Genomic DNA, 57671 nt, shown 5'->3' with positions numbered 1-57671 from the left:
CGCGGGGACTCACTTTTTTCCTGATGTTGATCCGCGTGCACTTGGCCATAAATTAGTGGCTGTCAATGTGAGCGATCTGGCCGCGATGGGGGCAGAGCCAACATGGTTATCGTTGGCGATGACGTTACCCTCGGCAGATGAAAGCTGGTTAGCCCAATTTGCTGCCGGTTTGCATGAAACCGCCGAATACTATAATTGTCAATTGATAGGGGGGGACACCACACGTGGCCCACTCAGTTTCAGTATGATGGCTAAAGGCCAAGTACCGCGTGGTAAAGCAATTACTCGCTCGGGTGCAAAAGTGGGTGATTATATTTATGTCACGGGTACACTGGGCGATGCGGCCTTGGGCCTGAAGTGGGTGCAAGGACAATGCGAGATTAGTAAAAAGCATCAAGGCCATGTGTTACAGCGTTTTCATTATCCCTCTCCTCGGGTTGCTTTAGGTCAGGCGCTGCGTAATACCGCAAGTAGCGCGATGGATATCTCTGATGGTTTAGCCGGTGATTTACCGCATATCTTACGTCGCTCAGGCGTAGGCGCTTTTGTTGATATTCAGCGTTTACCTATGTCACAAGCGCTAAAAGACAGCTGTACCGCGGAAGAGGCAATGCAACTGGCGTTATCGGGTGGAGAAGATTACGAGTTACTCTTTACCGTACCAGAGAATCGCCGCGGCTCACTTGATGTGCTACTGTCGCCTTATGGCGTGCCAATCACCTGTATTGGCCGGATCACAGGGGCGGTGGGTAAACTGGAATTAAAAACCGGTGAACAGCCTTATGCGTACCAACATCAGGGGTTTCAACATTTTCTATGACAACAGCACATAGCAAAGCCCAATTTCAGCTGGGTAAATGGCAGCATTTTTTAGCGTTAGGCTTTGGCAGTGGTTTAGCCCCAAAAGCACCAGGTACCTTTGGTACTTTGGCTGCATTGCCGTTGGTTTGGTTACTAAGTTTGGCCGGTCAAGCTTGGCTATTGCTGTTTATCCTATTCGGTAGTTTGCTGGGTATTTATGTGTGTGGCAAAGCCGCTGCCGATGTAGGGGAACATGACCACGGCGCCATAGTTTGGGATGAAATTATCGGTTTTGCCTTGACCATGCTCTTGGTGCCCATCAGCTGGCAAAGCTTGTTACTGGGCTTTATTTTGTTTCGGTTGTTCGATATTTTAAAACCTTGGCCCATCAGCTGGTTTGATCGCAGGGTACACGGTGGTTTCGGTATTATGCTGGATGATTTACTGGCCGCGTTACCTGCTTTAGCCATCTTGCATCTATTGGTGTACCTGTCATGGTTAAACTAAGGGCTGTGACCACACCGTAATCACTATCACCATGGAGGGCTGCATGTCTCGTTTTCTGTTCATCATCTTTGTTTTGATGTGTCAGAGCGCTTTGGCGGCCCCACCTTCCGTGTATGACTATGATCTGAAGCACTGGACCAGTGCCGAAGGCTTATCAAGCAATTCTGTTCGAGCGATCACGCAAGATAAACTTGGCTATATCTGGCTCGGTACTCTGTATGGTTTAAACCGCTTTGATGGCCAACATTTTGAAGTATTTAGTAATGAAACCCATCCGAAATTAGCCAGTAATGCGATTACGCGTTTACTGACCGACAGTGACGGTAAAATATGGATCGGTACCAAAGCGGGTTTGTCGGTGCTGGATCCTGCCACCCTAGAATTACAACGCTTACCGATTTACAGTGAAGTGACTTCGTTGCTTGAAGTAACACCAGGTGAAATTTGGGTCGCCGCCGATCAATTATTTAGTGTGCAGCAAAATAAGGTACGCCGCGTCGAGCAAGTTAAAGCAGTGGTCAGCCAATTAGCCCAAACCAATGAGCAAATCTGGGTGATGGCCAGCGATTATTTGCATCAGCGCGCGGCCGACGGCAGCTGGCAACAATTCGCCTTGCCACTTGTATTAGCACAAAACCCCGTGTACGACTTAGCATGGACCGATAACGGTTTACATATCGCCAGTGAAAACGGTTTATTTCGGTTACAAAGCGACGGTGAAATTACCGCGCAGTCACTGCCTGACGACACCATGGCACCGGTATACCGCTTGTTACAAGATAATACTGGCGCGCAATGGCTTTCTTCTTATCGTAAACTATTTTTTCAATATCCCGGACAAGCTTGGCAAACGGTTACGGTTGCCGAACTTGGCAGTTCACCTTGGTTTAGCCGGGTATTTCAAGATAAAGAGCATAATATTTGGCTAACCAGTTTTAGCGATGGCATTTTTATGGTCAATCGCAGTCAAATTCGTCGGTTAGTCCCCGGAAGCGATCCTATTATTCGCAGTGTCTCACTTACACCTCAAGGTAAGCTGTTATTAGCCAGTCAAAGCGAAGTAGGCTATTTAGACATGGCTGAACGTTTTCAGCCCTTGATCTCTGCCGAACAATTACAAGGGCAAACGGTAAACGATCTCTATTGGCCTGGCCCTGAGCAGCTATGGCTGGGGCTGGAGCGCGGTTTATACCAATATGATGTGAAAACGGCCCAGCTCAGCGTGTTATTTCCCCAGTTACAAGGCCAAGCCGTTAGGGTGGTAAAACCGGCGGAACAGGGCGGCATATGGATCGGTAGTCTTAATGGTTTATATCATGCACAAGATAATGTTTTAACCTTACTTCCCTTTAACGCCGAATTAGAATCTAAACAGATCACCACTTTAAGTCAGCATAAAGGCCAAGTATTGTTTGGCACCAGTCGTGGTTTGTACCGTTGGCAAAATGCACAATTAACTCGTTTAGGCATCGGCAGTGCCCTTTATAACGCTTATATTTTAGCGGCATTAGTGTTACCCGATGGCACTGTGCTGGTGAGTACTTTAGATGATGGTGTGTATATTCAAAGGCCCAATAACGCGTGGTTACATTTGCACAGTGGTAATGGCTTATTACATGGCCCTGCCTTAAGTTTTTATTTTCACCAGCAGTCGGGTTGGCTCTGGTTGAGTACGCATAAAGGGATCTTTCGGTTACGTGTCGACAGTTTGCCGCAAGCCGCCAATGAGGGGTTTCGTTTAGAAGAAGTGCTATCGCCCTACGATAGGCAGATGGGCTCGTTAACCAGCCGTTGTTGTAACGGTGCAGGCCAGTCTAAAGTAGCGTTCTGGCAGCAACAGCTATGGTATCCAACATTACGCGGTTTGGTTGCGGTACCTGAAGAATTAGATAGTACTATCCCCAAGACATTAAGACCCATTTTAAAGAAAATCAGTGCTCAGCAGAGTTATCCGCTGTCGGGTCAACAACTGCGGCAAGTTCTGGAGCGGCAAGAGCGCAATCTGACCATCAGTTATTCAGCACTTGAATATACTCGGCCTGATAGTGTGATTTTTCGTTATCAGTTAATGGGCTTTGATCAGCAGTGGCATGAAGTGGTCGATCGGCGCGAAGCAGTTTATACCAACCTGCCACCTGGCAACTTTACCTTTAAATTACAGGTAAGGTATAACTATCAACATTGGTTGGATGCCCAAGAAACGCAAATTCAATTAGTGATCCCGCGCCGCTTTGATGAAACCTTGGTGTATCGCTTGCTTTGGCTCTGTTTGTTATTGTGTTTGTTTTATGGCTTGTTTTGGCTTTATCGGCAAAATAACTTACATAAACAGGAACAATTAACCAGTTTGGTGCGTCAACGAACCCAAGAATTAGAAAACACCAATCAAAAGCTGAATGAATTGAACGAGCAACTCAGTCAATTAACGCATCGTGACACTACCACCGGCTTACGTAATAAACGCTTTATGTTTGAGCAGCTGCCAAAAGATATCGAGCACTTTCAGCGCAATCGTCAAGCGTTAACCGAGCAGGGTAAAACGATTGCTTTGTTGTTGCTTGAACCTGATCATTATCAGCAAATTCTTTTAAAGTATGGCGTTAGCACTGCGGATAGTTTGTTACAACAATTAAGCTCGTTATTAAGTCGAGAAACACGCGGCTCAGATTATGTGGTACGTTTTGTCGATGCACGTTTTGTTGTGGTGTTTCGTGATATCGCGCAAGAGTTGGTGGCATCTTATAGTTGCCGGTTGCTAGAACAGATTGCGGCCAGTCATTTTACTTTGCCCGATGGTGAAGTGGTTAATCTAACCGCGTCTGGTGGTTATGCACTGTATCCATTACCTTTACTCGGTGGCCAGTTGTTGAATTGGGAAAGCTCAATGCAATTAGCCGAGCAGGCATTACTGCAGTTAAAAGCTCAAGGTTTAAGCGCGGTGGTGGGCAGTTTGGCTTTTGCCAGTCAATTGGATGCGTTTGAATTTGAAGAGAGTGTTGATTTACCGTTGCAGATTAATCGCTTGTTAGCTGAAGGGTTGATTTGGTTAGAGCAGCATCGGATTTAGCACGGCTTTTGCAAAGACGACACCCACGTTTTGGGTGTCGTTTGTTTAGCGCATACTACTCTTCTTTTAATAAACGCTGCGCTTGTGCCAAAATACCGGCACTGTCTAAGCCTAATTCTTGATAAATCTCTTGTTGCGTACCGTGTTTAATAAACTCATCTGGTAAGCCTAAGTTGAGGATCTGGCCTTGATAATGTAGCTGCACCAAGTACTCATTTACCGCAGAGCCGGCACCGCCCATAATGGCGTTATCTTCAACAGTCATCACGTAGCTGTGATCCACAGCTAATTGCTGTAACAGTGCAGTATCTAATGGCTTAACAAAGCGCATATCAACTAAGGTGGCGCCAAGCGCTGTGGCCGCTTGCTCACAGGCGCCAAGCAGTGGACCAAAGGCCAAGATAGCCAATTTTTTACCGCGCTGTACCACTTTTGCTTTACCCAGTGGTAATAACTCCATCGTTGTTGCCGCCGCTTGATTGTTACCGCTACCTCGTGGATAGCGAACGGCGGCCACCCCGTTATGTTGATAGCCGGTATAAAGCATTTGCCGGCATTCATTTTCATTGGATGGCACCATAATGGTGATATTGGGAATGCAGCGTAAAAAGCTGATATCAAAAGCACCTTGGTGAGTTGGGCCGTCAGCTCCTACAATGCCCGCGCGGTCAATGGCGAACAACACATCTAATTGTTGCAGCGCCACATCGTGGATCAGTTGATCGTAACCGCGCTGTAAAAAGCTCGAGTAAATAGCCACTACTGGTTTTAAGCCCTCAATAGCCATGCCTGCGGCCAGCGTCACCGCATGTTGCTCGGCGATGGCGACATCAAAATAGCGCTTAGGAAAGCGTTTTGAAAACGCCACTAAGTCAGAACCTTCTCGCATGGCAGGGGTAATACCTTGGAGCCGCTCATCTTGCTCTGCCATATCGCAGATCCACCGGCCAAATACATTGGAAAAGGTTGGTGCACTGGCTTTTTTAGCCGGTTGCGTTTTAGCCGCGGGATCAAATTTTGCGACCGCATGATAACCAATCGGATCGGCTTCGGCAGGGGCATAGCCTTTACCTTTTTTCGTGACGATATGCAGTAGCTGAGGGCCTTTAAGCTGGCGCATATTGCGAATGGTATCGACCAAGCCCAATACATCGTGACCATCAATTGGGCCGATATAATTAAAGCCAAGCTCTTCAAAGAAGGTACCGGGTGTTACCATGCCTTTAAAGTGTTCTTCAGCGCGGCTGGCTAACTGATGTAATGGTGGCATGTTGCTGAGGATTTTTTTGCCGCCCTCACGCAAGCTAGTATAAAAACTGCCCGATAAAATGCGGGCAAAGTATTGGTTTAACGCGCCAACGTTCTCTGAAATAGACATTTCATTGTCATTTAAGATCACTAGCATGTCCGGTTTAATTTCACCTGCGTGGTTTAAGGCTTCAAATGCCATACCTGCTGTAATAGCGCCATCGCCGATAACCGCTACAACTTTGCGTTGATTCTTAGCTTGTTGTGCTGCCACAGCCATGCCTAAGGCTGCGCTGATGGAAGTACTGGAGTGACCTACCGATAACACGTCATAGACACTTTCTTCCCGATATGGAAAAGGGTGTAGGCCTTCTTTTTGGCGGATGGTATGCATTTGATGACGACGACCCGTGAGGATCTTGTGTGGGTATGCCTGATGACCTACATCCCAGATCACCCGATCAAAAGGCGTGTTGTAAACATAGTGCAGGGCAACAGTCAGTTCGACGGCACCTAAACCTGAGGCAAAATGACCACTACTTTGGCTAACGGTTTTTAATAAAAACTGCCGCAGTTCATGGCTCAGTTGGGGTAAGGTTTCCTGAGGTAACTGCCGAAGTTCATCGGGCAAATTAGCCTTAGTTAACAGTGGATATTCCGTCATATCAATTTGCATAACAAATGCCTATGTTAAAACTTTCTGGCAATAATATAGTGGGCAAAGCGTGCAAGCTCAGCCGTATCGTAGGGTAGCCGTTCGAGGGCGGCAAGGGCTTCTTGATAAAGTTGTGCCGCTTTATCTTTGGCGCCGGCCAGCCCCAATAAGGCCGGATACGTAGCTTTGTTGGCTTTAAGATCAGAACCCTGTGTTTTTCCTAAAGTGGCCGTGTCGCTTTCAATGTCCAGAATATCGTCCTGCACTTGAAAGGCCAAACCTAGCGCACTAGCAAACTTTAACAAATCCAGCAGGATTTGTTCATCTTCTACCGGGCTGGCGTAATAGGCTAGTTTAACTGTGCTTTCAATTAATGCACCCGTTTTTAAACGATGCATTAACTCCAATTTCTCTAAGGTGATTTTTTGATTGGTTTGTGCCAAGTCTATCGCTTGGCCGGCACACATGCCGGTGGCGCCTGCTGCTTGTGCTAGCGTTTTCACCATTAACACCTGCCGACGTGGGCAAACCTGTTGGTAATCATGACTGCTCAATAGCTCAAAAGCAAAAGCTTGCAGTGCATCTCCGGCTAAAATCGCCGTGGCTTCACTATAAGCTTTATGGCAAGTGGGTTTGCCGCGGCGTAAATCGTCATTATCCATGGCCGGCAAGTCGTCATGAATTAATGAATAACTGTGGATCGCTTCAATTGCCACTGCTGGGGCATCGAGATCAGACAGTTTAGCACCTAACATTTGACCTAGGCTGTATACCAGAAAAGGTCGAACCCGTTTGCCACCCAGCAACAAACTGTAAGCCATGGCATCATGCAACAAGAAGTTCGTCGGAACTGTTGTTGCAAGCGCCTGTTGCAGTTGTTGTTCTACCCGCTGCTGAAATAGCGAAAGACTGGTTGGGGCCAAGGTTAGTCTCCTGTTTGCGGCTCAAACGGCTGCAAAGGTTCAGGTTGTTGTTGTAACAAAATCTGGACTTTTTGTTCCGCCGCGTGCAGTTGCTGCTGACTGTGTTTGACCAAACTGATCCCACGCTCAAATTGACCTAAGGCTTGCTCTAAAGACAGCTCACCCTGTTCCAACTGTTGGACGATGTGTTCGAGTTCTTGGATGGATTGTTCAAACTGACCTGGGTCTGCAGATTTTTTACTCATATTATTCCCCAAAAAAACTGTGCGCAACCTTATCGTAGCAGGCTATTATGGTCAATGAAATTGCGTATAGTAACGACTAAATTGGTATTCTTTGCTTATTTATTGCTTAATGATTCAGAGTTAAGGTCGATAACTAGTTTGCAGCTGATATAAAATAACTAAAATTAAGATTCAAAAGCCAGCCCCGGCACTGTTTTGGAAGGAGTAGGATGTGGATTTAGCGACCCTAATCGGATTGATTGGCGCAATTGGCTTTATTGTAATGGCGATGTTTATCAGTAGTAGCGGTGACGTCGGCATGTTTGGTGATTTGGTCTCGGTGCTTATTGTATTTGGTGGCTCGGTATTTGTTGTACTAGCTAAATTTACCTTGGCTCAATTTTTAGGTGCAGGTAAAGCGGCTGCCAAAGCATTTATGTTTAAAATTGAATCACCAGAAGAATTAATTGAAAAGGCCGTGCAATTAGGTGGTGCCGCACGTCAAGGTGGTTTTTTAGCCCTAGAAGAGGCTGAAATTCCCAATAGCTTTATGCAAAAAGGCATTAATATGTTGGTGGATGGCCATGACGCTGATGTTGTGCGAGCTACCATGCAGAAGGATATTTCGTTAACCGAAAAGCGCCATGAAACGGCTATTGCTATTTTTCGTAGTCTGGGTGACGTAGCACCGGCTATGGGAATGATCGGTACCTTGATTGGTTTGGTGGCGATGTTATCTAACATGGATGATCCTAAAGCCATCGGCCCGGCGATGGCGGTGGCATTGTTAACAACGTTGTATGGTGCCTTTGTTGCCAACGTTATGGCCATTCCGTTGGCCGACAAATTAGCGATCCGCAACCAGCAAGAAAAACTAAACAATATGTTGATCTTAGATGCGGTATTAGGCATTCAAGATGGGCAGAATCCAAAGGTTATTGAAGGGATTTTACGTAACTATTTAGCGCAAAATAAACGCGAAGTAGCAGGAGAGGCGGCATGAGTGACGAAGAAGAATGCAAATGCCCACCGCCTGGGTTACCCGCTTACATGGGAACCTTTGCTGATTTAATGGCGCTTTTGATGTGCTTCTTCGTGTTGTTATTAGCATTTTCTGAAATGGACGTGTTGAAGTTTAAACAAATTGCCGGCTCTATGAAGTTTGCTTTTGGTGTGCAAAATAAAATTGAAGTGGATGATATCCCCAAGGGAACCAGTGTTATTGCCATGGAGTTTCGCCCTGGGCGGCCTGATCCCACGCCAATTGAAACGATCCAGCAGCAAACCATGGAAATGACCCAGCAAGTCATTGAATTTCAAGCGGGTGAAGAAGACTCTGCCGGCGGGCGCCAAGACCAACGCGATGATCAAACCGGTGGGCAATCGGCATTAAATGCTGAGGAGCAAGAAGCTGCCGAGGCTACAGCCGCCGCTGCCGCAGAAGCCGCCCAAGAGCAAGTTAATGAAACGGTGAAGAAGTTAGCTGAAGAGCTGGAACAACAAATCGTTGACGGCGCAGTCGAGTTAGAATCATTGGGGCAGCAAATCATTATTCGTATCCGCGAAAATGGCTCTTTCCCGTCGGGCTCTTCTTTTTTACAGCCGCGCTTTATCCCGATAGTGCGGCAAATTGGGGTGATGCTCAATGATATTCCCGGTGAAATTACCGTCAGTGGGCATACTGATGATTTTCAGGTGGGTGATGAGTTACATGCCAACAATTGGGATTTATCGGCTAAGCGAGCCGTTTCAGTGGCCACCGCTTTAATTGCTGCGCCGGGCTTTGATCGAAACCGCATTGTCGTGGTAGGGCATGCTGATACTCGCCCCTTGATGCCAAATAATAGTGAGCTAAATCGTCGGCGTAACCGGCGTGTCGAAATCTCGATCATGCAGGGCAAGCCTAAGGTGTCTGAACCGATCAGTTTTGAACCGGCAACGAATCCTTAAGTCAGCAAACGCCTAATCGCTTGATTAGGCGTTTTTGTTACGCTTAGTTATAATGCGCAACATTGTTAGCTAAATGCGCCCATCATGCTCGAATTTATTATTAAGTTGCATCCTGAAATCGCCATCAAAAGTAAGTCGGTGCGCAAGCGTCAAACGTTGCTGGTGGAGCAGAATCTCAGAACCTTACTAAAACATCTGCCGCATAAAGTGAAAGTCACCGGTTATTTTGATCATCTAACGGTCACTAGCCAATACGAGACAACCGCCTGGCGCCAAGAATTAATTACACGTTTAAAATGTATCCCCGGTATTGTTACCTTTGCTCAGATGCAAACGCGCCAGTTCACTGATTTAGCCGATCTTTTTCAGCAAGTTGCGGCGGTTTATCAGTCTCAAATTATGAATAAAAGCTTTTGTGTCAGGGTGAGACGCCAAGGTGAACATGCATTTAGTTCACTCGACGCTGAGCGTTATATTGGTGGCGGCTTAAACCAATTAGTAAATAGCGCGCGAGTGCGATTAAAGCAGCCTGACTTAGAGATTAAACTAGAGATTAAACAGCAGCAATTTTTACTGGTCACCGAAAGCTTCACAGGCATGGGCGGCTTACCGATCCCATCGCAATCGGATGCCTTGTCGTTGATCTCAGGCGGTTTTGATTCGGCTGTTGCGAGTTATCTAATGATCCGCAAGGGTTTACGTACCCATTATCTGTTCTTTAATTTAGGCGGTGCAGCTCATGAGAACGGTGTGCGCGAAATCGCCTTTTATCTATGGAAAACCTATGCAGCCTCGCATCGGGTGAAGTTTGTCAGTGTCGACTTTGCCCCCGTTGTGGCAGATATTTTGGAGCATGTGCCCACGGGTTTAATGGGTGTCGTTTTAAAACGCCTGATGATGCAGGTGGCCAGCGCTATGGCTGAAAAGCTTGGGATCTCGGCGGTGGTTACCGGTGAAAGTATTGGCCAGGTCGCGAGTCAAACTCTGGCTAACTTAGCCGTGATCGATCAAGCGAGCCCCAGCTTAGTTTTGCGGCCGCTTATTTATCATGACAAACAAGATATTGTGGATTTAGCAAGACAAATTGGTGTGGCCGAGTTGGCGGGAAGTATGCCGGAATATTGTGGCGTGATTTCACAAAATCCGACAGTGAATGCCATCCTCAGTGAAGTCATCACAGCCGAAGCACGGCTCGATCCGCGCAGGATAAATCAAGCCATTGAGCAAGCTAAAATCCTCGATATTCGGACCGTTGAATATCAAGCAGAACAACAAGCGGGTGTTATCGCTACCGAGGCGATATTACCGGCTAGCGCGATCGTGTTAGATATTCGCAGTCACGACGAAGTCGACGCGCGGCCACTGCAATTACAGCAGCATCAGGTACTGACCATTCCGTTTTACCGTTTAGCTACGGCATTTGCACAATTAGATCAGCAACAGCAATATTACTGTTATTGTGAACGTGGCGTGATGAGTCGTTTACAGGCTTTATTGCTGCAAGAGATGGGATTTAATAATGTTGCAGTGTATCGGCCTTAAGTATCTTGCAGCGCTTGCCATAGTGCTTGATTGGCCGGAACCGCTAGCTGATGTTTTGCCGCCGTGGCGACAATAAAGCCGGTGATCACGCTAAGCTCGGTGGGGCGGCCATGGTAATAATCTTGCTGCATTGATGAATAGTTATTGGCCGTCGCGGTGATCACTTGTTGCACTTGCGCAAAGGTTGCCGTAAACGGCAAATCAACTTGTTCAAGCGACGCCAGCTGACAGACTTCACTGACAATTTGCTGTAATTGAGGTTGATGCTCTGTCGCCGCTAAAGCACCATTTTTACAATTTAACACTGCAGTGAGCGGGTTAATAGCCGCATTAATCGCCAACTTTTGCCATAAAGCCGCTATGCTATTCTCGGTGACGGTTAACGGGCCTAAGGCCTGATTTAAAGCCGTGAAAACGGCTTTGCGATGTGCACTCGCGGCTTCATTCAGTGGGCTGAGCATACTTTTACCTTGGCCGGTATGGCGGATCTGCTCCGTTTGTCGTAAGGCACCATGGCTAGTCGTTAAAAACCAGATCCCTTGCTTAGCCCGTGCAAATTGCCGCAAAACCGCAAGGTCTGGCATACCATTATGCGAAACGACAATTTGGGCGTTGTCAGTGAGATGCGGTTGTAGTTGGGTTAAGGCTTCGGTAACGGCATAGGCTTTTACCGGTAAAAACAAGGCATGGATGGGGGAGACGGCCGCTTGAAAATGGCATTGTTGCTCGGTGTGATCTAGCGCCAAAAAGCGCACGCTTAACGATTTAGGTTGACGCAACCACAAACGCACGGGTGTATTGGCCTGTTGCCACCGGCAGGCAGCAAGCAGGCCAATAGCACCTTGGCCAACGACGGTCCAGTTTAACGCTTGCTGCGTGGTCGCCATAAATGCCACAGTTTACGCACAACAAAAAAGGTTAAAACCCCAGCCATATCGGCCACCCAATCCCAAAAATCGCCCGTGCGTCGCGTATAGTTTTCTTGTATCACTTCAATTAAGGCGCCATAGATTGCCATCAAAAGTAGGATTTTCCAAAACACTGCGCGAAAGCCTTTCCAAATTAAGCCACTGAGTACAAAGAAAATACCAAAATGGGCCACTTTATCGAGATTTTCAATTTTAAAAAAAGACAATTCGCCAGCAAGCTTGTGGCCGTTAATCTCGGCCATAAAGCCAAAAGTGGCTAACAGCAGACATAATAAAAACAAAAAGCGATAAAACGATTGCGGCACGTTCTTATCTCCGATAAATGGGGCTCGGATTGTAGCAGTTTTCTGGTTATAATCACCAGCATAGACCGAGATAGGAGAGCAAAATGCCCGCTTTTGATATAGTTTCTGAAGTTGACCAGCAAGAGGTACTAAATGCGGTTGATAATGCTAACCGTGAATTACAAACGCGTTTTGATTTTCGCGGCGTAAATGCTGAATTTACCCTCAAAGATAAACAAATTAACATGGTGGCTGAGGCAGAGTTTCAGTTACAGCAAATGCTCGAAATCTTTTTTGCCAAAGCGGTGAAACGCAATCTAGATGTGCGCTCTTTTAAAGAAGGCGATGTAGTGCACTCGGGTAAAACTTACAGTTTAGCCTTATCGCTGCGCCAAGGTATCGAAACGGATATGGCGAAAAAGTTGGTTAAATTAATTAAAGACAATAAGTTAAAAGTGCAAGCCGCTATTCAAGGCGATCAAGTGCGCGTTACTGGTAAAAAGCGCGATGATTTACAAGAAGCGATTGCGGCGGTGCGTGCAGCTGAATTAGAGCAAGCTTTTCAATTTACCAACTTTCGCGATTGATTTGCAGTTAAGACTTCTAGAAGTCTATTGACTTGGCGCTGATTCAGCGTAAACTTGCGGCGGCTCTTGATAGAGCCGCCGCTTTTTTAGGTGCTTGGTCGCTGCTTTTTAATGTCATCGACCAAGTTAAACGGGAATCTGGTGTAAAACCAGAGCTGCCCCCGCAACGGTAAGCAACTTAAAGTATTTCATCCGCCACTGTCGCAAGATGGGAAGGCGAAATACTCGCGTCAGCAGGTTGTTAGCCCGGAGACCGGCCTAAAAGTCCTTCAAACCAAAGAAATGTGCGGTGGGCACATTGCTGGAGTATCTATGTTTAAACCTTCTTGGGCGCTGCTGTTGTCAGCCGTCCCTGCTGCTGTATCCGCGACTGACGTGGTCGAACATATCAGTGTTTACGCTAATCGCACCCCTGTAGCCACTTCCGAAGTGTTAGCCAGTGTTTCTGTGCTAGATCGTGCAGATATTGAGGCTCGTCAAGCCAGTGATTTACCTGCTTTATTAGCGCAATTACCCGGTATTACTATTTCTCGTGACGGTGGCCGTGGCCAAAATAGCGGTTTGTATTTGCGTGGCGGGAATAATGGCCATACGCTCGTATTGATTGACGGCGTGCGCAGTGGCTCCGCCACCTTGGGTTATAAAACCTTATCGATGTTGCCCTTAGCGTTAATTGAACGAATAGAAGTGATCCGTGGCCCTCGAGCGGCATGGTATGGTGCTGACGCCTTAGCTGGAGTAATTGCTATTACCACTCGTCAAGCCAGCGGCGTGGAATTAACTGCGGATGTTGGCAGTTATGGGCAGGCTGGTGCTAGCATTAATGCCAGTCAACATCATGGTGATCTGACTTTGAGTGCTACTGCTGGGTATAGCCGGGCCGATGGTTTTAATGTGCGTAACGATTTAGATAACGATCGGGATGGTTACCAACAACGTTTTGCTAAACTGGTGGCAGCTTATCAAACCCGATTGGGTCTTTGGCGTGGTCAGGTGGATGTTAACTCCGGTTTTTATCAGTTTGATACGGCCTGGGGCAGTGAAGATCAAGCTGAAACGTTAAACCGCAGTTATTTGTTGGGCTGGGAACATCAGCAAGGATCATGGCAACATCAAGCACAATTCAGCCGAACGCTGGATGATGACACGACTTATGGACCTGTTTCGCAAAGCCCATATGTGACTGAACGCGATGAATTTAACTATCAAGCAGCCACCGCATTGACAGATAGCCTATCGGGTTTAGCGGGCGTGAACTGGTATCAAGAGAGCGTAGCACGCTCAGGCGTAGCCTATGTGCAGGATAATCGCCTTAATCGTGCCGCCTTCGCTGGTTTACAATTTGCTGCGCAAGGCTTGCGTTTAGACGGGGCAGCGCGCCGCGACCTTACTGACCAATACGGTGGTAACACGACCTGGCAATTAGCTGCAGGTGTTGATCTCAGTGATGCGATGCAGCTCAGACTGAGCCGGGGTTCGGCTTTTAAAGCGCCGACCTTTAACGACTTGTATTATCCTGGTAGTGCCAATCCCGATTTACAACCAGAAAAAACTTTGTCGAATGAAATTGCACTGAGTTATCAGTTAGCCGCTGCGACGTTGCAGTTAGCCTGGTTTAAGCAAGATGTTGATAATCTGATCCAGTTTGATTTTGCGACCTACACACCACAAAACATTGAACGTGCCAAAATTTCTGGCGTGGAACTCAGTGTTGATCTGCGTTGGGATTCTTTAGAGCAAACAATCAGTTATAGCTGGTTGGACACTGAAAATACCTTGACTGGGCAACGGTTAGCCCGCCGACCTGAGCACAATGTGAATTGGCGCTTGACGCAACAATGGCAGCAGTTATCGGGATTTGTGACGGCGGATTACCAAAGCGATACCTATCAAGGTGAGTATGCCAGTAGCCCATATCTAGGTGGCTTTACTGTGTTTGGTGTGGGCGGTAGCTTTGCATTATCCCCAGCTTTATCGTTAAGTGCTAAGGTGGATAACCTGTTTGATAAGCATTATCAAACCAGTTCGGGTTATGAAACTGCCGGCGTAAACTTTGGTTTAAGCCTGCAATATAAATTGCCTTAAACGCCTAGTGATTAAACGCTAAAGAAAAAAACCAGCGCTGCATTTGCTACCTAAGTTGTTATACTAGGCTGCAGTCAGCGCTGGATTTATTTTAGCAGGTGCTGAAATTGGCTGCGAAATTTCGACATTTTCGGTGAAATGACCCAATGACAGTAGCCTTGCTGTGGGTTTTGCAAATAATAACCTTGATGATAACTTTCTGCTGGATAAAACACACTGGCCGGGCTGATCTCAGTAACAATGGGTTGTTCAAATAGCTGTTGTTGTTCAAGCTCGCTTATTATCGCCGCGGCTTCGGCTGCTTGCTCCGCGTTATGGCTAAAAATAACGCTGCGGTACTGAGTGCCGACATCATTGCCTTGGCGGTTAAGTTGGGTAGGGTTATGTAAACTAAAAAACAGTTGGCATAGCTGTTTAAAACTGATCTGGCTATCGTCATAACTCACTTGTACCACTTCTGCGTGGCCGGTTTCACCGGTGCAGATGCTTTGATAATCAGGATTGAGGGTATGACCTCCCATGTAACCACTGATGGCCGCGTGTACACCGGAGACTTCATTTAACGCTGCTTCTAAACACCAAAAACAGCCTGCGCCGAACGTGGCAATCTGTGTACTCATCTCTTCTCCTTGCATCAACGGCTGATCGTGCCTGTCGACTCTTACGTAATGTAAAGCCTAATAGATTATAACACGCCGGAGTAATAATGACGTTGGCAGTAATTGGTGCCGGTATGGCTGGGTTAAGTTGTGCCTTTGCGCTGCAACAAGCGGGACAACAGGTTGCGGTATTCGATAAAGCGCGCGGCGCCGGTGGCCGCATGAGCAGTAAGCGCAGTGCCGAAGGCTATTTAGATCTCGGCGCCCAATATTTTACGGCGCGGCAACCCTTATTTCAGCAGCAAGTTGCACAGTGGTTAAAGCAAGGTGTGGTCAATCGTTGGTTAGCACCCATGTATCAATATCGTGCTGGGCAATTAGCAGCTTCCCCCGATGCTGAGCAACGCTTCATTGGTACGCCGGCGATGCACAGCCCACTACGCGCGATGGCCGACGCCCTAGAATGCCACTTTAACTGCCGTGTTAGCACCATAACAAATACGGCAGAGGGCTGGTTTATTCAAAACGAGCACGCGGAGCAGTTTGGGCCCTTTGCTCAGGTAATACTGGCGATCCCGCCGGCACAAGCTGCCACATTATTACCTCCGCCATTAGCGGTGACGTTACCCACCGATTTATTACAACCTTGCTGGGCCGTGAGTTTACAACTAAGTAAGGCTACGCAGCATGCCGCCGGTGGTATTTTTGTTAAGGATCAGGCATTGGGTGTCAGTTGGATCAGTCGGCAAAACAGTAAGCCCGGGCGCTCTGTGACTGAAAATTGGCTGGTGCATTTTACGCCTGAGTTTAGCCAACAGCATTTAGAGCAAGATACTGTTTTTTGGCAGCAACAAGCTCAGCATGCCTTAGGCGAAATTTTAGGCTTGGCTAATGACAGTATTTCAGTCACTAGTGCGTTATGTCATCGGTGGCTGTATGCCCAGCAACAGCAGATGCCAGATAGTAATTTCCAAGATGCAATAGCGCCGGGTTTATGGTTAGCGGGCGATTGGACACGTGGTGGTCGGGTTGAAAATGCCTGGCTAAGTGGTTATGAATTAGCTCAGAGGATCCAGCATGGTTGAACAATGGCTCATTATTGGTGCAAGCGGCGGTATTGGCCGTGCCTTTGTTGACCAGTTACTGGCACAAGGCAAGCAAGTGTCGGCAATCAGCCGACAACCGCTAACTGAAAAAGTAGCAAATCTGGCGTGGTATACACTGCCGCAGGCCGATGCGCCTGAGACGGCATCGGTATTGACGACTATTTTTAGTCAACCGGTTACGGCTATCGTGTTATGTCAAGGTTGGTTGCACGGCGATAGTATGCAGCCAGAGAAAACTATCCGGCAACTGAGCGCTCTAGCGATGCAGCAAAGTTTTCAGGTTAATATTATGAGTCCGGCACTGTATTTACAGGCTTTGTTTCCTTTTATCCAAAAACTGCCGAATATCAAGTTAGCCGTGCTCAGTGCCAAAGTGGGCAGTATTACGGATAATCAGTTAGGGGGCTGGTACAGCTATCGGATGAGCAAGGCGGCGCTGAATATGTTGGTGAAAACAACCAGTATTGAATTGGCGCGTTATAACAAAACGGCCAGTTTAGTTAGTTTACATCCCGGCACCACGGATACGGCGCTATCTGCGCCATTTCAGCGAAATTTACCTGAAGGGCAGTTACAAAGCGCGCATGCCACCGCGGAGCGTTTATTGCCGGTTATCGCGGGCTTAAACCCAGAGCAATCCGGTCAATTACTTAATTGGGATGGACAAGCGCTACCTTATTAGAGCTTAGGTTTTTTATGCGCCATGTCGCGGGTCTGAACTATGACAGTCTTTAGCTGAACTTATCATGATTTCAAGCAAGAGGATCCTTATGCGTTTTTTCAGCAAGCATCAAGCCTTAACACTGGGCAGTTGCCTTGGACTCTTACTCTTAACGCTAACGGCCTGTTCACAAAAACAGCCGATCAACAATGTGGCTTGGCAGCAACAGTTGAGTTTACCCTCAGTACAACAAGCACTGAGTGTTGCTGAAAATTTGTCGCGTGATGTTGAACAAATCAGCTTTGAATGGCTGGACTCGGCTCGTGAACGCAGTGTACCAGCATTATTGTTCAAACCGGCTGCAGCACAACAGGCGAAAGCCTTAATCGTGTTCTCACATGGTTTAGGCGGCTCCAAAGAGCGTTATGCTTATCTGGGGCAATATTGGGCCAGTCAGGGTTTTGCGAGTTTGCATTTACAGCATGTTGGCAGCGACCGCAAAGTGTGGCGAGGTAGCCGTTTATTATTACCCTTTCGTCTAATGGATGCGGCCGATGATACTGAAGCACTGGCTCGGGTTGAGGATGTGAAATTCGCTTTAGATCACATTTTAGCCTCAGAGTATGCCGGGCAGTTTGATCCGCAGCATATTGTGATGGCTGGACATTCTTATGGTGCTAACACCGCTATGCTATTAAGTGGAGCACAGGTGAAGCAAAATGGCCGTTTGGTCAGCCTAAAGGATGAACGGATCACGGCGGCCATTTTGATTTCAGCCCCGCCTTTTTACAATAACCAGCCGCTGTCTCAGGTACTATCTGATGTTAGGATCCCAACGCTGCACATTACCACTACCGAAGATGAAATCACTGTGCCGGGTTTTTACTCTGCACCACAAGATCGGCTTGAGCTGTATTACGCTATTGGCAGTCAATACAAAGTATTGGCGGTGTTCAGTGCCGGCAGTCATAATATTTTTACCAATTGGCGTCGTAGTGGAGACTCTGTGCCTCAGCAGCAAGTGATTAAAGCGGCTACACAAGCGCTATCAAGCGCGTTTATCGCGCAAATTACTAGCGGCGATGATCGTGAATTACGGCAATGGGCGCAGCAGCATCAACCGGTGTTAGCAAACTTTATACGTTCGGATAGTTTTGCGCTACGCTAAGGCGTTGCTAGCGAAGGCCGCGTGGTTTTACGCGGCTTAATGATATCTCAATGCAATTATCCCTTCATGTTTCAGCTCTTTCTATCGCACAACGGACACAGGAATAACCGGCTGACAATACTGTTTTAACCCTGCTGTTTAATGCATGGCGCGACTAAGTTAACGGATGAACGCGACATGTTAAGTAAGCCATTCAGCCAATAAAAACGGGAGCCTTAAGCTCCCGTTTGTGATCAATCAGCTGCAGTTAGGCCTTATTTTGGCACTACCTCGTCAGCGGCATGCTCATCAGGTGCAGCTAATTCGAGTTCTTCTAGCTTACGACTAATCGAGCGTGGTGAACCTGTATTGCGTGCAATAGCAATATAGACCACCGGTACCACATAGATGGTTAATAAGGTTGCTAAGGCAACGCCGGCTAATATCACCATACCGATAACCATGCGGCTTTCAGAGCCAGGGCCGGTTGCCAATACCAGCGGTAAGCTACTCATTACCGTAGTAAAGGCAGTCATCACGATTGGGCGCAAACGTTGCGCTGCGGCACGTTTTACCGAATCTTCAAATGCTACTCCGGCATCGCGTAGTTGGTTAGCAAATTCCACAATCAAAATACCGTTCTTCGCCACTAAACCGATCAGCATCACTAAACCAATTTGGCTATAGATGTTCAGCGTCATGCCGGCAAAGTAAAGGCCTGACAAGGCTCCGACTAAGCCAAGAGGCACGGTAACCATGATCACCAGAGGGTGTATAAAGCTTTCAAATTGTGCGGCTAATACCAAATAAGTGATAACCAGTGCTAGCACGAAAACCAGCGCCGTAGAGCGGCCACTTTCTTGAAAGAGTAACGACTCGCCTTTATAGTCAACGCCCACAGTGTCATTGATATCCGTTTTGACGATATTTTGCAGATACTCCAGTGCTTCGCCCAAGCTATAACCATCCGCCATACTACCGGTGATGGTAATCGACCGCATCCGGTTGTAACGGTTTAGGCTGGAAGCTGTGGCTTCTTCACGCAGCGTCACTAAGTTATCTAAAGGAATTAACTCGTTGCTACGATCCGAGCGAATATAAACGTTACTGATTTTAGTTGGCGCGCGGAAGTCATCATCTAAACCTTCGATAATCACATCGTATTCACGACCACGGTCTAAGAAGGTGGTGACGCGGCGGCCACCGAGCATCGCTTCCAGTGAGCGGCCAATGGCACCTACCGACACGCCTAAATCACCGGCGCGATCGATGTCGATATCAACTAAGATCTGCGGTACGGTTTCTTTATAATCGTGATCCAGCATGAGTAAGTTCGGGTTTTCAGCGGCTTTAGCCAGAATAATGTCACGCCATTGCGCTAGCTCTTCGTAGGTATTGCCTTGAATAACGAACTGTATTGGACGATTACCGCCGCCACCGCCGCCTAAGCCACTACGCATAAACGTAAAGGCTCGCACGTCAGGCAGTTCGTTTACTTTGCTGCCTATTTCCGTTAGTAAATCTTGTGTCTTGCGTTTGCCGTTATACCAGTTTTCAGTACCAACAATGGCGATACCACCGCTGTTACCCCAACCAGGGACGCGCAATAGCATCCGAGTCAGCTGCCCATCCTCATAGTAAGGCGTTAAAATGTCTTCAATTAAGCGCATATTGCGGCTGTTGCTTTGATAACTTGCCCCTTCGGCGGGGCTCATCATCACGAAGAAAGTACCGCGATCTTCTTGCGGCGCGAGCTCGCTTGGCAGCATTCTGACTAATTGCACACTGGCGACAAAACATAACGTGACCACCACCAAAACCGGCCAACGCTTGGTGCACACTACGGCAAGTTGACGTTCGTAGGCGCTTTCTAGCTTGGCAAATGCCTTGTGTAACCAAGTGCCAAATCTACTTTCACGTTTGCGATGCGACAATATTTTGCTGCAAAGCATCGGTGATAAGGTGAGTGCGACCACACTGGAAAAGGCCACTGCCGCGGCCACCGCCAACGCAAACTCGGTAAAGAGTTTACCTAGCTCACCTTGCATAAAGACAAGTGGTACAAACACCGAGATCAATACTAGCGTGGTTGCCACCACAGCAAAGCCAACTTCGCGCGCACCTCGATAGGCTGCCAGTAACGGCGCTTCACCTTGCTCAATCCGCCGATAAATATTTTCTAAAACGACGATAGAGTCATCAACGACTAAGCCAATAGACAGTACCATGGCTAGCAAGGTCAGCAAGTTAATTGAAAAATCTAATGCATAGAGCACGGTAACGGCCGAAACTAGGGCAACCGGGACGGTAATCGCTGGGATAAAGGTGGCACGGATATTACCCAAGAACAGGAATATCACTAATATAACCATACCCATGGCAATACCTAAGGTGTTGTATACCTCTTTAATAGACTCCGAGATAAACACTGAAGAATCATAGCCTGGCTCAATGGTCATGCCTGCCGGGAGATTGACTTTAATCTTTTCCATTTCCGCGCGGGCATTGCGAACCACTTCCAGGGTATTAGCTTTAGATTGTTTAATAATGCCGATACCGAGAATGTTTTTACCGTCGCTGCGAAATTCACCTTCTTCATCTTCAGCGGCCAAGCTAACATCGGCAATTTCTGATAAACGCACTAAGTAATTATTGGCACCGCGTTTGACTACTAAGCGTTCAAAATCTTGTTGCGAGCGGAAAGAGCGTACCACGCGAACAGTAAAATCACGGTCAAAAGATTTGATATTACCGGCGGGTAATTCGACGTTTTCAGCACGTAAAATAGATTCAACATCTTGAACGGTGACACCACGCGCCGCCATTGCATCGCGGTCTAACCAGATACGCATGGCGTAATCGCGTGAGCCACCGAATTGCAAACGGGCCACGCCATCTACCACTGAAAAACGCTCAGCAATATAACGGTTAGCGTAATCGGTTAATTCCAGTGTGGTCATGTTTTCGCTGTTTAAGACAAACCAGGCAATGGTATCTTCGTCTGAGTTTGCTTTAAATACTTCTGGTGGATCAGCTTGATCTGGAAGGTTGTTCAGTGCCCGAGACACGCGCTCACGCACATCATTAGCGGCGGCATCAATATCACGTTCAACGTTAAATTCAATGGTGATACTTGAGCGGCCATTGCGGCTACTGGAGTTTATATTTTTGATGCCCTCAACACCGCTGATGCGATCTTCAAGCAACTGCGTGATCTTACTTTCAACAATTTCAGCAGAAGCACCCGGGTAATTGGTATTGATGCTGACTACCGGTGAGTCGATATCAGGGTATTCGCGCAGCGGCAGCATGCTGAAGCAAACGATACCGAAAATCACTAACAAGATGTTAATAACGGTGGCAAAAACCGGTCGCTTAACGGAGGTATCTGATAACCACATCCTTAACCTCCAACTTTATTGATGGTAATGCCGTTGCGAACCTTTTGTACGCCTTCAACAATCACTTCATCGCCTTCTCGTAACCCAGACAAGATCTCTACCCAACCTGGAATGCGTTGGCCAATTTCGATTTCTTTTTGCATCACTTTGTTATCCGCATCGACCACATAGACATATTGCCGGTTTTGCTGGGGTACTAAGGCTTTTTCAGAAATACGCAGTACTTCACGGTTTTCAAGTTGCAAACGTACAGACAATAACATCCCTGGGCGCAGTTTTAAGCTTGCGTTGTCAATTTCACCATGCACGGTGACCGAGCGCGTGACCGGATCTAAACGCGTATCAATGGCCGAGACTTTGCCGCTGAAGGTTTCGTCCTGATAAGCTACGTTAGTCACAGTTAAGGGCATTCCAAGAGCCACTTCTGAAAGATAGCGTTCTGCGACACTAAATTGCACGCGTAGCGTTTGCATATCATCAAGGCTAGTAATCACAGTGCCAGCATTGATGTAAGCTCCTTGGCTAACTTGGCGTAAACCTAAAAAACCGCTGAAAGGCGCACGGATGGTCATATCGTTCAGCTGCTTGCTGGCGATGTCCAGTTGCGCTTGCGTGCTGTTTACGCGGCTTTGTTGTTCATCCAGCATCGATTGGGCGGTGGCTTGGGTTTTGGCTAAGTTCTTCAAACGATCCAACTGCCGAGATTGTTCTACTAACACGGCTTTTAACTCCGCAACACGGGCTTTTTGCTGAATGTCACTGAGTTTGGCAATGATTTCGCCTTTATTAACTTTTTTGCCTTCACTGACGTTGAGTTCTATTAAGAATTCGCTACTTGGCGCAATGAGTTGAATGGAGTTGTTGGCAATACCGGTGCCTATGGCGCCGACTTCGCGACTCATTTCATGTCTTTCAACCTGGGCAGTTTTAACCGAAACCGCGCCGCTAGGTCCACGTCCGCTGTCTTGAACTTGTCCGGATTGCCAGAACAAAAAGCCAACAAAACACAGTAATGCTAACAAAATGAACCATATTAATCGTGAATGTAATTGCGCCAAGGGAACTCCGGAACGTTAAGAAAAATCATCTTGGCTATTGTATGGAATTATCGACCGGTCAGATTCCCTATTATCGCAATCTGACTACACTTGGTCGTATCAGAACGATGTTTCGGAAAATCTCAACCGTTATTGTGGCTGAAATATAGTTTTAGCTGGCTTAAACCAAACAAACACTGGCAGACTATAAAGCAAAGAATACGGGAAAGGGGAGAGCATAATGAGCAAATTATCGCTTGCTGGTTCAGCCAGCAGTGGCGGGGCCAAACTGTTGCTGCTAAGTATTGGCACATTGTTTGTGCTTTTTATCTATACCTTATTATTGGCGGAACAATTTAATTGGTTGCTAGCGGTGGCGTATATAGCCAGTTTTATGGGGATTTTTATTGCTTGGGCAAAATTAGCCGAGCCCAAATACAGTATCGATTGTGATGAACTGGGCGTGCATTATCATCATCGTGCCGGCAGCTGGCTGTTGCCATGGCAAGCCTTTAGTTACAGTGCTGTGCCAAGTATTGGCGGCGAAGATTTGGCATTTATTGGTTTTAAAGTAACAGATTACGATGCGGTGTTAGCAAAACTGCCGTTACGTTTAGCCGTGAAAATTATGACTGAGCAACGGCCTATTTTTTTAGAAGCCATCAAGCAAAGTTGTAGTATTGGCCAGTGCGCGACTGAGTTACTGCGTGAAAAAGATCATTTTACTACTAGCAAGCAGCATTATGATGGTGTTAAAGCGATTTTTGCCCAACGCATGCAGCGTATTACGGCGGCTTGTGGCTTTGAATTGTTAGTGCCTGTTAATGCAGAACCTGCTACTGTGCGCAAATGGTGTCAGGATATTAATCGGTTACGACTGCAACAACTGCATCCTGATGATAACTAGACACTTGTGCCGTGGTGTATAATAATACAACCATATAAAGTTAGCTGGCAGGGTTAAAATGAGCAGTTATGACAAAGCATTTTTGGTGAGTGGCCGTAACACCATTATTCATAAAAACAAGAAGTTGGATTTGATTATCATCAATGATGATAACAACCCAACGCTGATCGTCACTCGTCATGGCGTTAAGGTGTTTGAAGATGAAGTGCCAGACAGTCGCTTAGAAGCTAAAGAGCAGTACATGGAGTTGGTTGATGTTTCCAGTGTTGATGTATTTGGTGAAACAAAAACATTGTTGTTTATTCAAGCGTTAAATAACAAAGAATATAAAGTTGATTACACCAAAAAAGACACCGATATGTTTATTCGTTTACACCAGGATAATTATATCTAAAGCGCTCCATTACACCCTGAAACCCTGCTTTATATAGGGTTAATGTTATTGTTAGAGCGTGTCATGGTTCCTTTTGCTTTACCTTTAACCTGAGATAACGGGTTACTTATGCAATTTACTGAGCACAAACTTAAAATAATAATAAAAGTGCCGGTGTCTGCTACTGCTATCAGTGCTGAACTGATCCGCAAAGCATTAATAGACGCAGGTTATGGCCGTTGTTTTGTGCTGCAAGCACAAATCGACGCCTTGCTAGCCGAATACGCTCCCTTGTGTAAACAAGTAGAAAAACAGACTTTGCTTGAAAATAGTGAAGAGCTGGTTTATCCAGTTGCTGAAAAACGCCCAGCAACAGTGACCTTTCAATTTTCTGAAGACAAAATGTTAGCTATAGCGACCGTTACTGCGGCTTATGGCGGCGCACCATTGGCTGCCAATGCATTGGTAAAAGCGGCGCAAGAGGCTGGTATTGTCTTTGGCTTTCAAAAAGAACAGATTATACAATTAATCCAAACCAGCAGTCAGGCTGAGCCTGGTGTTCAGCTACAGGCAGAAATTGCTACCGGCAGACTGGCTAAGAATGGTTTGGATTCCCGTTTTGACCCATTAATTCCTGACATGGTGGTAAGACGTAAGCGACCACAGGTCGATTCAATTCATAAAGTGGACTTGCGTGATTTTGGTAGTGTCCCTTCTGTTGTTGCCGGCGATCCTTTGATGCGCCGCTTACCCCCCACGCTAGGTGAAGCGGGCTATACGGTGACCGGCGAAAAAATGCCAGCTGAACCTGGTAAGGTTATCGAGTGGCAATTTGGCAGTGGCGTAGCGCTAAGTAGCAACGATCCCAACCTATTGCTGGCGAAACAAGATGGCTTACCTCGCTCAATTGAACATGGTGCGACCGTAGATGACGTTTTTAATACTTCACAAGTCGATTTAGGATCGGGTCATATCATTTTTAAAGGATCAGTGGTGATCACCGGTAACGTTTCTGCTGGAATGAAAGTGCTGGCAGGTGGCAATGTTTATATCAAAGGTGTTGTTGAAGGAGAATTGATCGAAGCCGGTGGTGATGTGGTGATTGATGGTTCTATTATTGGTCATCAAATCAGCGAAGGCGATCAGCATTTTACAACGGTTGTTAAAGCTAAGGGCGATATTCATTGCGCGTTAGCACAGTACTCTGAATTAAATTGTCAGGGGTCACTCTTCGCCAGTAAATACTTAATGCACTGCAAGGTCGAAGCTAAAACAGTATTGGCAGGTAGTGAGGATAAAATTAACGGCAAAATTGTCGGGGGGCATTATCTGCTGGCAAATGGTCTTAGCTGCGGTCAGCTCGGCTCGCCGTCGAATAGTCCGGTGATGATCCAATTGAACCGTTTAATTACGCCTTTATTGGAACAACAACGTTTACTTCGAGAGCAGTTAGTGTTGAGTCGACATGAGCTTGAAGAGTGCAAAGCACAAATTGAGCAACTGCGTAAAGCGTCCGCCGGTAAAGGTGATCCGCAATTACAAATGTTTGAATTGGATTTTCAGCAACAACGAGAGTTGGTTAAAGCCTTGATCACTGAAGTAAAAGCTCTTGAAGAGCAGCGCCAAAACATTTTGCAAACATTAGAAATTAAGGTTACGCAGCAGTTATTTTCTGCCGTTGAAGTGCAGTTTGGACCACAGAGTGTGCGTACCCGACGTGAGCATAGCCCTTCTCGAATTAAGATCAGTGAGGGGCGTCCGCTGATTGAACCTTTGTAACATAGCCGCAATGCGACCAGCTGGAGCTACTTTGCGTTATTAGGTCGTGTAAATTGTCAGTTTTTTTTCTATGCTATACCTCAATTCAATAACTGAGCTTTTGCGGTGCCTTTACTTCTCGTTTTGCTGTTATTATTTTGTTTTCCGGCTGCAGCCAATTGTAATATGGCATTTCGTTATGGCGTATTAATTTCGCCTGAGCATATTCGAATGATGCAAAACAATCGTACGCATGTGCAAATCAATCATGATCAGCAATTGTTTGTGCGCGGTGAGTTGCAAACACTCAGTGAAGAAGAACAGCGCTTACTGCAGCAATATGCCGAAGGTTTACGTAAGTTCGTGCCTGAGATTGTCAGCTTAGCCGTCGATGGTGTTGAAGTGGGGTTATCCAGTATCGAAGCCATGTTAGCTGGCGTGGGGAGTCAATCTCAGCAAGACGAGTGGCGCGCGCTGATCCGTGAAACTACCTTTCAATTTTTATCGCGTTTTGTACGCAGTGGGGACCACTTTTATCTGGCGCCGCAAAGCTTGAACGAGTTAGACAACTTTCTTAATCGTGAACTCAAACCGCAGTTAACCAGCTTAGCGCGGCGCACTGTCGGTGCTGTGTGGGGCGCATTGCGCGATGCGTTACGTCAATCAGATAACAACTTTGAGCGGGCCGAAACTCAAGATTGGCAGTCTGTGAATCAATTGATGGAAAAGATCACCTTGGGTATGGACGAAAAAATGGTCGAGCTTGAAGCGAAATCAGCCCTGTTTTGCCAACGCATGCGCGAGCTGGACCATATTGAATCAAAACTGCAAAAGCGTATTGCCAGCCTTGCGCAGTTTGATGTGGTGGTTGAAAAGCCCGAATAGCCGTGTGTGCTTTAGACGGACTATTTACCTCTGGCGCTGTCATGGCGCTTATACCACGCCGTACTCATCTTGCAGCGATACCGGCATCGAGTTATCGACTTCATCACTGATTGCATCCAGCGTCTTTTCCGCTTCTTCCAATGAGCTGACTTCGGCAATATGAAACAATGCCTCACCTTCATTGACTAGCGGTAAGTTATTGCGGCCAATCACCACTCCCGCTAAGGTGGCATGAATAGCTACTTCAAAATCAGAGTAGGGTGAGTAAATATGAGCCAGTAAATCACCTTGCTGTACCGTTTGTCCTAGGCTGACATAGTAGCGGGCGATACCATCGTGCTCAGCTCTCACCCAGCTACTTTTTTTAGTAAACAGTGAGTCTGTTTTTTTGCCGCGTTTTAAGCGACTCAGCATACCGAGATCTTGCATCACGTTAACAATGCCACGCACGCCGATTTTAATCGATTGCTCGTCGAAGCGCAGTGCTTCACCCGCTTCATATAACAAAATGGGAATGCCCATATTATTGGCCGTGCCGCGCATGGTGCCATCACGTGTAGCGGCTTTGACGATAATCGGTGCGTTAAAGCTCTCTGCCATGCGCAGCGCCATTTTATCTTTGGCGCTGGCGCGAACTTGTGGCAGGTTTGCCCGATGGATGGCCCCCGTGTGCAAATCGATGGCATGGCTGCACTTTGACAGCACTTGATTGGTAAATTGGAATGCCATGCGACTACCCAGCGAGCCTTTTTCACTGCCGGGGAAACTGCGATTAAGATCGCGCCGATCGGGCAGGTAACGTGATTGCTGCACAAAGCCATAGGTGTTGACGATTGGCACGACGATTAAGGTGCCTTTGAGTCGACTTAACCTTGGCAGTTTAAGCAAACGTCGACAGATCTCGACCCCGTTTATTTCATCACCATGCAGGGCCGCCGTGATTAACAACACTGGCCCATCTTGGCGGCCATGCACCACATGCGCGCCGATATTCAGTTCTGTGTGGGTATAAAGCTTACCAAAAGGAATATCCACAACCGCGCGTTCACCTGCAGCGATATAGGTATTAGCCAGCATAAAAGGGGGACGAGTTGTACTCATTAGCCGGTGCCTTTGGTTTTTAATGGTTTTTTGCTTTGATGGCTTGCAACCTTTTTCTCTAGATAGCGAATGATCATGCCGGCCACATCTTTTTCGGTGGTGGTTTCGATGCCTTCTAACCCCGGTGAGCTATTGACTTCCATGACCACCGGACCATGATTAGAGCGCAGTAAATCAACACCCGCTACATCTAAACCCATGGTTTGCGCTGCCGCCAAGGCGGTTTTACGCTCTTCTGGCGTAAGGGTGATCTTAGTGGCACTGCCGCCGCGATGTAAGTTTGAACGAAACTCGCCGGCTTTAGCTTGGCGTTTCATCGAGGCCACGATTTTATCGCCCACCACGAAACAGCGTATATCGGCACCGTTCGCTTCGCGAATGTATTCTTGTACCAGGATATGCGCATTTAAGCCCATAAAGGCATCAATCACGCTTTCTGCCGCGGTGCGGGTTTCGGCTAACACCACGCCAATACCTTGGGTACCCTCTAACAGTTTAATGACCAGCGGGGCTCCGCCGACCATATCAATTAAATCGGGAATATCACCGGGCTTATCCGCAAAGCCCGTGATCGGTAAACCAATACCTTGGCGTGCTAATAATTGTAATGAGCGTAATTTATCGCGAGCGCGACCGATGGCGACTGATTCATTTAGCGAGTACACGCCCATCATCTCAAATTGGCGCAGTACTGCGGTGCCATAAAAGGTAATTGAAGCACCAATGCGTGGGATAACCGCGTCAAAGCGCTCGAGCACATCACCTTTGTAGTGAATCGAGGAGTTACTGCGGTTAATGTTCATATAACACATTAACGGGTCGAGCACTCTGACCTCATGGCCAGCGTGAGTAGCGGCTTCTACCAATCTTTTGGTGGAATACAGCTCAGCGTTACGCGACAAAATCGCTATCTTCATAAAGGCTCCTGCCTGCTCGCCAGGTTGGCGCAGACACTAAACACCAGGGGGCTGACAATCGGTCGATTGTCAGGAATTCGGCAAGCTATTATGCCAGTAAAAATAGCGAACCCAGCCCCAGGAATGCAAAAAAACCGACGACATCGGTCACGGTGGTCAAAATAACTGAACCCGATAAGGCCGGATCAATTTCCAGTTTATCTAACCAGCGAGGAATAAAGACACCGCAGATAGCCGCAATAATAATATTAATAATAATCGCCACACCAATGATGCCGCCAATCAGCCAACTACCAAACCAAAAGAAGGTGATCACCGCGATGACGATTGACCAAAGCAAGCCATTTAATGCGGCAACGCCAATCTCTTTGCGCAACAGCGCAACATAGGTTTGTTCAGTAATTTGTTCTAGCGCCAAACCGCGGATCATCAGCGTAAGCGTTTGACTGCCCGCAATGCCGCCCATACTGGCGACAATAGGCATCAGCACGGCTAGGGCGACCACTTCTTGTAATGTCGCCTCAAATAAACCGATAGTCCAAGCAGCTAAAAATGCGGTAAGTAAATTAATGCCGAGCCACACCGCGCGGCGTTTGGCACTAATGAAGACCGGTGCGAATAAATCTTCTTCTTCATCTAAACCGGCGGTGTGCATGAATTGGCTTTCTAAGCTGCGCCTCACATTTTCTAATGCTTCACCAATAGATAAGCGGCCCAATAATTTACCCTCGGCAGAGACGACCGCTAGGGCGGTATATCCAGAGCGAGAGACCATATCTGAGCCTTGGTCTAAATCTAACTGACCATCAACGACCGGGGCTTCATTATCAATAAAGCTTTCAATCGGCAAATGGCTACCGCGACCCAGCAAGCGACTAGCGGAGACTTGTCCGGCATAGCGGCCGGTGCGGTCAATCACAAATAAGGTTTCTTGGTATTCAGCGTCTTCAGGCAGACTTTGAAACAGCCGAATGGCATCACGCACACGCGCATTTTTATTTAAGATCAGTAAGTCATGATCGGCATAACGACCACACTGATCTTCATCATAGGTTAAAGCGATCTCTAGCCAACGGCGTTGACTGGCGTCTAGGCGTGAGCAGGCATAATCGTAAAGCCGAGGGGGCAACTCTTCCAATAACTCAAGTAAATCATCAACTTCCATTTCCTCAACGAGGTTGCGCAGTTGTTGATCATCGAGTTGTTTGAAAATGTTCTCTCGCGCATCGACCCGCATATGGGTTAAGGCACTAACTTGATCTTCTGCCGCTAAGCCGAGCCAACAGTTTAACCGCTGCTCTAGCGGCATAGACTCTAACGCTAACGCCAGCTCAGACGGTTCTAATTCAGTTAGCCGAGTCAGCAGCTGATTTAATTCGTCTTCATCGAAACTGTCACGGACAATTTCTTCAATATCAAGATGTTGGCTCTCTACCATACAGACTCCTTGTTACCACCAATTCTTGAACTTAAACCAGATTAGACTACCCAGCCCGACAAAAAACATCACGATTAAAGCAATAAAATAACCATTTTTGTACATTAATTCTGGCATATTAGCAAAATTCATCCCATAAATGCCGGCAATAAAGGTTAAGGGAATAAAAATCGTGCTGACCATGGTTAATACTTTCATGCGTTCGTTAATTTGATGTGACGTTGTCGACATATAGCCATGCACTAAGTCGCTAAGCTGATCATAATACATGTCGGTCATGGAGTGCAGTCGTTCAAATTTTTCATAAAAGTCACGCACATCGGTGCTAAGAAACATTTTACTCATTGGATGCAGCTCTTCGTAACTGGCTTCGGCAAAAATATCTTTTTGGTAAGCCAAGTTGCGACTGACTTTGCGTAATACCGATCGGTAGCGCATCATGGTGGACATCAGTTCATCGTCACCTTTTTGCAGCATAACATCTTCAAGCTCACTTAATTCGTCCTCAAAAATCAGCAGCTTACCTAAGTAGCTCGCCGATACAGCAAGGATAACTTGCTTAACCCAATCGCTCACGGTGGCATTTTTTTTCTCCGCTAATTGCGGTTGTAATTGGCTGGCGAGTATAGGATCGTGACACTGAATTTTACTGATCAGAATATCGCGAGAAAATAATACATTAACCTGTGCGCTTTCGGTCAACTCGCTAAAGTCGGGATCGGCATAACCCCTTAAAATCAGTAAAGAAAAGTCGTCTTGGGCTTCAAATTTAGGCGGGTGACGCTGACGTGTAAAATCTTCTAACATGGTCGGCGCAATCGCCAATTTCTGCATGACATGCAGCTCTTCTTCACTACTCGCCTCAGATAAATCGATCCAGATCGGGCTGGTAAATTGAAAGCCATCAGATAAGGCTTTTAACTTTCGTTGTTGCCAAGTAGTCGATTCGTGATCAAAAAAACATAATGTAATCATGCAGGACCTTATTGGTTTTTGTTTTTAATTCTGCCCAACACATCAAGGCGTGTTGGGCAGTGGGGTCCAGAGGGTTGGCCTTAGCTGGCGTTTGGCGTGCTGCGCTCGCGGATATAATCGTTGACTAATTGCTCAAGCACATCCAACGGCACGGCACCATTGGCAAGAACCACTTGATGGAACTCACGAATATCAAACTGCTCGCCCAATTGCTCTTTCGCGTGCTGGCGTAATTCTAGCAGTTTCATCATGCCGACTTTATAAGCGGTGGCTTGACCTGGCATCACAATATAACGCTCGATAGCTTTGATCGCATCGTTTTCAGGGTTCGGTGTGTTATCCATTAAATACTGGATGGCTTGTTCACGTGTCCAGCCTTTAGCATGAATACCGGTATCAACCACTAACCGTGCTGCGCGCCATAACTCCATCGCTAAGCGGCCAAAATCTGAATAGGGATCTTGATAGAGCCCAATTTCTTTTGGCACCAGTTCAGAGTATAGACCCCAACCTTCAATATAGGCAGTGAAGCCACCAAAACGGCGAAACTTAGGAATACCTTCTAGCTCTTGCGCTATCGCCAATTGCATATGGTGCCCCGGAATGCCCTCGTGATAGGCCAGCGCTTCCATCTGATAAATGGGCATACTGCTCATTTGATACAAGTTGGCGTAATAGATACCTGGGCGCGAGCCGTCCATTGATGGCCGCTGATAAAAAGCTTTACCGGCACTGGCTTCGCGAAACGGCTCAACCGCTTTGACAATCATCGGTGCCTTAGGCTGCACGATAAACAGCTCATCCAGCCGGGTGCGCATATTATCAATAAGTGCAGTGGCTTCGGCTAAATAAGCGGCTTTACCCTCTGCGGTTTCAGGGTAATAGAATTGCGGCGCTTCGCGCATAAACACAAAAAACTCGGCTAAGTTACCCGCAAAGCCGACTTGCTGCATGATGGCCTGCATTTCTTTATGAATGCGAGCGACATCATCTAAGCCTAATTGATGGATGGTAGCGGCATCCATATCCGTGGTAGTCATACGGTTTAAACGATTTTGATAAAACGCCGCGCCTTTCTCAAAACGCCAAACCCCATCATCGGTACCGGCTAATTTTTCTAGCTCGCCAAGATAACTGATTAACTGCTGATAAGCAGGGCCAACACTGGTTAAAAGCGCAACCTTCGCTTCATCTAACAGCAGTTTTTGTTCTGCAGCTGGTAAATTTAACGCGGTGATCTTGCTGGTAAAGTCGCTCAGAAGGGTGCTATCACCTTCCTCAGTAAAAGGGGCGCCCTGTAACAAATTTTCGCTAGCGCTTTTTAAGTGCGGAAAAACAAACTTTGGCACAATAATGCCAACATCAGCGCGCTGTTTTAATTGTTCTTTTAACTGCTCGAATAATTTGGGCACGGCATTTAACCGAGCGATATAGGCTTTTGCATCACTGATATCACTGATTTTATGCTGATTAATCAACACCGAGGGCACTTGTGAGTGCACGCCATACATCTGATTAACGGGGTAGCTGTATAAACGCCACTCTGCATCGGTCAGCATATCTTGTAATTGCTGCTGCATTAACTGATAACTTAGGCGGGTTTGTGCATCTAATTCAGCAGGGTCGATGGTGGCTAACAATAAAAGATGTTCACGCGTTTGCGCTAATTCTGCGGCGAAGGCACTGTCGCTCAGATCTTGCCACTTATCATAATCATCTTTGATGCCCAAGCTGGTTTGTAAAATTGGGCTACGCTTCACACGTTCATTAAAAATGCGTTCAAAGAGTTGATTGGCGCGCTCATTCACATCTACTTGCTGCTGTTGCGAAGCGGGCTCGCTGACATTCGTTTCCGCGGGTTTTGGGCCGCAACCGCTAACTAAGGCGGCAGATAACAGCAGTGGCAATAAAGCCAGAGTATATTTAGGTTTTTTCTGCATTGTGCTTCCTTTATCTTGTCGCATCTAAATAAATAGGGTCAGTAAATCGTTTAGGTAACGTGCCCCTAAAGGCGTGATTTGCCAATGCCCCGGTATTTCGCGCAGCAAACCTTTGTTAATGGCGGTGGTGATTGGCTGCGTGATATAGCTTAAGGGTAAGCCAGTATAGGCCGTAAAGTCGGCCATCGGACAAGGCTCAAGCAAGCGGAAGCGATTCATAAAAAATTCGAAGGGGCGATCCTCCGGCTCCACTTGCTGGCGCTCATCCAGATAGCTACGGCTTAAATCCATATAGCCTTTTGGATGTTTTACTTTAACCGTGCGCAAAATACTGTTGCGGCTGGGTAAGGTAATCTTGCCATGTGCACCACAACCAATACCAAGATAATCGCCATAGCGCCAGTAATTCAAGTTATGTTGACACTGATGACCTGTTTTACTGTAAGCCGAGGTTTCATATTGCTGATAACCCGCCGCGCTTAATAAAGCCAGACCCTGTTGCTGAATATCCCAAAGGATATCGTCATCAGGTAAGGTCGGGGGTTTTGAAGCAAAAGCGGTATTCGGTTCAATGGTCAGCTGATACCAAGATAAATGCGGTGGTTGTAATGCAATAGCTTGGGCTAAATCATCTAACGCAGCAGCGACGGTTTGCCCCGGCAGACCATGCATTAAATCTAGGTTATAACTTTTTAGCGGTAAGGTTGCGGCTAGCTTAGCCGCGCGACACGCTTCGTCGGCATTATGAATACGCCCCAGCGCGCTTAATTGTGCCGCTTGAAACGTTTGTACACCAATCGAGAAGCGCGTAACACCCGCTGCGACATAACCGGCGAAACGTTCCGCTTCAAAAGTCCCAGGATTAGCTTCCATCGTTACTTCAAGTTCGGGTTGCGCGGGCATACGGCTTAACACACCGTCGAGGATCTGCTTGATGCCGTCAGCACTAAACACGCTCGGTGTGCCACCACCAATAAAAATACTGTGCAAAGGCCGTTGCCGTACTAGGTGTAGATCTTCATCTAAGTCATTGAGTAAATGTGCGATATATTCTTGCTCAGGAATGCCTTGTTTCACAGCATGCGAATTAAAGTCGCAGTAGGGACATTTTTGAATACACCAAGGAATATGGATATACAGTGCTAAAGGCGGTAATTGCAAACTCAAGTTGCCGCCTTATTACTTTGCGCCAATGACATTAACTTTACCAGTTGCTGCAAGGCCTGTGCTCGATGGCTCCGTTGCTTTTTTTGGTCAGGGCTCAGCTCTGCTGCGGTTTTATTTAAGTCGGCCAGATAAAAAATGGGATCATAACCAAAGCCACCCTCACCGCGAGCAACTAAGGCAATTTCACCTTGCCACTGACCATGACAGACAAGTGGCGTTGGATCAGCTGCATGGCTTAAATACACCAACACACAATGAAATGTTGCTTGACGTTGCGCTGGCGGGACATCAGTTAAAGCGCTGAGCAATTTCTCACAGTTTTGCTGATCGCTCGCCCCCTGACCGGCATAACGTGCCGAGTATATCCCCGGTGCGCCAGCTAAGGCTGCAACAGCTAAGCCGGAGTCATCGGCGATGGCCGGTAGGCCGGTGATGGCCGCAGCATGCCGGGCTTTTAAAATAGCGTTTTCAATAAAGGTTAAACCAGTTTCGTCAGCATCACTCACGCCCAAGCTACTTTGCGTGACCACGTCTAACGAAAAAGGGGCGAGCATTGCGGCTAACTCTACCACCTTGCCTTTATTTCCGGTCGCCAATACCACTTTGTTCATGCCTAAGCCTTATTCTGTGTAAAGTTTTTGTTCGAAATTCAGTTGCTGACGGGTATTACCTTGGCGAATGTCGAGGCTAAAACGAAACTGCTCTTCATTACGAAACGGCATGACAGCGATATAATAGATGGCTGCACCGTCTTTAATTTCACGAAAGGTTAAACTGCGCTGTTGCCCTAATAAATTTCGGGCTATGCCGCTAATAATCACGGCTTGTGCTTGCTGAGTTTGCGTATCCAGTACCGAAATATTAATGATCGCGTTGTTTTTATTGCGGCTTAGATTAGCGGCTCTGGCCACTTCTGGTGTCAGAAACGTCGAGTTAAAAGCAATATAGTGAATATCCCAATCGCCTAACTGTTTTTTTTGTTCCGCTTGTAATGTACCTGCAAACAAAAAACTGCTTAGCATAAGCAGATACAGTAAGTAGTGCGTTGTGCGTTGTTGCATCTTGATAACTCCGCTTTAGGTGAGAAATGCGCCGCCATTCGACGGCCTTAAAAACCGTTTGAGTACCGAGCTTATAAACCGCGGAACCAGCCCGCGAACAGCAACTCAATAAATTTTAGCGCGACTAGGGCAATCAACACCGATAAATCTAAGCCGCCCATTGGCGGTAAGATGCGACGGATCGGCGAGAGCATCGGCTCGGTTAATTGCTGAAACACTTGTTCCATCGGGTTACGGCCTTGACTGACCCAGCTCATAATGGCGCGGATCAATAAGATCCAGAAAATTAAGCTGAGGATCTCTTTCATTAACAGCAAGCCGCCTAAAATAAAGCTTGGGCCAATTTGTAACGACACAGAAAACAATAACTGCAACACAATAAACTTGGTTGTTGCAAGTAAATATGCGATTAATAAGGTGGCGGTGTCGAGTTTACCAATACTGGGGATCACCCGGCGCAAAGGCAGTACAACGGGGTTGGTGGCTTTTACCACAAACTGGCTAAACGGATTATAAAAATCGGCTCTTACCAGTTGTAACCAAAAGCGAATTAACATCAGCATAATGGCGAGTGTAAAAGCGGTATGCACTAAAAACTGTATTGCTTCCATTTGAGCTTCTCCGCTAACTTAAATACTTTTGGCCATGGCTTCGGCCCGATCTATAGCTGCTTGCATGGCTTTTGCCACCATCTCTTCTAAACCGTCATTCGCAAAGGTGCTGACAGCTTCGTGCGTAGTACCGCCTTTCGACGTTACTTGGGCGCGCAGTTGTGCAAAACTTAAATCACTTTGTAGCGCCATTGTTGCGGCTCCCAAGGCGGTTTGTGCCACCATGGCTTTTGCTTGTTCGGCACTAAACCCCAATTGTTCGGCTTTTTGTTGCATCGATTGCATAAAGTAAAAAAAGTAAGCCGGTGAGCTGCCGGTTACGGCAATAATATGATTAATTTCGTGTTCTTCATTTAACCATACTGTCATGCCTGTGCCTTGAAACATATGATCAACAAAGGCTTTTTCATAGTTTGAACAACGGCTTGGGAACAAACCGGTAACACCGAGTGCAACTAACGATGGCGTATTAGGCATAGCGCGAACTAACTTAATGTTGCCTAACCAATTTTCATAATGTGCTACCGGTAAACCTGCGGCCAGCGTTACGAACATTTTGTCCTGGCACTGCGGAGCTTGCTCAAGCAGTGCGCTGCAAACGTCTTGCATCATTTGCGGTTTTACCGCCAGCACGATCACGTCTGCCCAATCGGCCGCGGCCGCATTATCTAAGGTGGTGGTAATACCGTAATCTTTTGCCAGCTCGGTTAATTTTGGTTGGCTTCGATTAGCCGCCATAATATTCTCTGCTGGATAGCCAGCTTTAACCATGGCAGCGATAACACAGCGCGCCATATTGCCAGCGCCTATAAACGCCACCCGATTGTCATTCATGTTTTTCATAATTCCTTGCGCCAAAAATTGCGGTGCCTAATCTTATCATAGTTGCACCGTATGGTAGAGCCAGTGGCCAGTCATTCGACATACCCATGGATAATTCAGTCGCCGCCGGATAATGCGCTTGTAGCTGAATTGATAACGCCTGCATCGCCGCAAAGTCAGCTGTCACCTTGTGCTCATCGCCAGGTGCTGGAATAGCCATTAAACCTCGTAAAGTGATGCGAGGTAATGCATTAACACTAGCCGCCAGTGCCAGCATCTCTGTAGCCGCAATACCGGATTTACTGGCTTCATCGCTGATATTAATCTGCAATAACACCTGTAAGTCGGCGGCATCAGCAGGTCGTTGTTCGCTAAGGCGCTGCGCAATTTTTAAGCGATCGATGCTATGCACCCAGCTGGCGTACTGCGCAATAATCCGCGTTTTATTAGACTGAATGGGGCCGATGAAATGCCATTGCAAGTCTGTTAAATGTGCTAGTGCATCAGCCTTGGTGGCCAGTTCTTGTGGGTAATTCTCTCCAAACAGACGTTGACCTGCCTCGTAGGCGGCCAGTATGGCTGTATCGGGTTGCGTTTTACTCACGGCGATTAATTGCACAGGCTGACGCGATTCTGGTAATTGTTCACAATTTTTCGCTAGCTTCTGATAGGCGAGGGCAAGTTGTTCTGCTATGTTATTCATCATAAATAAGTAAATTGGAGTTTCCTAAACGTGGATATTACCGAATTATTAGCTTTTAGTGTTGAACATAAAGCATCAGACTTACACCTTTCTGCAGGTGTACCGCCGTTAATCCGTGTCGATGGCGATGTACGCAAACTGAATATTCCGCCGTTAACGCACAAAGAAGTGCATGCGTTAGTGTATGAGATTATGACCGATAAGCAACGTAAGGAATACGAAGAGCGGTTGGAATCGGATTTTTCGTTCGACGTGCCTAACCTTGCTCGCTTTCGGGTTAACGCCTTTGTACAAAACCGCGGTGCTGCTGCGGTATTTCGAACTATCCCCAGTGACGTATTAACGTTAGATGATCTCGGCGCACCGGATATCTTTAAATCGATATCAGAAAACCCCCGTGGTTTAGTGCTAGTGACGGGCCCTACTGGTTCGGGGAAAAGTACCACCTTGGCGGCGATGATCGATTATATCAACACCACGCGCTTTGATCACATCTTAACCATTGAAGATCCCATTGAATTTGTGCACACCAATAAATTTAGTTTGATCAACCAACGTGAAGTGCATCGTGATACGCACAGTTTTAGTAATGCATTACGCTCTGCCTTGCGCGAAGATCCGGATGTAATTCTAGTGGGTGAATTACGTGACTTAGAAACTATTCGTTTAGCCATGACCGCCGCCGAAACCGGTCACTTGGTGTTTGGTACCTTGCACACCACCTCCGCGCCGAAAACCATTGACCGGATCATCGATGTGTTCCCAGGCGAAGAGAAAGCCATGATGCGCTCGATGTTATCGGAGTCTTTGCGAGCGGTTATTTCACAAACCTTATTGAAAAAGGTCGGTGGTGGTCGTATTGCTGCGCACGAAATAATGGTTGGTTTACCGGCTATCCGTAATTTGATCCGCGAAGATAAAATTGCTCAAATGTATTCCGTCATTCAAACGGGAGCGGCACATGGCATGCAAACCATGGATCAATGTCTGATTAACTTGGTAAACCGTGGTTTAGTGTCGCAAAAAGATGCGGCAGCTAAAGCGCAAGATAAAAATACCTTTAGCAGAATGTAATCGGGGTTTATATGCAGCTGGTTGATTATCAGAAAAAAATGGTTGAGTTAAAAGCCTCGGATTTATTTATCACCGCAGGTATGCCGGTGGCTGCAAAAATTAACGGCGAATTACAGCCGATTGATGATCAACGCTTATCAGAAGTCGATTCGTTAAATTTAGTGTTGTCGGCGATGAGTGAGAAACAGCAGCACGAGTTCAATACCACCAAAGAATGTAACTTTGCGATTGCCAATGATGCGGGGCGTTTCCGTGTTTCCGCCTTTTGGCAACGTGACAAAGCCGGTATGGTGATGCGGCGCATCGTGACCACCATTCCGAATGTTGACGACCTGGGTTTACCACCGATTTTAAAAGAAATCATCATGTCCAAACGCGGCTTAGTGCTGTTTGTGGGGGGAACGGGTACCGGTAAGTCAACGTCTTTGGCGGCATTAATTGGTTACCGAAACAAAAACTCGAAAGGGCATATTCTGACTATTGAAGATCCCATCGAGTTTGTGCACGAGCATGGCCGCAGTATGATTACCCAGCGTGAAGTTGGCTTGGATACTGAAACTTTTGACTCAGCACTAAAAAGCTCATTACGCCAAGCTCCTGATGTGATTTTGATCGGTGAAATTCGCTCACAAGACACCATGGAGTTTGCACTGTCTTTCGCCGAAACCGGGCACTTATGTATTGCCACTTTGCACGCCAACAATGCCAACCAAGCTATTGACCGCATCATGCATCTCGTACCAAAAGAGATGCACAGCAAGTTATTATTTGACTTATCATTGAATTTACGCGGTATTGTGGCGCAGCAATTAATTCCTACCTCCGACGGTAAGGGGCGTGTTGCAGCCATCGAGGTGTTACTCAATTCTCCGTTTATTGCCGATTTAATCAGTAAAGGGCAAATTGCCGAGATTAAAACGGTGATGGCGAAGTCACGCGAGTTAGGCATGCAAACCTTTGACCAAGCGCTGTATGATCTGTACAAGGCCGACGTGATCAGCTATACCGATGCGATACATCATGCCGATTCTCCGAATGACTTACGTTTAATGATTAAACTGCGTAATAATGAAGTTAAAGGTTCGGGTTTCTTATCCGGAGTCACCCTAGACGGCATGGATAAAGAATAGGCGCCAACAAATTATGGGTTTAAGTTCGATCATGACTCCTCGCAGCAAGCTGGTAACCACTCAAGGTGATGCCAGTTTATCTTCGTTGCGTAACGTTTTTAAACAGTCGCATTTTCAGCATGTGCCGGTTGTCGATAGCAGTGATAAAGTGGTAGGTATTGTCTCAGTAAAAGATTATTTTAAAGAGGTCAGCCCGCTTATCGACTCGGCTAGCGAAACAACGCTAGGCTTGTTTATGCGCACGCGTAAGGTCCATCAAGTGATGGTCTCGCCGGTAATTACTGTACCGCTGGATACCAGTATTCGGGTTATCGCGGCTATGTTAATTGAACATAATATCAGTTGTATTTTAGTTACCGACAATCAACAGCACCTGCTAGGGTTGTTATCGTGGAAGGATATAATGAAAGCCGCTTTGTTAGCCAAACCTAAAAGTTAAGAGTCTTTGGTTAAATATAGCTTAATGTTGTACACCAGATTTAATCTGCGGCATAACGGCGACGTAAAATCTGCACCCGCTCAATGTAAGCCTGAGTTTCTGCAAAAGGTGGAATGCCATTATAGCGTTTTACGTTGCCTGGCCCCGCGTTATAAGCTGCTAACGCTAAGGTAAGATCGCCCTGATAGTCTTTTAACAACTGCCCTAAATATTGGCTGCCAGCACGAATGTTTTGTTCGGGCTCATAGCCATTAAAGACCTGAAATTGCTGCATTGTGGCGGGCATCAGTTGCATGAGTCCCGTTGCTCCTTTTGCGGAAATAGCGTTGGGATTAAATGCTGACTCGGCGTGGATCACCGCCCGGATAAGAGCCGTTTCTAGTTGATGCTCAGCTGCCGCCTGATGAATTAACCGTGCAAAACGTTGTTTAAATAACGGTGTTTTTTGCCAATCTATGCTGGAGTTAGGAGCACAAGCAAAGCAATCAAAGCGCAATAATTCAAAAGCTTGGCCAACAGGGCGTTGATCAGAAAATCGTGCGCTGCCATCGGGCAGCACGGTTTTATAAACTAATACCTTGGGCGTATTAGCGCTGCTGGCAGTCGGTTGCGGTAAAGGCGCACTGTTAGGCGTTAGTTTAATCGTGGTTTTCGGCTCGGTGATGCGGTCTGTCGCCGCGAGCAGGGCGCTAAAGATTAAACAAATACTACTTACACTAAGTGTGGCCCATCGCACGCTTTGCATTACCGGAGATCCTTGCTGTCAGGTTTGGCGTTTAACGCGGTGGGCTAACCATTTTAATACTACCGCGACCATTAAAATGATAACGGGAACGCTAATGCTTTGCCAGAGCGCTATCGGTAATTCTGGTAGCCAATAGCTTAATGATCGCAATAACTTATCAGCTAATTGCACTGCATAATAGCTAATCGCCACTAATGACAAGCCTTCGACCATTTGCTGCAATTTTAATTGCAGTTTTGCTTTTTGTTCCATCGAAAGCAGCAATTGCTGATTTTGCTGAGCTAATTTTAAACTCATCCTGGTGCGTAGTAGCTCAATTGAACGGCCTAACCGGTTTGACAGGCTATTTTGTCGCAGTTGCACCGATGCGCTGGTTCGATAAGCCGGGGTTAAACGACGTTCGGTAAAATCCTGTAGCGATAGCTTATCGTCAATACTTGTTTCGTCTAACGCTTTTAGTCGATCCAAGGTTAATTGATAATAAGCGGCGGTGGCTTCTAATCGAGAGCTGTTTTCGGCAATTAAGCGCTCTGTTCCTGCCGCAAGCTGACTGATCTGATCCAGTAACTGTTCATCATTATCGCGTTCTAGTTCAATACGTTGAGTCAGCGAAGCTAAATTTTGCTCTAAGCTATTGAGTTGCTGCAAACTTTGTCGAGAGACCGGCCAACCGAGTAGCGATAATTTTCGATAATTTCCTAAATCAAACAATTGCTGCACTAAACGGCCTAATGCTGCAGCAGAAAGCCCTTGATCCAGCAGCAGCATGCGACCGGCACCTTCAGCATGTTTTTGAAAATCCGTCCATATTTTGGCTTTGCCTGCAGCTAATAAGCTGTTTATACAATTCTCGGCATTAAACAAGCGCGCCACTTGTTGTGCCGCTAAGGGCTGTTTAGCATCAATGATCGTCAGTTGTACAATCCGAAAAATTTGCCCTGGAATGTGATCAAACCAATCACGTGAGGGCAAAAAATCTAATGGATCATCAAACCATGGCTTTTCGGCGTCAGCACGAATAAATGTATAACTGGAAAACTCACCATGTCGTTCCCAGCGCAGCCATTGGCCATACAGTGATAAGGTAAGATCTTGTGCTGCTTCGGTTAATTGGCTGCCTTGCTGTGCAGCCAATTGCTGCATACATTGAAACTCTAGGGCGCGTGACGCGGGGGCTAAGGTCAGCATAAAATGACACAGTCTACAGGGGGCCGTTAAAGGCGGAAACGTGCGCTGTTGTAATTCTTTATCCAATAAATCGCGAAGAGGATGGCTGCGACGGGATAGATTTTCCATAATTCACCTCATGATTGCAGGCCTAGGTCGTTCACTCAGGCGGAAGGTCTAAACACGATTATTGCAGGTTGTATGCCAGTGTGAAGCGTAACAATTTGCGAGTGTAAGATGCTGAAATGAATAAAGTTTGAAAATTACATCAGGCTCAGGCCGTTAAAACTGCTAAAATTTGTGCTTGAAATGAAAGCAGTTGCCTAGTTTCAGTGCAAATAATGTATAAAACAGGCCATCAGGGCGATTGGCTTCGCATACCACAACTATTCCATTGCGCATTCGGAGAATAATGTGCCGTTAAACAAAACTTTTTTCTTAGCGATTGCCAGTGTGGTGATGGCGATGTTGACGATCCAATCCGGTGCGTCATTAGCCAAGCAATTATTTCCTCTAATTGGCCCAACAGGTACGACCGGTCTGCGTATCGGTTTTTCTGCTTTAATGTTGTGGTTAGTGTTTCGACCTTGGCGACATTTACCCGTCGGTCGCAATTGGCGAGCCGTTTTTATCTATGGCGTCTGTTTAGGAGGCATGAATTTATTATTCTATTTAGCCATAGCGCGCATTCCATTGGGTATAGGTGTGGCGTTAGAGTTCACCGGCCCACTGGCGGTGGCGTTATTCTCTTCAAGAAAACGCAGTGATCTATTGTGGGTTGCACTAACCATCGCGGGGATAGTATTGCTGTTACCCGATATGCGCTCGGTTGATGCCTTAGATCCCGTCGGTGTTGCGCTGGCGCTGGGGGCGGGAGCTTGTTGGGCGGGTTATATCTTATTTGGGCAACGTGCTGGCAGCTTAGCCTCAGGGGGTGTCACGGTTGCCTTGGGGATGGCTGTAGCCGCGAGCTTTCTGTTGCCGCTGGGCCTCTTTTCTGCTGGGCAGAGTTTACTCAGTTGGCAGGTGATCCCATTAGCGATTGGCGTGGCAGCGTTATCCAGTGCCATACCTTATAGTTTAGAAATGGTGGCATTAAAAAAACTACCTGCGCAAACCTTTAGTGTTTTGATGAGCTTAGAGCCGGCTATTGCGGCTTTAGCGGGTTTCTTGTTTTTAGCCGAGTTACTCAGCTTAACGCAATGGCTCGCCATTTTATTAGTGATCAGTGCTTCGTTAGGTAGCACCTTAAGCAGTAAATCTGCTACAGCGAGCTAAGTTGGGTTTTTAAACCCTTAAAATCATAAAAAGTTGATCTGTACCTAAGCAGTAACGGCTTTTATTCGTTATAACTAAAGGGTAGGGCAAGCACAGTGCATCCTGTTGCGCTATGCTACTGCGAATAAGGAGTAACGATGAGTATGCAAACTGTCACTGATTTAATGACCCCAGATCCGCTATCACTGCAACGCAGCGCCACCTTGAAAGACGCGCATGAGTTGATGCGGTTAAAAAATATCCGGCATATACCGGTGATTGATAACGAGGGTTTCTTAATTGGCATGTTAACGCAAAAAGTGTTGATTGGTGCCGTAATTAATCTTTTGGCGAAATACGGTGCGGCGGCGCTAGATCATAAAGAACAACAGTTAGGTGTAGCGACATTAATGTTAACCGATTTTGCCACCGTCACACCCGATCAAAGCTTAACTGATGTGGCGGCATTTTTTGTCAGTAATCGGCATGGTTGTTTGCCAGTGGTCTCTGGCGACAATAAACTACTTGGTATTTTAACGTCATCTGATTTTGTTAAATTAGCAGTGCAGTTGTTGGCGGAAAAAGCATAAAGTGCAAGATGAAAACCCCAAGCCAGTGTCAACCGACTTGGGGGAGTGGTTTAGTTTACACCTAGTTCTTTTAACAGGTTATCGGCTTTATCGACAACTTGCATCTGCCATAACATAAAGCGTAAATCGACTTGGATTGAGCGCGTGTTCGCTAGGTTAAAATCCCAATCAGAGATAATAGAATCTAGCGTACCATCGAAGGCTAACCCCACAAACTCACCTTTACCATTTAACACGGCCGAGCCTGAGTTACCGCCAGTAATATCCAAGGTGGCAAGGTAGTTCACCGGAACTGAATTCATGCTATCAACTGCGTAAGGGCCATAGTTTTTGGCTTTAATGGCATCAAGTTGATTTTGTGGTGCATTAAATTCACCTTCGCCGGTCGCTTTTTGAGTAATACCGCGCAGGGTGGTGAATGCGGTCCAAGCGTTACCATCTTCATTACCGTGAGCCCGACCGGTAACATTACCGTAAGTGACACGCAGAGTGCTGTTGGCATCAGGGTAAACGGCTTTACCTTGTGATTGCATAAAGGCAATTTTCGCGCGCATGTAACTGGCATAAGCTTGTTGGATCTTGCCACCTAGCTCTTCTTGCTCCGCTTCTTTTGAACGATCAGTTTTGTACAGTGCCACTGCGGCTTTAACAAAAGGATCGTTGCTAGTAGCAAATTGTGCGGGTGTGCTTTCGAGCAGGGCCGCGCGCTGTGCTGCATCCGTTAATACAGTAGCGGCATACCAGCTATCAATCAGTGCCACTAAAGCGGCTTGATCCATATTATCTTTGATGCCCATCGCTTTGTCGAAGTCGGCATTGCGTTGTTTTTTCGGTAAAGCAACATACTTAGTTAAGCTTTGCAGATCTAACGCTTTTTCTACACGCACATCAAAAGAGCGATCCATACCGGCGATAAAGGCTTTAAAGCGCGGTAAATCACGTGCTTGGAAACCTGCTTTTCGTTCCGCATCGGGCTTAGTGCTTTCTTGCGCCAAGCGGTACAAACTGCGGGCTGTGCCAAGTAAGCGAGGGCTCGCATTATTCAGTAAATAATTATCGCGGCCTTGTTGCTGCTGCTCTTTTAACAGTTTTTCGATATTAGCCAGATCTTTGGCATAGGCTTTTTTGTTGGCGTTATTGCTGTTAACCCAAGCGGTCAATGCTTGATGTTCAGCTTGTTTACGCGCTAGAAAATCGCTTTGTGCATAGCTATCAAGCATGCCTTGGCGATTTTTCATGTAGTTATTCAAACCTGCCACTCGGCTGGCATATTTTAATGCTGCATCACGGTCATCTGCTGTTTCGCGGCCAATAATGTCCAGTGTTTCAGCAAATTGACTAACGGTGTTCGGATAGCTCCACTCAAAGGTGTCCGCCACTTCAGAAGGTAAGCGATGGCGGTTCGTGCGCCCCGGATAGCCTAATGCCATCACAAAATCGCCTTCTTTTAAGCCTTCTTTCGCTAATTTCAAGTGAAAATCTGGGGTGTAAGGCACGTTGTCCGCATGGAAATCGGCTGATTTCCCTTCAGGGCTAACATAAGCCCGCAGAAAGCCATAATCACCGGTATGGCGTGGCCACATCCAATTATCGGTGTCGCCACCAAATTTACCGACACCTTCGGCAGGGGCGTGGACTAAACGCACATCTTTAATTTCTAATTGCTTAATTAAATAATATTCTAAGCTGCCGTAATAAGCCGCTACAGAACAGCGATGCCCCGCATCCTGCTCACATTCCGCAACGATGGCTTTTTGATTGGCTTCAATCGCGTCTACACGCTTTTTACCAGATAATTTGGCGGTACTGGCATCAATCACTTTGTTAGTGACGTTATCAACCGCCTTAGTGACATAGATACGGCTACCCGGTGCGGCCGGCACTTCTTCGGCTAAAGTTTTGGCTAAAAAACCATTTCTGAGTAAGTCATTCTCTGCAGTAGAGTTGTGCGCGATGCTGTTGTAAACACAGTGATGGTTAGTGGCTACTAACCCCTGTGGCGAAACGAAAGACGCCGAACAGCCACCTAAACTGACGATAGCGCCCATTGGGAATTCGGTTAATTTCGTCAAGTTGGCTGGATCTAATTCAAGGCCAGCTGCTTTTAATTCAGTGGCAATATTGGGCAGCTGTTGCGGCATCCACATGCCTTCATCTGCCATAGCGAAACCGCTGGCCAGTGCCAGTACAAGTAATGACTTTTTCATAAAATCTCTTAGTCTTATTGAATTAATGAGGATAACGAGGTTGCAACGCTATAGTCGGTGCATGGCTCAGGCTTGTCAAGCCGTAGACATACACCGTTACACTTTTGTTAAGTAAGTAGGCATTAACGAGATTCAAACCAGCTGATGGCTTTAGCCTGCTGCTTAGCTTGGTACATTGCCATGTCTGCTTGCCGCAATACGTCTGAACTGTTGTGAAGTGCGCCATGAAATAAGTTAGCGCCAATACTACCCGTGCAATAATGTTCCATAGCAAGTGTTTCGGTAAATACATGCGGCTGTGCCAAAGCTGCACTGATTTTTTCGGCCAGTTGTTGTGCCAGCGTTTTTGCTTTATCGGCATCACAGTCTAAATCGCACAACACGATCACAAACTCATCACCCCCTAAGCGAGCAACCGTATCGACTTCTCGTACTTGATTTGTTAGCCGATTCGCTACTTCAATCAGTAGTAAGTCGCCCACTTTATGGCCAAAGCGATCGTTCACTGGCTTGAAATGATTCAAATCGATAAATAATAAAGCACCAAAGCTGTTGCTGCGCTTGCTTTGTTTAAAAGCCAGTTGTAGGCGATCGTCTAATAAGCGGCGATTGGCTAAACCGGTCAGATGATCATAAAACGCCATTTTATGAATATGTGCAGCTGAGAGCGAGCGGGAAATGGCAAGCTCAGCTAAGTTACTGAAAATAGACATCTTGCTGCTAAACTCAGCCGAGGGTAAGCCGGGTTCTTTTTGATAAAAGCCAAATGCGCCTAACACTTTACCTTGGGCATTTTTTATCGGAATTGACCAACAGGCTCTTAACTCGTTCAATAACACTAATTCGCGATAGGTTTGCCAATGAGGATGCTGTAATAAATCCTCAGCTATAACGGCTTGGCCACTATAAGCCGCACTGCCGCAAGATCCAACATCAGGGCCAGGTGTTAATCCATCAATAGCATCATTAAACGCTTGAGGTAACGAAGGGGCGGCGGCCACGCGCAAACAATACTCCGCTTCATCGAGTAACATTACCGAGCATAATATTTCAGGATATTGGGCTTCAATTTGTCGAACAAGTTGTATTAAAACATCTGACAATGCTGAACCATGACTGATCATACTGAGGATCTGGTTTTGCATTTCTAATTCGTGCGTTCGATTTTTTACTTGTTGCTCGACAATTTGCAGCATGCGATCGGCTTTATAATTGCTATGGCTTAGCTCTGCGACTTGTTCTGCCAGAAAAGCGATCAGCTTCATCATCGCTTCAATTTTTGATTCCGGGATAATAGGGACTTCGGCAATCGCTTTTAAATAGCTATCTTCATCAAAACTAAGTGCTTTTGCTTGCTGTTTAAAAAAATTTAAATCCGGTTTTTTTATAAAGAATTGACCAATATAAAGATTAGCTACGTGCTTATTGAGTATCTTTACTGGCGCTGCACAGTCAATTAAGCCATTTAAACACGCATAAGTGGCATAATCTTGCTGTTTTATGGCTTCGTTGGCGAGAGTCGTATCAGAGTTAATGCAATTTTTAAGGCTAGCAGGGTGCTGACGATGAAACTGCATACAAACGCGTTGCCAGTTAGATGAAGAGACGACTTTACCATGTAAATCAATCAGCGCGATTGACACGCCTAAGGCTTTTTGAAAGTTCTCAAAAATGCTATTTAGCAGGTTGAGGTCTAAGGTTTTTAGAACAGACTGTTGCGCATCCGGTGCTTGATTACTGGCTGAAAACTGCCACGACGCCAGCAAAGGGTTTAGATTTTGGACATCAAATTTGATGTCTGCTTTAAATTTGCCCATGCCAATTAATCCATTATTTGTCAGGCGTTAACTCAAGTTGTGATTTAGCGTTGTTGCAGCAAGCGCTAAATCACCCCAACGTCCAGCTACCCATGGTCTTTAAGCCAAAACGTCATTGTTAAGAATAGCATATATTTTGCACTAACGTTGTCATGAGAAAGGCTGAATCGCGCAGTATAAAACGTTTTCAGCCCAGTAAAATCGCTAGCGTATTGTTATTTATGACGATCTTGTAGCACTTTAATGACATCATTAAGTGCTAATTTTTGACTGCGCAGCAAAACAAGTAGGTGGAAGATTAAATCTGCTGCTTCGTTTGCCAGCTCTTCTTTATCACCTGCCATGGCCGCAAGGGCTGACTCTACACCTTCTTCCCCCACTTTTTGCGCAATGCGTTTTACGCCACGGGCAAATAAACTGGCGGTATAGCTGCTTTTCGGATCGGCACCTTCGCGGCTGGCAATCACTTGCTCTAAGTCATACAAAAAGCTCAGTTGTGGGCTGTTGGCGTTATTATCATGCCAGCAGGTTTCGGTGCCTTCGTGGCAAGTAGGGCCTGCCGGCAGCGCCATAATTAGTAAGCTGTCGGCATCGCAGTCTTTGTCAATGCTGACCAGGCTTAGGGTGTTACCTGAGCTTTCACCTTTGGTCCACAACCGCTGTTTACTGCGACTGAAAAAGGTAACCGTGTTGCTTGCAAGGGTGTGAGACAGTGCTGCTGGATTCATATACCCTTGCATCAGCACTTTACCCGAGATGGCATGCTGCACTATGGCGGGCAGTAACTGATTTTCAGGCCAGCTCAGTTGTTCAATCTGTTGTTGGTTCATCATGTAATTCTCACGTTCGAATGTGTATTTTGCCATGTAGCATTAGCGTTATTTCTAGTACGCTTCACATGGTCATTGTGCGCAAAACCGCTGTAAACACTTCCACGCTTCACACTGATACTGCACGCAAAGCCGCCGTGAATACTTCCCTGTAGGCTCCTCTTTGGCATCCATGCCAAAGACGCTTTGCTTAGCAGTATCAGTGTTTCGCTCCTCAGCTCAGAAAAAGCCCTGAGCTATGCAAGAGCGATACGTCTATTAGAGTTATCTCTAGTCCGTTTCATATGAATACAGCACGCAAAGACGCCGTAAATATTTTCCTGTAGTGTGACAAACTTCAATCCAAAAGTTTGCCCTTTGGGCCAGCCTTGCTGTCCAAATGGGCGAATATCATGAATGATATTCACAATCTAGCCCCGAGAAAGCTTCACGGCGTGTCACAGAAAAAATGTACGTGGTGCTTGCGTGGGTTTTATGGCTTTCCTTTTAAGGTCGTATACTAATACCATCGGCAAGTAACTTCGCTTTTAGCTCGCTGATCTGAATAATACCCTTGTGGAAGACACTGGCCGCTAAGGCCCCATCCACATCGGCTTGTTGAAACACCTCGGTAAAATGCTGCATTGCACCGGCACCACCACTGGCGATCAACGGCACCTTGCACAGATCCCGAATGGTTTTCAGCTGCGCCAAATCGTAACCTTGCCGCACCCCATCCTGATTCATGCAGTTCAGCACAATCTCACCGGCACCCAAGCGCTGCACCTCAGTTACCCAGTCGCGAGTTAACCACTGTGTTTTTTGGGTGCGGCTCTCATCGCCGGTAAATTGATATACCTGATATTGGCCCGACGCCACATCAAAAAAGCTATCAATACCAATGACCACACACTGCTGCCCATAGGTTTGGTTAAGCTCGGCAATTAACTGCGGGTTAGTCAGGGCAGGGCTGTTAATCGACACTTTATCGGCGCCCATCTCCAAAATTTTGCCGGCATCTGCCACCGATTTAATGCCACCGGCCACACAAAAGGGAATATCTATTACCTCAGCAATGCGGCGCACCCAGCTCTTATCAACCACCCGGCCATCACTGGACGCCGTGATATCGTAAAATACCAATTCATCTGCGCCGGCTTCGGCATAGCGCTGGGCCAATGGCACAATATCACCAATAATTTCATGGTTTCGAAACTGCACGCCCTTGACTACCTTGCCATCGCGCACATCCAAACAAGGAATTAAGCGTTTTGCCAGCATGCAATGGCCTCCTCAAGCGTAAACTTACCTTCTAACAGCGAGCGACCTAGGATCACTCCCGCAACACCCGAGCCAATTAACGCCTGGATATCGGCTAATGAACCGATGCCGCCAGACGCTTGCCAAGCCAGCGTTGGGTACTTACTGCTCAGCTCACGGTATAACGCCACATTAGCGCCAGTTAAGGTGCCGTCTTTACTGATATCGGTACACAGTACATGCTTGGCACCGGCGGTAATATAACCGTCTAACACTTGCTCTAGTGTTACGCCAGACTCTTCAATCCAACCGTGGCTGGGTAAGGTTTTTTCGCCTTGGGCATTAATGGCCACATCTAAGGCTAACACAATGCGCTCACCGCCGTATTTGCGGATCCAGCCTTGAACCAACTCAGGCTCCCGAATTGCTAAGCTACCAATGACCACGCGGCTAGCACCGGCGGCGAGTAAATCCATCACATCTTGCTCGCTGCGCACACCACCACCGACTTGAATTTGCAATGGCGAGTCGGTCATTAGCTTGGTTAACAGGGCAATTTGCCGCTTGCTGGCATCTTTGGCACCCGAGAGGTCAACCACATGCAGTAGCGGGGAACCGGCTTTGGCATAGCTATCGCGAAGCGTAAAGGGGCTGAAAGTGTACTCGGTGGTTTTATCGTAAGCGCCTTGGTATAAACGCACGACAGTGCCGTCAATTAAATCTATCGCCGGAATAATCACAACTGCCACTCCAGAAAGTTTTGTAATAATCGCGCGCCCACTTTACCTGAGCGCTCAGGGTGAAATTGCGCACCGACCACATTATCTTTGCCAATAACCGCGGCAAAGTCAGAGCCATAGTGGCATTGTGCTAAGCTATATTCGCTCGGCACCACTGCAAAGCTGTGCACAAAATACAGATAATCTTGTTCAGTAAAGCCGGCCAAAATGGGGTGCTTACTGATCTGATGCAAGGTATTCCAGCCCATATGCGGTAAGCGTGAACCGGCAGCATTAAGCGGTGCCACTTCGCCTGGAATTAATCCTAAACAGGCTACATCACCTTCCATACTGTGGGCGGTGAGCATTTGCATGCCCAAACAAATACCCAGCATCGGCTGCGTTAGGCTTTGTAAGGTACCTATAAGCTCGCGCTCGGCTAAATTATGCATGGCCGCTTTTGCGGTACCAACGCCCGGTAAGATCACCCGCGAGGCATCACGGATCACCGCGGCATCACGGCTTATTACAGGCTCAACGCCTAAGCGTTTTACCGCAAAATACACTGAGCTGATGTTGGCACAGCCGGTATCAACAATCACCAAACTCATTACAACACTCCTTTTGAGCTTGGTAAGGCTTCACCCGATACGGTGATGGCTTGGCGTAGCGCCCGGCCAAAGGCTTTAAATAAGCCTTCTACTTTATGGTGCTTATTACCTTCGGTAATGCTCAAGTGCAAAGACATCAACATGGCATCGCTTATTGAGCGGAAAAAGTGTGGCACCATCTCCAGTGTTAAACCGCCCACCGCACCTTCGCCCAGCTCGCCGTTAAACACAAACAGCGGCCGACCCGATAAATCTAAAATGCACTCGGCGCGGCACTCGTCCATCGGCAGCACAAAACCAAAACGGTTAATACCGCGTTTGTTGCCCAGCGCCTGCTTTAAAGCTTGGCCTAAGGCCAGCGCGGTATCTTCGACACTGTGGTGATCGTCAATATGCAAATCGCCTTTTACTTCAACTTGTAGTGAGAAACCGCCGTGGGTGGCAATTTGCTCCAGCATATGATCAAAAAAACCTACGCCAGTGCTGAACAGGTTATTACCACTGCTATCTAAATCGACCGTCACTTTAATATCGGTTTCGCGGGTGGTACGCACCACAGTCGCGCTGCGGCCACGGCTTAATAAACGTTTAGTAATTTCGGCCCAGCCTAAGCTGTCACGTTGATACTGAAAAGCCGGTAATCCCATGTTTTCAGCGAGTTGCACGTCGGTTAGCCGATCGCCAATCACATAAGAATTGGTAAAATCGATTTTACCTTGTTGCAGGTAGTCTTTGACTAAACCCAATTTCGGTTTGCGGCAACTGCAGTTATCACGCTCAAAATGTGGGCAAATTAGCACATCATCAAACTGAATACCTTGCGAGGTTAACAGTTGCATCATTTTGTCATGCGGCGCATCAAAGGTATCGCGCGGAAAGCTGTCGGTGCCTAAACCATCTTGATTGGTCACCATCACTAAGCGATAACCCGCCGCTTGCAGTTTTAATAGCGCCGGCACTAAGCCTGGCTCGTAGGCCAATTTTTCAAGGCTATCGAGCTGCTTGTCTATTGGCGGCTCTTCTACCATGGTGCCGTCACGATCGATAAATAAAATAGGTTGGCCACTCATGCGGTTTCTCTCTGATTAGGTTGGAAATAACGTTGCATTGCGCCGGCTAAGCGCTGCATTTCTGCAGGACTGCCAATGGATACCCGCACCACCTGCGATAAACCCAGTTGGCTAGATTGGTTGCGGATCAAGATATCTTCTGCAATCAGCGCATTAACACAGGCTGCGGCATCGCTTACTTGCAACAGCACATAGTTAGCATTGCTTGGCCAGACTTTATTAATGCCCGGTAAGCTTGCGGCAAGCTTGATAAAGTCATCACGTAAAGCGTTAATGGTGGCTACGCTCTGTTGCATTTGCGCGATACCAGCGGGCGATAAGGCTTGCGCAGCAATTTGTGCCACCGGCTCGGCAATTGGGTAGGGCGCAATCATTTTTTTCAGGGCGTTGATAATTTCAGGTGCAGCCAACGTAAAACCACAACGTAAGCCCGCTAAACCAAAGGCTTTAGATAGCGTGCGCAAGATCACCAAGTGCGGATAACGGCTCAGTAGCGACACCACAGACGCCTCTGGTGCAAATTCAATGTAGGCTTCATCGACCACCACTAAGGCTTGATCTTTAAAGTGCTCTAACACGGCGATAATATCTTCACGAGGAATGAGATCACCGGTTGGGTTATTGGGGCTACAAATAAACACAAGCTTTGGCGAGGTAGCGAAAATGCCGGGTAAATCTAAACGCTCATTATCTTTTAACAGTACTTTATTCACCGACGTTTGATTGCTCTCGGCGCTGATGGCATACATGCCATAGGTCGGTGGGCAAATTGTAATGCTATCTTGCTTTGGCTCGCAGAAGCTTCGGATCAGCAGCTCAATGCCTTCATCTGCGCCACGGCTTACCAATACTTGCTCGGCAGTTAATCCTGCATACGCAGCGTAACCATCAATTACCGCTTTTGGCTGACAAGACGGATAGCGATTAAAGGTGCCATCTAACTGATAAGCGGGCGCTAGCGCGTTTTCATTGGCATTAAGCCACACCGCACCGCCACTCATCGAGCTGCGGGCAGAAGCATAAGGCACGATAGCTTTTACGGCATCACGGGCCAGCGGGTGTACCTTAGACATTTTCAGTCTCCTTTAATAAACTGGCCAAGCGTAACCGTACCGCATTGGCGTGCGCTTCTAAACTTTCGGCTTCAGCCAGGGTGACAATGGCGGGGCCAATATTTCGCATCCCAGTGGCAGATAATTGCTGCACGGTAAAGCGGCGGTAAAAATCGGTCATCGACAAGCTTGAGACGGTGCGGCTATAGCCATAAGTGGGTAATACATGGTTAGTGCCACTGGCGTAATCCCCAGCGGATTCGGGCGTCCAAGCGCCAACAAAAATACTGGCTGCGCTGGTAAAGCGCTCAGTGAGTAGCTCGGCTTGCTCTGTTTGCACAATTAAGTGCTCTGGCGCATAGGCATTGGTCACACTAATGGCGCTGTCTAAGTCGGCTGTTAAGATGGCTCGGCTGTGTGCTAGCGCTTGTGCGGCAATATCACGGCGCGGAAGGGCGGCTAATTGCACGCTGAGGGCTTGCTCTACAGCATCCAGCAAACTTGCGCTATCGCTAACTAAAATCACCTGTGAATCAGGGCCATGTTCCGCCTGCGACAGTAAGTCTGCTGCGACAAACTCTGGGTTAGCCTGAGCATCGGCCAGCACGAGCACCTCAGACGGGCCGGCTGGCATATCAATCATCGCGCCTTTGGCATCTTGGCTTACTTGCTGTTTCGCTTCAGTGACATAGCGATTACCCGGGCCAAAAATTTTATCCACTTTGGCAATCGTCTCTGTACCGTAAGCCAGCGCCGCCACAGCTTGAGCCCCGCCAATGGTATAAATTTCGGTAATGCCACAAAGGTTAGCGGCATAAATAATCTCGGGTGCAATATCGGTCGCCAAGGGTTTACCCGGTGGCGTGACCAAGACTGCACGCGGGCAGCCAGCTAATTGCGCCGGAACACCCAGCATTAACACCGTAGAAGGTAATGGCGCACTACCGCCAGGAATATACAGGCCGACACTGCCAATCGGGCGACTTTTTAGCTGACACATTACGCCAACACTGGTTTCAACTTCGATATCCCGCGGTAATTGCGCCGCATGAAACTTGCGAATATTGTCATAGGCTAATTCAATAGCGGCTTTGCGCTCAGGTTGTAATTGGCTTAACAACTGCTGTTGCAAGGTGGCACTTAACGCCAATGGGTTATCGGTAAGCTGATCAAATTGCTGACTAAAACGACGTAAGGCAGCATCACCTTCTGCTCGCACCGCCGCAATGATCTCGCGTACTTTGGGTGCAAGGCTGGCTGAATCAGGCAGGGCCGGTCTGGCCAAGGCCGCTTGTTGGCCAGCTTGATCAAGTTGACTCCAGTTAAAGCGTTGCATCGATTACTCCATCATCTTTTCAATAGGTAATACTAAGATTGAGCTGGCGCCCAACACTTTAAGTTGTTCCATGGTTTCCCAGAACAGCGTTTCGCTGCTGACCACATGCAGTGCCACCATATCGTTATTGCCGGCGAGTGGCAGTAAGGTTGGATTTTCTGCACCAGGTAATAACGCGATCACTTCATCTAACTTAGCGCGCGGGGCGTGCAGCATGATGTATTTGCTTTCGTTGGCTTGCATCACGCCTTGAATGCGTGGCATTAACTTAGCAATCAGTTTCTGGTGCTGAGCATCAGCTAAACCTTTGCGTTGGATCAGCACGGCTTTACTGCGGTAGATCACTTCGGCTTCTTTTAAACCATTAGCTTCTAAAGTCGCGCCGGTAGAAACGAGGTCACAAATCGCATCAGCTAAACCGGCCCGTGGTGCCACTTCAACTGAACCGGTTAACATCACTACGCGGGCATTCACGCCTTGCTGTTTTAAATAGCGCGTCAGTAAACGTGGGTAAGTAGTTGCAATGGTTTTGCCTTCAAGGCTGCTAACGCCTTGGTATTGCTCTTCTTGTGGTACGGCAATTGATAAGCGGCAACCGCCGAAATCTAAGCGGGCTAGCACTTCATAGTCCGCGCTTTCGTTGTCGATTTGCCGTTGCAGTGACACTTCTTCTAATACGTTTTCGCCGATAATGCCTAGATCACAGACGCCATCCATTACTAAGCCTGGGATGTCATCATCTCGCACCCGTAAAATATCAATCGGCATATTTTCAACATGAGCAATTAAGCGTTGTTCACGTAGATTAATTTTTAAACCACAGCTGCTTAGCAGTGCTTGTGATTCAATCGACAGACGACCTGATTTTTGCATACCGATGCGAAGACGTTTACTTTCAATGGCTGGACTCATTGGTCACTCCGAAAATTAAAAACTGTAATTAAAAACAAAAAACCCCGTGGCTTAGGCCTGCGGGGTTGCGAGTAACAAGATGCACCGGAGGCCCAGACAACAGCCCTCCACCTAAGCGGTAAGGCTAGGTTATATGATGGTGATGCAATGTTACTGTTAAACTATTCATGCTGTAAATTTATCCAAAATGCTATGCTATACAAGTTACTGCAGCAGACTGTTTTTCGCAAGCGCTTTTTTTCAAGTAATCCAACGGGTAATTTAATGTAAATTCATCAAAATCAATAGCATAATCTGATTCTGCGTTTTTTTAAGCTAAACAGTTGCAGAGTCGCGTTTTTAAAAATTAAACCATTTGTTTAAATTGTGGTCAGGTTGTATAGGCATGCATTGCACTCATAGCATTAAAGTGATGCGATTTTCCGCCGATATAATAATATAAAACCCAAATAACATTTGAGTTACGGACAGGAGGCAAAAATGGATGCTTTTATGCCATTTATACAACGTATTCCGGGAACGCCGATTGAGCCGGACCCGAAAACGGTGCTGCCTGTTTTTAAAGAGGCACGCCTTGAGCCCCTCAAGCGCGAAGAGCAAAAGTACCTTATTTTACGCCGTTTTGGTTATAAAACCGGCCTCGCTGATGATTATCCTGCCGCCCCTTACACCACTCCCGAAGAAGATCAGCATGTTGATAAAGACGGGCATTTAGATATTTTTGTCTGATTTTTTAGCTGAACAAGGCATAATAGCCAGTAATACATCTTATGCAGCGGTTACGTTAGCGTTTCAAAGCCTGCGTTTAAGCTAATCAAGCCTTTGTGGAGTGCCAGTGAGCTATTGCAATTTGCCCGTTTTCATCTGGATAACCTATGGCCGTTAAATCTGCCAAAGCCTTTGCTGAAAACGGTATACTCGCGCAGCATATTGCAGGCTTTAAACCTCGCGCTGCGCAACTGGAAATGGCAACCGCTGTTGAACAAACCATTCAAAAAGACGGTGCCTTGGTGGTAGAAGCCGGGACGGGTACCGGTAAAACCTATGCGTATTTAGTGCCTGCGTTACTGTCAGGTAAAAAAGTGGTGTTATCAACCGGAACGAAAAACCTGCAAGAGCAATTGTACTTTCGTGATCTGCCAACCGTACTTCAAGCGTTAGCGTTACCGGTTAAAACGGCTTTACTTAAAGGCCGCTCAAATTACCTGTGTTTGTTTCGTTTAGAGCAGCATTATCAGCATATTCCGGTAGCTGATCCGCAATTGATCGCCGATTTAAGCTTAATCAAAAAATGGTCTGCGGAGACGCACAGCGGTGACATCGGCGAATTAACCTATATTGCCGAAGACTCCAAAGCCTTACCCTATGTAACCAGTACTACCGATAACTGCTTGGGTAAAGACTGCCCCGTTTATGAAGAGTGCCACTTATTAAAGGCGCGCAAAGAGGCACAGGCCGCCGATTTAGTGGTAGTGAATCATCACTTATTTTTTGCTGACTTAGCCTTAAAAGATACTGGCTTTGGTGAGTTGTTGCCAGAAATGGAAGTGGTGATCTTTGATGAAGCGCATCAGATCCCTGATATCGCCAGTGAGTATTTTGGCGAACATTTCTCTAGCCGTATTTTACAAGATCTGTGTAAAGACATTGAGTTAGTCGGTAAGGCAGAGCTAAAAGATGTCATGCAGCTAAGCAAGGCTGCAGATAAAGTGGCCAGCCTGACTCGCGATTGGCGGCTGCAATTTGCCACAGATCCCGCGCGTGGCAATTGGCGGCAAGCTTATCAAAACCCGGCTATGCAAACGGCGATCACCCGCATAAACGATGCGCTAGATATGTTGTACCAGATTGTTAAAAGTAGCTTAGGCCGCAGCCAAACCTTGGATAATTGCTACGAGCGTTTAGCACAGCTTAAAAGCCAACTGCAAAAATTGCTGCAGGTTGAACAAACGGGGGTGAGTCTTTGGTTCGAAACCAGCAAATTGCATGTTGGTTTGCATTTAACGCCACTGAGTATTGCCGATAAATTTAACAAGCTAGTGTTTGCTGAGCAGCGCAGCTGGAT

At 47.0% G+C, this 57671-nt stretch carries 53 protein-coding genes and 1 riboswitch (2 of these 54 cut by a window edge); of the genes, 22 read left to right on the top strand and 31 right to left on the bottom strand.

Going from position 1 to position 57671, the window contains the following annotated elements:
- The 3 genes in view from thiL to ORJ01_RS02770 are tightly spaced (at most 43 nt apart) and all read left to right on the top strand, a layout consistent with a single transcriptional unit that may run on beyond the window.
- Positions 1–820, top strand: partial view of a thiamine-phosphate kinase gene (gene thiL, locus ORJ01_RS02780; RefSeq protein ID WP_306177520.1) — the 3' portion only. The gene continues 143 nt to the left of window position 1, outside the view; 820 of the gene's 963 nt are visible here — the last part of the coding sequence; its start codon lies off the left edge, out of view; its stop codon occupies positions 818–820.
- Complete coding sequence (locus tag ORJ01_RS02775; protein ID WP_226749831.1) at positions 817–1308, top strand: phosphatidylglycerophosphatase A; 492 nt, start codon at positions 817–819, stop codon at positions 1306–1308. Before thiL ends, ORJ01_RS02775 begins: the two co-directional genes overlap by 4 nt.
- A gap of 43 nt (positions 1309–1351) precedes the next feature.
- Positions 1352–4375, top strand: a complete 3024-nt coding sequence (locus ORJ01_RS02770; protein WP_306176898.1) for a two-component regulator propeller domain-containing protein — start codon at positions 1352–1354, stop codon at positions 4373–4375.
- 55 nt (positions 4376–4430) lie between these two features.
- On the opposite strand, the gene dxs is transcribed toward ORJ01_RS02770, so the two are convergent.
- Genes dxs through xseB form a run of 3 tightly spaced genes read right to left on the bottom strand, consistent with a single transcriptional unit; the run spans position 4431 to position 7446 of the window.
- Entirely contained in the window at positions 4431–6299 is a 1869-nt protein-coding gene (dxs, locus tag ORJ01_RS02765; RefSeq protein ID WP_306176897.1) for a 1-deoxy-D-xylulose-5-phosphate synthase, read from the bottom strand.
- Between the two features lie 14 nt (positions 6300–6313).
- Positions 6314–7201: a (2E,6E)-farnesyl diphosphate synthase gene (gene ispA / locus ORJ01_RS02760; RefSeq protein ID WP_226749834.1), complete on the bottom strand. Its 888-nt coding sequence runs from the start codon at positions 7199–7201 to the stop codon at positions 6314–6316.
- A gap of 2 nt (positions 7202–7203) precedes the next feature.
- On the bottom strand, positions 7204–7446 hold the full coding sequence (xseB, locus tag ORJ01_RS02755) for an exodeoxyribonuclease VII small subunit (RefSeq protein WP_229584958.1): 243 nt from the start codon (positions 7444–7446) through the stop codon (positions 7204–7206).
- Positions 7447–7657: 211 nt separating this feature from the next.
- Here xseB and pomA point away from each other — a divergent pair, with 211 nt between their 5' ends.
- The 3 genes from pomA (at position 7658) to thiI (ending at position 10917) form a co-directional block, all read left to right on the top strand.
- Entirely contained in the window at positions 7658–8428 is a 771-nt protein-coding gene (gene pomA, locus ORJ01_RS02750) for a flagellar motor protein PomA (protein ID WP_226749836.1), read from the top strand.
- Positions 8425–9375 (top strand): flagellar motor protein MotB, encoded by a 951-nt coding sequence (locus tag ORJ01_RS02745; RefSeq protein ID WP_306176896.1) that lies wholly within the window; start codon positions 8425–8427, stop codon positions 9373–9375. The genes pomA and ORJ01_RS02745 overlap by 4 nt, the downstream gene beginning before the upstream one ends.
- An 84-nt stretch (positions 9376–9459) precedes the next feature.
- Positions 9460–10917, top strand: a complete 1458-nt coding sequence (gene thiI, locus ORJ01_RS02740) for a tRNA uracil 4-sulfurtransferase ThiI (protein WP_306176895.1) — start codon at positions 9460–9462, stop codon at positions 10915–10917.
- On the opposite strand, the gene ORJ01_RS02735 is transcribed toward thiI, so the two are convergent.
- Together ORJ01_RS02735 and ORJ01_RS02730 are read right to left on the bottom strand one after the other, a co-directional pair.
- Positions 10914–11804, bottom strand: a complete 891-nt coding sequence (locus ORJ01_RS02735) for a ketopantoate reductase family protein (RefSeq protein ID WP_306176894.1) — start codon at positions 11802–11804, stop codon at positions 10914–10916. The genes thiI and ORJ01_RS02735 overlap by 4 nt on opposite strands.
- Positions 11780–12151: a VanZ family protein gene (locus ORJ01_RS02730; RefSeq protein WP_226749840.1), complete on the bottom strand. Its 372-nt coding sequence runs from the start codon at positions 12149–12151 to the stop codon at positions 11780–11782. The genes ORJ01_RS02735 and ORJ01_RS02730 overlap by 25 nt, the downstream gene beginning before the upstream one ends.
- 83 nt (positions 12152–12234) lie before the next feature.
- Here ORJ01_RS02730 and ORJ01_RS02725 point away from each other — a divergent pair, with 83 nt between their 5' ends.
- On the top strand, positions 12235–12717 hold the full coding sequence (locus ORJ01_RS02725; RefSeq protein ID WP_226749841.1) for a YajQ family cyclic di-GMP-binding protein: 483 nt from the start codon (positions 12235–12237) through the stop codon (positions 12715–12717).
- A 71-nt stretch (positions 12718–12788) separates the two neighbouring features.
- Positions 12789–12994, top strand: a riboswitch (cobalamin riboswitch).
- 35 nt (positions 12995–13029) lie between these two features.
- Entirely contained in the window at positions 13030–14802 is a 1773-nt protein-coding gene (locus tag ORJ01_RS02720; RefSeq protein WP_306176893.1) for a TonB-dependent receptor domain-containing protein, read from the top strand.
- Between the two features lie 86 nt (positions 14803–14888).
- Here the strand turns inward: ORJ01_RS02720 and msrA are convergent, their stop codons facing one another.
- On the bottom strand, positions 14889–15422 hold the full coding sequence (msrA, locus tag ORJ01_RS02715) for a peptide-methionine (S)-S-oxide reductase MsrA (RefSeq protein WP_226749843.1): 534 nt from the start codon (positions 15420–15422) through the stop codon (positions 14889–14891).
- An 86-nt stretch (positions 15423–15508) separates the two neighbouring features.
- Between msrA and ORJ01_RS02710 the strand changes: the two genes are divergently transcribed.
- The 3 genes from ORJ01_RS02710 (at position 15509) to ORJ01_RS02700 (ending at position 18336) form a co-directional block, all read left to right on the top strand.
- Entirely contained in the window at positions 15509–16486 is a 978-nt protein-coding gene (locus ORJ01_RS02710; protein WP_306176892.1) for an NAD(P)/FAD-dependent oxidoreductase, read from the top strand.
- A complete protein-coding gene (locus ORJ01_RS02705) occupies positions 16479–17189 on the top strand; it encodes an SDR family NAD(P)-dependent oxidoreductase (protein WP_306176891.1) in 711 nt (236 codons plus the stop codon). Before ORJ01_RS02710 ends, ORJ01_RS02705 begins: the two co-directional genes overlap by 8 nt.
- Before the next feature lie 88 nt (positions 17190–17277).
- On the top strand, positions 17278–18336 hold the full coding sequence (locus tag ORJ01_RS02700; protein WP_306176890.1) for an alpha/beta fold hydrolase: 1059 nt from the start codon (positions 17278–17280) through the stop codon (positions 18334–18336).
- Positions 18337–18590: 254 nt separating this feature from the next.
- Here ORJ01_RS02700 and ORJ01_RS02695 read toward each other — a convergent pair whose 3' ends face one another.
- Together ORJ01_RS02695 and ORJ01_RS02690 are read right to left on the bottom strand one after the other, a co-directional pair.
- On the bottom strand, positions 18591–21716 hold the full coding sequence (locus ORJ01_RS02695) for an efflux RND transporter permease subunit (RefSeq protein ID WP_306176889.1): 3126 nt from the start codon (positions 21714–21716) through the stop codon (positions 18591–18593).
- Positions 21717–21718: 2 nt separating this feature from the next.
- Positions 21719–22738: an efflux RND transporter periplasmic adaptor subunit gene (locus tag ORJ01_RS02690; RefSeq protein ID WP_306177519.1), complete on the bottom strand. Its 1020-nt coding sequence runs from the start codon at positions 22736–22738 to the stop codon at positions 21719–21721.
- A 256-nt stretch (positions 22739–22994) separates the two neighbouring features.
- On the opposite strand from ORJ01_RS02690, the gene ORJ01_RS02685 reads away from it, so the two are divergent.
- The 4 genes from ORJ01_RS02685 to ORJ01_RS02670 all read left to right on the top strand — a co-directional run bounded on the left by ORJ01_RS02685 (position 22995) and on the right by ORJ01_RS02670 (position 26676).
- A complete protein-coding gene (locus ORJ01_RS02685) occupies positions 22995–23660 on the top strand; it encodes a DUF2982 domain-containing protein (protein WP_306176888.1) in 666 nt (221 codons plus the stop codon).
- Between the two features lie 58 nt (positions 23661–23718).
- Entirely contained in the window at positions 23719–24054 is a 336-nt protein-coding gene (locus ORJ01_RS02680) for a hypothetical protein (RefSeq protein WP_226749850.1), read from the top strand.
- Between the two features lie 108 nt (positions 24055–24162).
- Positions 24163–25812 carry a DUF342 domain-containing protein gene (locus ORJ01_RS02675; protein WP_306176887.1) on the top strand — a complete coding sequence of 550 codons (1650 nt, stop codon included), beginning with the start codon at positions 24163–24165 and terminating at the stop codon, positions 25810–25812.
- 165 nt (positions 25813–25977) lie between these two features.
- Positions 25978–26676 (top strand): DUF2884 family protein, encoded by a 699-nt coding sequence (locus ORJ01_RS02670; protein ID WP_226749852.1) that lies wholly within the window; start codon positions 25978–25980, stop codon positions 26674–26676.
- A gap of 48 nt (positions 26677–26724) precedes the next feature.
- Here ORJ01_RS02670 and ORJ01_RS02665 read toward each other — a convergent pair whose 3' ends face one another.
- From ORJ01_RS02665 to ORJ01_RS02615, 11 genes are all read right to left on the bottom strand, one after another.
- Entirely contained in the window at positions 26725–27777 is a 1053-nt protein-coding gene (locus ORJ01_RS02665; RefSeq protein WP_226749853.1) for a succinylglutamate desuccinylase/aspartoacylase family protein, read from the bottom strand.
- Positions 27777–28694: a 30S ribosomal protein S6--L-glutamate ligase gene (rimK, locus tag ORJ01_RS02660; RefSeq protein WP_226749854.1), complete on the bottom strand. Its 918-nt coding sequence runs from the start codon at positions 28692–28694 to the stop codon at positions 27777–27779. Before rimK ends, ORJ01_RS02665 begins: the two co-directional genes overlap by 1 nt.
- An 88-nt stretch (positions 28695–28782) precedes the next feature.
- Positions 28783–30132 carry a magnesium transporter gene (gene mgtE / locus ORJ01_RS02655; RefSeq protein ID WP_306176886.1) on the bottom strand — a complete coding sequence of 450 codons (1350 nt, stop codon included), beginning with the start codon at positions 30130–30132 and terminating at the stop codon, positions 28783–28785.
- 12 nt (positions 30133–30144) lie between these two features.
- Complete coding sequence (locus tag ORJ01_RS02650; protein WP_306176885.1) at positions 30145–31107, bottom strand: magnesium transporter CorA family protein; 963 nt, start codon at positions 31105–31107, stop codon at positions 30145–30147.
- 80 nt (positions 31108–31187) lie between these two features.
- Positions 31188–33047, bottom strand: a complete 1860-nt coding sequence (locus tag ORJ01_RS02645; RefSeq protein ID WP_306176884.1) for a DUF885 family protein — start codon at positions 33045–33047, stop codon at positions 31188–31190.
- A gap of 24 nt (positions 33048–33071) precedes the next feature.
- Entirely contained in the window at positions 33072–34214 is a 1143-nt protein-coding gene (gene hemW, locus ORJ01_RS02640) for a radical SAM family heme chaperone HemW (protein WP_226749858.1), read from the bottom strand.
- Entirely contained in the window at positions 34211–34825 is a 615-nt protein-coding gene (gene rdgB, locus ORJ01_RS02635) for an RdgB/HAM1 family non-canonical purine NTP pyrophosphatase (RefSeq protein ID WP_306176883.1), read from the bottom strand. The genes hemW and rdgB overlap by 4 nt, the downstream gene beginning before the upstream one ends.
- A 9-nt stretch (positions 34826–34834) precedes the next feature.
- Positions 34835–35275 (bottom strand): DUF4426 domain-containing protein, encoded by a 441-nt coding sequence (locus ORJ01_RS02630; protein WP_226749860.1) that lies wholly within the window; start codon positions 35273–35275, stop codon positions 34835–34837.
- Between the two features lie 71 nt (positions 35276–35346).
- Positions 35347–35886: a YggT family protein gene (locus tag ORJ01_RS02625; RefSeq protein WP_226749861.1), complete on the bottom strand. Its 540-nt coding sequence runs from the start codon at positions 35884–35886 to the stop codon at positions 35347–35349.
- A gap of 18 nt (positions 35887–35904) precedes the next feature.
- Positions 35905–36720 carry a pyrroline-5-carboxylate reductase gene (gene proC, locus ORJ01_RS02620; RefSeq protein WP_306177518.1) on the bottom strand — a complete coding sequence of 272 codons (816 nt, stop codon included), beginning with the start codon at positions 36718–36720 and terminating at the stop codon, positions 35905–35907.
- A complete protein-coding gene (locus ORJ01_RS02615; RefSeq protein ID WP_306177517.1) occupies positions 36713–37411 on the bottom strand; it encodes a YggS family pyridoxal phosphate-dependent enzyme in 699 nt (232 codons plus the stop codon). Before ORJ01_RS02615 ends, proC begins: the two co-directional genes overlap by 8 nt.
- A gap of 30 nt (positions 37412–37441) precedes the next feature.
- Here ORJ01_RS02615 and ORJ01_RS02610 point away from each other — a divergent pair, with 30 nt between their 5' ends.
- Genes ORJ01_RS02610 through ORJ01_RS02600 form a run of 3 tightly spaced genes read left to right on the top strand, consistent with a single transcriptional unit; the run spans position 37442 to position 40054 of the window.
- Positions 37442–38485: a type IV pilus twitching motility protein PilT gene (locus tag ORJ01_RS02610; protein ID WP_226749862.1), complete on the top strand. Its 1044-nt coding sequence runs from the start codon at positions 37442–37444 to the stop codon at positions 38483–38485.
- An 11-nt stretch (positions 38486–38496) separates the two neighbouring features.
- Positions 38497–39615: a PilT/PilU family type 4a pilus ATPase gene (locus ORJ01_RS02605; RefSeq protein ID WP_306176882.1), complete on the top strand. Its 1119-nt coding sequence runs from the start codon at positions 38497–38499 to the stop codon at positions 39613–39615.
- A gap of 31 nt (positions 39616–39646) precedes the next feature.
- Positions 39647–40054, top strand: a complete 408-nt coding sequence (locus tag ORJ01_RS02600) for a CBS domain-containing protein (RefSeq protein WP_306176881.1) — start codon at positions 39647–39649, stop codon at positions 40052–40054.
- A gap of 40 nt (positions 40055–40094) precedes the next feature.
- Here the strand turns inward: ORJ01_RS02600 and ORJ01_RS02595 are convergent, their stop codons facing one another.
- Complete coding sequence (locus ORJ01_RS02595) at positions 40095–40799, bottom strand: lytic transglycosylase domain-containing protein (RefSeq protein ID WP_306176880.1); 705 nt, start codon at positions 40797–40799, stop codon at positions 40095–40097.
- An 18-nt stretch (positions 40800–40817) separates the two neighbouring features.
- A complete protein-coding gene (locus ORJ01_RS02590; RefSeq protein ID WP_306176879.1) occupies positions 40818–42095 on the bottom strand; it encodes a DUF3422 domain-containing protein in 1278 nt (425 codons plus the stop codon).
- Positions 42096–42425: 330 nt separating this feature from the next.
- Between ORJ01_RS02590 and ORJ01_RS02585 the strand changes: the two genes are divergently transcribed.
- On the top strand, positions 42426–43244 hold the full coding sequence (locus ORJ01_RS02585) for an EamA family transporter (RefSeq protein ID WP_306177516.1): 819 nt from the start codon (positions 42426–42428) through the stop codon (positions 43242–43244).
- 137 nt (positions 43245–43381) lie between these two features.
- Complete coding sequence (locus ORJ01_RS02580) at positions 43382–43813, top strand: HPP family protein (RefSeq protein WP_306176878.1); 432 nt, start codon at positions 43382–43384, stop codon at positions 43811–43813.
- Positions 43814–43863: 50 nt separating this feature from the next.
- Here the strand turns inward: ORJ01_RS02580 and ORJ01_RS02575 are convergent, their stop codons facing one another.
- From ORJ01_RS02575 to hisG, 10 genes are all read right to left on the bottom strand, one after another.
- Positions 43864–46020, bottom strand: a complete 2157-nt coding sequence (locus ORJ01_RS02575; protein ID WP_306176877.1) for a S46 family peptidase — start codon at positions 46018–46020, stop codon at positions 43864–43866.
- 122 nt (positions 46021–46142) lie between these two features.
- Positions 46143–47837, bottom strand: a complete 1695-nt coding sequence (locus ORJ01_RS02570) for a PocR ligand-binding domain-containing protein (RefSeq protein ID WP_306176876.1) — start codon at positions 47835–47837, stop codon at positions 46143–46145.
- Between the two features lie 215 nt (positions 47838–48052).
- Positions 48053–48667 carry a bifunctional phosphoribosyl-AMP cyclohydrolase/phosphoribosyl-ATP diphosphatase HisIE gene (gene hisIE, locus ORJ01_RS02565; RefSeq protein ID WP_306177515.1) on the bottom strand — a complete coding sequence of 205 codons (615 nt, stop codon included), beginning with the start codon at positions 48665–48667 and terminating at the stop codon, positions 48053–48055.
- A 486-nt stretch (positions 48668–49153) separates the two neighbouring features.
- Complete coding sequence (gene hisF / locus ORJ01_RS02560; RefSeq protein ID WP_229584993.1) at positions 49154–49927, bottom strand: imidazole glycerol phosphate synthase subunit HisF; 774 nt, start codon at positions 49925–49927, stop codon at positions 49154–49156.
- Complete coding sequence (hisA, locus tag ORJ01_RS02555) at positions 49909–50646, bottom strand: 1-(5-phosphoribosyl)-5-[(5-phosphoribosylamino)methylideneamino]imidazole-4-carboxamide isomerase (RefSeq protein WP_226749871.1); 738 nt, start codon at positions 50644–50646, stop codon at positions 49909–49911. Before hisA ends, hisF begins: the two co-directional genes overlap by 19 nt.
- A complete protein-coding gene (gene hisH / locus ORJ01_RS02550; protein WP_306176875.1) occupies positions 50643–51236 on the bottom strand; it encodes an imidazole glycerol phosphate synthase subunit HisH in 594 nt (197 codons plus the stop codon). Before hisH ends, hisA begins: the two co-directional genes overlap by 4 nt.
- Positions 51236–52306: a bifunctional histidinol-phosphatase/imidazoleglycerol-phosphate dehydratase HisB gene (gene hisB, locus ORJ01_RS02545; protein ID WP_306176874.1), complete on the bottom strand. Its 1071-nt coding sequence runs from the start codon at positions 52304–52306 to the stop codon at positions 51236–51238. The genes hisH and hisB overlap by 1 nt, the downstream gene beginning before the upstream one ends.
- Positions 52303–53379: a histidinol-phosphate transaminase gene (hisC, locus tag ORJ01_RS02540; protein ID WP_306176873.1), complete on the bottom strand. Its 1077-nt coding sequence runs from the start codon at positions 53377–53379 to the stop codon at positions 52303–52305. Before hisC ends, hisB begins: the two co-directional genes overlap by 4 nt.
- Positions 53372–54694, bottom strand: a complete 1323-nt coding sequence (gene hisD / locus ORJ01_RS02535) for a histidinol dehydrogenase (protein WP_306176872.1) — start codon at positions 54692–54694, stop codon at positions 53372–53374. The genes hisC and hisD overlap by 8 nt, the downstream gene beginning before the upstream one ends.
- Positions 54695–54697: 3 nt before the next feature.
- Positions 54698–55606, bottom strand: a complete 909-nt coding sequence (gene hisG, locus ORJ01_RS02530) for an ATP phosphoribosyltransferase (RefSeq protein ID WP_226749876.1) — start codon at positions 55604–55606, stop codon at positions 54698–54700.
- Positions 55607–56086: 480 nt separating this feature from the next.
- Between hisG and ORJ01_RS02525 the strand changes: the two genes are divergently transcribed.
- Both ORJ01_RS02525 and ORJ01_RS02520 read left to right on the top strand, forming a co-directional pair.
- Complete coding sequence (locus ORJ01_RS02525; protein WP_226749877.1) at positions 56087–56335, top strand: hypothetical protein; 249 nt, start codon at positions 56087–56089, stop codon at positions 56333–56335.
- A gap of 146 nt (positions 56336–56481) precedes the next feature.
- Positions 56482–57671: the 5' portion of an ATP-dependent DNA helicase gene (locus ORJ01_RS02520; protein WP_306176871.1), read on the top strand. Its footprint extends 757 nt past the window's final position; the window shows 1190 of its 1947 coding nt (coding positions 1–1190); it begins with the start codon at positions 56482–56484; its stop codon lies beyond the right edge, outside the window.

This window comes from Alishewanella sp. SMS8, assembly GCF_030737935.1.
Lineage (GTDB): Bacteria > Pseudomonadota > Gammaproteobacteria > Enterobacterales > Alteromonadaceae > Alishewanella > Alishewanella maricola.
The sequence above is the reverse complement of the archived record's forward strand: the minus strand, read 5'-3'. Positions and strand labels throughout refer to the sequence as shown.

Coding starts and splice junctions, on each gene's coding strand:
- ORJ01_RS02775 (WP_226749831.1), top strand. CDS start 817: ATGACAACAGCACATAGCAAAGCCCAATTTCAGCTGGGTAAATGGCAG.
- ORJ01_RS02770 (WP_306176898.1), top strand. CDS start 1,352: ATGTCTCGTTTTCTGTTCATCATCTTTGTTTTGATGTGTCAGAGCGCT.
- dxs (WP_306176897.1), bottom strand. CDS start 6,299: ATGCAAATTGATATGACGGAATATCCACTGTTAACTAAGGCTAATTTG.
- xseB (WP_229584958.1), bottom strand. CDS start 7,446: ATGAGTAAAAAATCTGCAGACCCAGGTCAGTTTGAACAATCCATCCAA.
- ORJ01_RS02745 (WP_306176896.1), top strand. CDS start 8,425: ATGAGTGACGAAGAAGAATGCAAATGCCCACCGCCTGGGTTACCCGCT.
- thiI (WP_306176895.1), top strand. CDS start 9,460: ATGCTCGAATTTATTATTAAGTTGCATCCTGAAATCGCCATCAAAAGT.
- ORJ01_RS02735 (WP_306176894.1), bottom strand. CDS start 11,804: ATGGCGACCACGCAGCAAGCGTTAAACTGGACCGTCGTTGGCCAAGGT.
- ORJ01_RS02725 (WP_226749841.1), top strand. CDS start 12,235: ATGCCCGCTTTTGATATAGTTTCTGAAGTTGACCAGCAAGAGGTACTA.
- ORJ01_RS02720 (WP_306176893.1), top strand. CDS start 13,030: ATGTTTAAACCTTCTTGGGCGCTGCTGTTGTCAGCCGTCCCTGCTGCT.
- msrA (WP_226749843.1), bottom strand. CDS start 15,422: ATGAGTACACAGATTGCCACGTTCGGCGCAGGCTGTTTTTGGTGTTTA.
- ORJ01_RS02710 (WP_306176892.1), top strand. CDS start 15,509: ATGACGTTGGCAGTAATTGGTGCCGGTATGGCTGGGTTAAGTTGTGCC.
- ORJ01_RS02705 (WP_306176891.1), top strand. CDS start 16,479: ATGGTTGAACAATGGCTCATTATTGGTGCAAGCGGCGGTATTGGCCGT.
- ORJ01_RS02700 (WP_306176890.1), top strand. CDS start 17,278: ATGCGTTTTTTCAGCAAGCATCAAGCCTTAACACTGGGCAGTTGCCTT.
- ORJ01_RS02695 (WP_306176889.1), bottom strand. CDS start 21,716: ATGTGGTTATCAGATACCTCCGTTAAGCGACCGGTTTTTGCCACCGTT.
- ORJ01_RS02685 (WP_306176888.1), top strand. CDS start 22,995: ATGAGCAAATTATCGCTTGCTGGTTCAGCCAGCAGTGGCGGGGCCAAA.
- ORJ01_RS02680 (WP_226749850.1), top strand. CDS start 23,719: ATGAGCAGTTATGACAAAGCATTTTTGGTGAGTGGCCGTAACACCATT.
- ORJ01_RS02675 (WP_306176887.1), top strand. CDS start 24,163: ATGCAATTTACTGAGCACAAACTTAAAATAATAATAAAAGTGCCGGTG.
- ORJ01_RS02670 (WP_226749852.1), top strand. CDS start 25,978: ATGGCATTTCGTTATGGCGTATTAATTTCGCCTGAGCATATTCGAATG.
- ORJ01_RS02665 (WP_226749853.1), bottom strand. CDS start 27,777: ATGAGTACAACTCGTCCCCCTTTTATGCTGGCTAATACCTATATCGCT.
- rimK (WP_226749854.1), bottom strand. CDS start 28,694: ATGAAGATAGCGATTTTGTCGCGTAACGCTGAGCTGTATTCCACCAAA.
- mgtE (WP_306176886.1), bottom strand. CDS start 30,132: ATGGTAGAGAGCCAACATCTTGATATTGAAGAAATTGTCCGTGACAGT.
- ORJ01_RS02650 (WP_306176885.1), bottom strand. CDS start 31,107: ATGATTACATTATGTTTTTTTGATCACGAATCGACTACTTGGCAACAA.
- ORJ01_RS02645 (WP_306176884.1), bottom strand. CDS start 33,047: ATGCAGAAAAAACCTAAATATACTCTGGCTTTATTGCCACTGCTGTTA.
- rdgB (WP_306176883.1), bottom strand. CDS start 34,825: ATGAACAAAGTGGTATTGGCGACCGGAAATAAAGGCAAGGTGGTAGAG.
- ORJ01_RS02630 (WP_226749860.1), bottom strand. CDS start 35,275: ATGCAACAACGCACAACGCACTACTTACTGTATCTGCTTATGCTAAGC.
- ORJ01_RS02625 (WP_226749861.1), bottom strand. CDS start 35,886: ATGGAAGCAATACAGTTTTTAGTGCATACCGCTTTTACACTCGCCATT.
- proC (WP_306177518.1), bottom strand. CDS start 36,720: ATGAATGACAATCGGGTGGCGTTTATAGGCGCTGGCAATATGGCGCGC.
- ORJ01_RS02615 (WP_306177517.1), bottom strand. CDS start 37,411: ATGAATAACATAGCAGAACAACTTGCCCTCGCCTATCAGAAGCTAGCG.
- ORJ01_RS02605 (WP_306176882.1), top strand. CDS start 38,497: ATGCAGCTGGTTGATTATCAGAAAAAAATGGTTGAGTTAAAAGCCTCG.
- ORJ01_RS02600 (WP_306176881.1), top strand. CDS start 39,647: ATGACTCCTCGCAGCAAGCTGGTAACCACTCAAGGTGATGCCAGTTTA.
- ORJ01_RS02595 (WP_306176880.1), bottom strand. CDS start 40,799: ATGCAAAGCGTGCGATGGGCCACACTTAGTGTAAGTAGTATTTGTTTA.
- ORJ01_RS02590 (WP_306176879.1), bottom strand. CDS start 42,095: ATGGAAAATCTATCCCGTCGCAGCCATCCTCTTCGCGATTTATTGGAT.
- ORJ01_RS02585 (WP_306177516.1), top strand. CDS start 42,426: ATGGCGATGTTGACGATCCAATCCGGTGCGTCATTAGCCAAGCAATTA.
- ORJ01_RS02580 (WP_306176878.1), top strand. CDS start 43,382: ATGAGTATGCAAACTGTCACTGATTTAATGACCCCAGATCCGCTATCA.
- ORJ01_RS02575 (WP_306176877.1), bottom strand. CDS start 46,020: ATGAAAAAGTCATTACTTGTACTGGCACTGGCCAGCGGTTTCGCTATG.
- ORJ01_RS02570 (WP_306176876.1), bottom strand. CDS start 47,837: ATGGGCAAATTTAAAGCAGACATCAAATTTGATGTCCAAAATCTAAAC.
- hisIE (WP_306177515.1), bottom strand. CDS start 48,667: ATGAACCAACAACAGATTGAACAACTGAGCTGGCCTGAAAATCAGTTA.
- hisF (WP_229584993.1), bottom strand. CDS start 49,927: ATGCTGGCAAAACGCTTAATTCCTTGTTTGGATGTGCGCGATGGCAAG.
- hisH (WP_306176875.1), bottom strand. CDS start 51,236: ATGAGTTTGGTGATTGTTGATACCGGCTGTGCCAACATCAGCTCAGTG.
- hisB (WP_306176874.1), bottom strand. CDS start 52,306: ATGAGTGGCCAACCTATTTTATTTATCGATCGTGACGGCACCATGGTA.
- hisC (WP_306176873.1), bottom strand. CDS start 53,379: ATGTCTAAGGTACACCCGCTGGCCCGTGATGCCGTAAAAGCTATCGTG.
- hisD (WP_306176872.1), bottom strand. CDS start 54,694: ATGCAACGCTTTAACTGGAGTCAACTTGATCAAGCTGGCCAACAAGCG.
- hisG (WP_226749876.1), bottom strand. CDS start 55,606: ATGAGTCCAGCCATTGAAAGTAAACGTCTTCGCATCGGTATGCAAAAA.
- ORJ01_RS02525 (WP_226749877.1), top strand. CDS start 56,087: ATGGATGCTTTTATGCCATTTATACAACGTATTCCGGGAACGCCGATT.